We start from the raw sequence: 57,671 nt of genomic DNA, 5'->3' as shown, positions 1-57,671 counted from the left end.
GTGCCGTCAGGCAAGGAGGCTCTGGCACTCCTGCGGACCAAGGCACACCTGCGTGATTACTTTGATGTGGTGCTGCTCGATCAGAACATGCCCGGCATGACCGGTATGCAGCTCGCCGCCAAGATCAAGGAAGACCCGAGCCTCAACCACGACATCCTGTTGATCATGCTCACCGGCATCAGCAATGCGCCGAGCAAGATCATTGCGCGTAATTCGGGGATCAAACGCATTCTGGCCAAACCGGTGGCCGGCTACACGCTCAAGACCACCCTGGCGGACGAACTCAATCAGCGCAACAAAGGTCAGGTGGTGTTCCAGCCGCAAGTGCTCACCCCGGCCACGGCGGCGAAGGTGCCGAGCGATTTCCGCATCCTCGTCGCCGAAGACAACACGATTTCGACCAAAGTGATTCGCGGCATGCTCGGCAAGCTCAACCTGCAACCGGACACCGCCGCCAACGGCGAAGAAGCCCTGCAAGCGATGAAAGCGCAGCGTTACGACCTGGTGTTGATGGACTGCGAAATGCCGATCCTTGATGGCTTCTCGGCGACCCAGCAATTGCGCGCCTGGGAAGTCAGCAACCAACGCATCCGCACGCCGATCGTCGCGTTGACGGCGCACATTCTCGCCGAACACAAGGAGCGCGCGCGTCAGGCCGGGATGGACGGGCACATGTCCAAACCGGTGGAGCTGTCGCAATTGCGCGAGCTGATCGAACACTGGGTGGCCGAGCGTGATCAGCAGAACCGGACGGCGACGCCGACCTCTTGAGCCGACAGACCCCGTAGCGCCTGATAGACTCCCCCACGACTTCCCTCGCCAGTGAGCTTGCACCATGCTCCATGTGTTGTTCAGCGTTTACCTGAAGATGCTGGTGCTCTACAGCCCCTTCTTCGTGCTGTCCTGCTTTATCAGCCTGACCCGCGGTTATTCGCGCAAGGAGCAACGGCGTCTGGCCTGGAAAGTTGCGGTGGCGACGCTGGTCTCCAGCGTCTTGCTGTATCTGTTCGGGCGGGTGATTTTCGACGTGTTCGGCATCACCGTGGATGCATTCCGCATCGGCGCCGGCAGCGTATTGTTCATTTCGGCGCTGGGCATGGCGCAGGGCAAACCGGCGGTACAGGCCGACAATGTGCAGCAGGACGTCACCATCGTGCCGCTGACCATCCCCCTGACCGTCGGCCCGGGCACCATCGGAGCCTTGCTGGTAATGGGCGTTAGCCAGCCGCACTGGGACGACAAGCTCACCGCGATCATGAGTATTGCCCTGGCCAGTTTTACCGTCGGCGTGGTGCTGTACCTGTCCAATCGTATCGAGCGGATTCTGGGGGATCAGGGGTTGCAGATCGTCAGCCGTCTGATGGGATTGTTTGTCTGTGCCCTGGCGGCGCAGATCATCTTTACCGGAGTCAAAGGCTATCTGGTGCCCTGAGCCAGCGCACCGTTGAAACCGCATACCGCTTTGCCAAGGGCCGTGAATTCATTTTTCACGGCCCTTTTTGCTTCTACATCGGTTTCTGGTTCAAAGCGCAGCCTCGATCAGCTCGTTCAGACAGACCACGGCGTTAGCGCCCTGCACCTGGGCAAAACGCTGCAACCAATCGGCGAGGGTAAACGTGCAGTGGACCCGCTCATCGAGCCTGACCGTTATTTCCATTGGCGTGCCTTCCTCACCGTCTCGGGGTTCGACATTGCGCACAATCAGAGTGCGCGCACTGTCCGGGTCGGCAAACACCAGATGCCCTTCAACCCGCGACATCAACAGGTGCGCGCAGTCGGACATGTCGAGGAGCAGCAGGTTGGTGTCCCAATCTTCATCGCTCTCTGCCACCCGCGTATCGACCACGATGCAGTCCAGACGCTGCCAGGTTTCGTCAGTAATCCGATACCCGGTTTCCCGGGAACCGAAGGCCAGAATCAGCGTGTCGATGCCATCGGGTAACAATGCGCTGACATCGGTCACGTCATCGCTCAAGGACAGGGACAACACCGCGCCTTCACGCTGGGCGTGGCAGCCCGGAATCCAGACACGATCAGAATCGCCGGGGCCTGCGCTGAAGACAAGTCCGTCAACCGGGTCGAACAGCAGCGCTGCGGTGTTATGGCGCGAGCCAAGAAACGCCGGCCACTGTCCCGCGTAACGGCCGGTAACCTCAAACAAGCGATCCGTCGCCGGCAGGTAATACGTGTAGCGCGTGCCGGTATGTTCGACCGGCAGGACCTGCGCGTGAACCTGCCCCGCGAGCAAAGCCTTCAAGCGCGAACGCCACTGCTCAGCCGTCTGATCCTGCGCGTGCGACCAGCGATTTTCCACGCTGATGATCCGCGCAGGCTGCTGATCGTGCAGCTCGACATTGACTCCGTCGCGGGTTTGCCCGAGCAGTCCTTGCCCATGCGTCAACACGTTGGCAAACGACCACTGCGACCAGACCTTTGCTGCCTTGGGCAGTTGCTCGGGACTCGCACGCTGCGGTCCCGCAGCAAATGCGCCACGCAATGTCTCGATCGCAATAGTCGGCTGGCGATAGAGTCCTCCGGACGAGCCATCCAGCAACCATGCGGCCTGTTTGTCCGGCGTCAGTCCCAACGGCGTCAACTGCACTTCCGGGCCGATGTCAGACACGACGAATTGCTCATCGATGCACCACGCCACAAGAAACGCATGACCTGCGCCATTGGCCAATCCGATGAGCGGAAAAGGTTCGGACTTGTACGTTTTTGCCAGCGCAGGCAAGGCGTCCAGCCAGTCAGGATTGAGCTGCAGCCATCGCGGGCCGAGGCCGGCAAATTTCAGAATGCTCGCAGTGGGAATTCCATCCCTCCACTGTTCATCGTTGAGGCGGATGTCGACCTCGAAGAGGCGGCCATCGGTCTTGGTGGCCAAGTAGCGGCCGAGCGATTGGGTGACGTCGACCACATCGCGCTCGATGACCCGGTTGATGAACTGCCCGACCGTCGGCTCGACACCTCGGCTGATGGTCTGCGCTAGCTTGCTATAAAAAAGCAGCGCATCGCCCTCGGGATCGGCCGGCATCAACATGACCATGTCCGCCTCACTGCCCAGCCCCGCCGAAAAATAGCGGCCCGTGCGCTTGTTGATCCAGGCACGCCGGCGCAGCCCTTCAAAGTAGTAGGTGCGTGCGTAAACGAACGGCGCATACGCCCAGGAACTGAGGGCATTGGCCATGCCAGGGGTTTCATCGTTGTACGCGCCGAAGCGCGTGAAGTGATGCAAATCGCCCTGCCCGGGGCGCGCGGTGGGTTCCTCGATAAACGATGACTTGATGCCCGTCAGCACCACGGCCGAATCGCTGACGCGATACTCCAGTGTGGTTTCGGTTTCAGTTATCCGGGCGTCGATCTGCAGGCGTTGCAACATTCGCAGGCTGCCATCGGCGTCCTGGACACAACCCATGATGTGCGACCCGCTCGCGGGATTCATCAAGCGGTAGCGATGCACGACCGTGCCGGTGATCGCGTCGACACGCCAGACCGTCGCCCGTTGCGGATGGTAGAACCAGGCATGGCGGGAACTGGCGCCAGCCAATACCAGCCCCTCGTTCACCGCGCGCGGCAGATTGCGCGCGTACAACAGACGATCGCTGGTCGCGTCATACCAGGCAGTGCTCAGCACCGTCGGCGCGGCCGCCACTCGGAATTTGTACAGCGGCACCGCGTTTGCGACCAGTCGGCCTTCGCGGGCGTGCTGGCGCAGCAGCGCCAGTACTTGCGGCAGGCGGTTTTGATCATCGAGGGTAACGGACTGCAAACGCAGGCAGCGTTCCCACCAGTCGACCCGGAACAGGCCCTCGGCCAGTTCAATCCAGCCCTCGAAAACCGACAACACCACACCGTCGACCATCAGTTGGCCTTCGTCATCATTTTCTCGATCCGGGGCGACTATTGTGACCTGCTCCAGGCGAGCCCAGGTCGCCTGCACCCGCCACTTGGCAGGGCCATGAAATCTGACCGAGACGATGCCGGGTGCAAGCCTGATCCGGTATTGCCCTTCGGGGGCGCTGATTGCGTAGGAAATCCTGTTGTGCACCAGCGCTTCCAGGGTCGGCACCACCAACTGGCGTACCTGACTGTCCAGCACCACGCTGATGTCTGTCGGTTGATAGACCGGATGCAGCTTGTACAGAATGTGCGGCAGCGAAGGATTGGTGGTGAGATAGAAGCGCCGGTTTCCGTGTTGGTCATACTCCACAGCGTCCGCCATGCGCTCCGTCACTTGCGGGTAGCGGGTTTCAGCGGGGATATCGCCAGCGTCCCCGACCTCGCCGGGAAGGGGTTCGTAGGTGTATCCGCCCAGCCCCTTCAGCTGATACTCGTAACCGTAATGGCAGATCGGCGTGCACGGCAGCACCAGCGTCTCCAGCGCCTCGGTTTCGTCGCGCTCAAGATAAACGACCTCGGGCAGCCCAAGTGCCTGGCGGATATCGAGGGACAGGTGAATAGCCTTCGGGTCATCGTTGTACTGCGGCAGTTCCAGTGGCCCGCCCGTCCACGGGTAAAACTTCTGGCTGTCGAAACGCACTTCATTGGTTTGCAGGTTCAGACTGACGATGACCGCCTCTGCGGGAAATTGCAGCACGCCGTCCTTCAAGGTGCAGGCACCGCGCCGGTATGCAAGGCGGATCGCCCGCAGATGATTGCCCACCGCCGTGGCCTTGTCCCTGATCTGCCCCAGGTTGCTGGCAATCGCCGTCACCCCGATGCCGACACCCAGCAGCGGCACCGACAGAACGGCCGCCCCCGCGCCCACCACCCCGCCGGCGGCCAACGCGACCACATCCAGCCCCAATGCCGCAACGTTGAACGCCAGTGAGGTGGAGAAGCGTGAGCGCTGCTCATGGTTCTCGGCCACCGACAGGTTATGCAGGTCGAAGCCGATGTTGGCGAGGGAAAAGACCAAACCGCCACCCGTGACAGCTCGCCCCAACAGCCGCCCCGGCAGCGACGACCGCCCCAGGGCCAAGGCCCGTTCGCTGGCCACCACCTGACGCACCAGCTGAACCGTCTGCGCCGTGTCGCTCAGCACGCCAAAACCCAACTGTGCGTAACTGATATAGACCTGCACTTGCAGGGCTATCGACAAGGTTGGCACTTGCTCGCCGGCAGTCTGATAGTCGCGCTGACGCATTTCAGTGATCAGCGTCTGGATCGCGAAAGCGAAACTCAGACGACTGCCGCCGTCGGCCTCGAGCGCGGCAGTCGGCTTGCCCGCCACCGTGGTGAGCAAACGCTGAAGGTGTTTTTTAAACCGCTCAAACCGTGCATCGACGGTGTTGACCGTCAGCGATCTGGACGGATTCTGCGCATCCACCAGCGTCAGCGAATAACCCGTGTCCGGGTTTGCCTTGAGTGTCTCCAGCAGCGGCAGATAGTTGTGCCCCAGCGTCTGCTCAGCGCGGAGTTGTCGGGTTGCCTGAGCAAATTCCTGAGCCCAGTAACGCGCGTCCAACTGCGCAAGGCTCGCCCCCAGGCGCGCGTTTTCACTGAGTGAGCGGGTGCGTGCCACGGCTTGCTTTGCCCACACTGAAGCCGCCTGATGCTCGGCGATGCCTGCAGTTTGCAAAAAGCTCTCGACGCGCAACCCGGAAGACAACGTCCGCTCGGCGAGCGCAACGGTGTCCAGCTCGATCACATCAAACTGCGCGGTGTCGATATCGGTCAGGCCATACAACCTCGCCAGCGTGTTGCCGTCGTCACTTAAATAACGCGCCACGCCCTGCTTCATTTCTGCGCTTGCGGCAAATCCATAAATCGCAAAATTGGGATCATAAAAGCGATAGACCGTTTGCTCATCCACCTGCACTTTGGCAACCAGCAAAGCGTGATTGCCCGTATCGAGCAACAGGACGCCGGGGGTGGTTTTCGCCTCCAGGGTCTGTATCACGCTGTCGAGGCTGTGCTGGCCGCGAGTTTGTCCGATGGCACGCGCGGGCACCTCGCGCAGCTCATCCAGCGCGCTGAGCAATGCCCGCGAATCAACGTCTCCGGGACTCAGGCTGGCATTGGCCACACGTCCGATCAGTGCACGCTCGGCCGACGCGCCGGACGCCACAGCAGCGCCGATCAACAACGCCAACGGATAGCAACGGCGTCCCGGGTCGCCTGTGCTGCGCCTCAACAAATCCTGCGGCAGCTGCCTGACGGACACGGCGCCGGACTGCAGGAACACCTCCCGCACCTGGCCACCACGCTTGAAAATCTGCCTGTGGTATTCACGCTGCGCCGTGTGATTGATCTGGCCGATGCGCGCGCCCCACTGTTTCAGCGTCAGCGGTTCGCTCATCGCCAACGCCTTGAGCTCGCGCGAAGTGTGCGTACCCTGGATGCTCGCGCCGGCCAGCGCGGCCTCGAAGGTCGCCGATGCCTGCTGAATCAGGGCCTTTTCAAGCGCGTGGTAACGGGCGAACAAGCCGCCCTCAGCGGTTTCCCGGGCGATGTCCATAACGCTCTGCCAGACCGGGGCAAACCCGGCGGCATCGAGACTGTTTGCCCCCAACATTCCGCCGAGAATGACGCGTTGCAGCGGGCTGAGCTGCTCAACGACCAGCGAGCCATGGGCGACGCGGGTGAACAGCTCATTGAGATTGCGGGTGGACTCCGCGCCATGGGAAAGCGGAATTTCACTGACGGTCTGCGCGCGTATCTGCTCACGGCTATCGAAGCCGATGAAAATCGCTGAATTGAAGGTAATGTCGCCGCTCAACTTCTCCTGCATCGCACGCAGGAACGGCTCGCCCAGATCGTCCAGCAGTTGCTGCAACACCGAGGTCAGTAAAACCGGCTTGCCTTCAATAACCGGCCAGCCCTGCTTGAACGTCAGCGTGTGCGCTTTCAGCAGGTCCGTCATCTGACCGGCGTAGCGCGATTTGAGCTTGCCGGTTCGCCACTTCTCCCGCTCCTCCAGCAACCATTGCTCGGCCTTGCCGTCGACGGTCCAGCCGGAGATCAGCTCTTCCTCGGTGTGGGTGTTGTAGCCCTCAAGCAACTTCAAGCGCTCACGGATCTGCACATGCCGATCGGGTTGCAAGTGCTGCTCTATGTATTTGAGCAGCGCGGCAGCCGCAGCCCCCGGACCGGTCAAGGTGATGGTGCCGCGCGCTTCGAGGCGAATGCCATCGCGGTAATAGGTAAAAATCGCGTCGATCAGTTTGGAGCGGAACACATCGCCCTGCGCTTCAGGCAGTTTGCCCTGCGCCTGAGCTTCATTGACCACATTCTCGATCACATCGAACATCCGCGCCTGATCCGTCGCGTCGATGCCGGCGACTGCCGCACGCTGCTCCACTTCCAGCAGGCAGTCATAATTGAGGCGGATCATCTGCATGTACGCCAGGGTCATGGCACTGCCGGGATGGGCCAGAATGTGCGCATTCATTTCCGTCCAGTCCGGCAGGCCATAGGCCGTGCCCAAGCGCATCGCGTCCTGCGGCACCGCGTGATCTTGCGGTGCGACAAAGATCTCACTGAGCGGGTGTCGCTCGCGGGCAAACGCCGTCAATGCCTCGAGGTGTTGCGCAGGGATCTTGTCAGTACGGTCGAGATAACGCTGGCGATCGCGCCCCGGCATCAACGCTTCATTGTGGTTCAGCAGCAATTGCAAAACGCCGATGCGGCCTTCTCCTCCGACGCTGAGCATATCGACGCCGGCCAGCGTGTCGGCCAGTGGCGGCAAGTAATCCATATCGCTGTAACGGCCACCTTCCAGGTATTCGGCCTGCAAGCGCACGACATCGCTTGCCGCCGCAAAGTTGCCGCGCATGGCCACCTCGCGCTGATAGACATCCTGCAAAAAGTGCCCGGCAAATTCGTGGCTGACATCGCGCAGTTGCAGGTCCGTTGCGACCATCGCCTGATGCGTCTGCAGGCAGCGTTGGCGAAAGGCTTCGAGCGTTGCCCGATCCTTGCCGTAGGCACGCACCATCAAGTCGATACGCGCTTCGTCGGCTCGCCCCCGCCACTGCGCTTGCTGCAGATGGGCAAACATCTGCTGCTTCAACACCCGCGCACGGTCTTCGATCATCTGCGACAACTGGAAAGCCTTGCTGACCTTGTCACCACCCGACTCCAGAGCATCCACCCTGGCGCTGTCGAGGATCACCCGGTTCATTTCAAAGGCGAGCAATGCATCGCTGTCATACCAGAGGTTGAAGCGGTAACCCTGCGGCTCCAGCACCTGGCGCCAGATGTTCATATAGTCGCGCTGATTGGCCCCGACTTCACTGCCGCCCACCCAGACGAAATGCATGATTTTCGCCACGGGTCTGGCCACGCCATGGAGCATGGCGTGCGTGTCCTCCAGCCTGGCGACTGATTTGGCCAGATTCGAGCGGATCTGGCTGATGGCTTCGGAAACGGGCTGAGCCTTGCGTTGGAGCAACGACTCCAGCGCCTCCTGCAACAGCTTGGTCGACAGCAGACGTTGCGGGTCGTCAATTACTTGCCCGGCAAGTTCATAGTGCGATAGCAACGCCTTGTATTCAGCGCTGTCGGCAAACTCGCTCAGCGCCCGCTCAAGTTGCGAGAAGTCTTTGGCGGAAAGGATTTCATACTGCTTATTGGTTTTCATCGTGGCACTTCTTCAATAGCGGCTTCATTCGCCACGAAACTATTGAGCCGAAGCAGCACACTCAAACCCGAACAAACTCAAACAATGTCCAGTGAAACACCCCATAACACTCGAGGTTTGCACTTGAACCATGCGGCAATGAATTGCCTGTTTTCTTACCCGCGCACAAACGCACGAGGCCGCCAATCCAGAAGATTGGCGGCCTCGTGTTCGAGCGCGATGATTCAATCCGAATCGTTAACCTGATATCACGCCTAACCAAGTTGCTTACAACTTCGCTAAACGCTCAACATGACTTTCTCAAGCCCCAGGCTTTTCACCGTACCAACGCGGTGTGTAAACCCAGACACCGCCGTCGCCGCGCGGGAACGTGCAAGTAGTCGACGATCCAATCAACACCATGGTGCGCATATCCACTTGTTCGGGGGTTAATGCGCCGAGTGTCGTGGTGCGCAGGGTCTGTCCCGGACGGCCGATGTCACGGCCCAATACCACCGGTGTTTCAGGCGTGCGATGCTGCGCGACGATCTCCAGCGCCCGACCCAGTTGCCACGGACGTGCACGGGAGATCGGGTTGTAGAAGGCCAGGGCCAGATCCGCTTCAGCGGCCAGATCCAGACGTTTTTCGATGATCGACCAGGGTTTCAGGTTGTCCGACAGCGACATCACGCAGAAGTCATGGCCCAGTGGCGCCCCGGCCTGTGCGGCGGTGGCCAGCGAAGCGGAAACACCCGGCAGAATCTCCAGATCAACGCTGTGCCACGCCGGGTCCGTCGACTCGTGCAAGGCTTCGAGCACTGCCGCCGCCATGGCGAACACACCGGGATCACCCGAGGACACGACAATCACCGAGCGCCCCTCAGCGGCCAGCCGGAAGGCGTGACGGGCGCGCTGCATCTCTTCGCGGTTGTCGGTGCAGTGCTGCACTTGATCGTCGCGAAACGGCCCGGCCATGCGTACGTAGGTTTCGTAACCGAGCACATCGGTGGCGCGAGCCAGTTCGGCCTTCACCGCGGGCACCATCAGTTCGGCGGCGCCGGGGCCGAGGCCGATCACCGCGAGACGACCACGTGGCCGGCCAAGGCTGGAAACATCCAACGGCTGTTCGGCGACCGCAATTGCCACGCCGTGGCCAGCCACGACCGTCGCCGCAGGCACTGCGACACGCGCCAGGGTTTCGAGGTCGCGTTGCGCCGCGACAAAACGCAGCGGCACACCCAGTTCAAGCGCCGCTTCACGCAAAAGTGGCGAAGCCATTTGCGTCTCGCTGGCCAGCAGACAGGCCAGCGATTGTCCGGCGATTTGCGCCTGCTGCAACGCGCTGCGAACGGCACTCGCCAGGTCCGCTGTGTCGGCACTCACCGCCACCGCCACGCTGCGTGGATAGATCAGCAACTCACTGGCACTCGCCTCACGCGCGGCACTGCCGACATGAATCGAGCGCTGCGCCTGCGGGTCTTCAGGCAATTGCGCCTGATCCAGCCACGGCGCCGCGCCTTCGATGCGCACGTTGTGACCGGCCAACAGATCGGAGACGAAGCGCTTGCCCAGTTCCAGATCGCCCAGCGCGTAACCGCTCGGTGGGTTGAGCAGGCAGGTGCCAAAACGCAACTCGCCGCTGGTGGTGATCGCGGCTGCAACTTGCAGCCCGGCAGCGATTTCCCGCGCCATGACATTCACCCCGCCAAGGCCACCCAACAGCGGCACCACAGCGCTGCCGTCTTCGGCCACGGCGAGCACTGCCGGTTCGGCGCCCTTTTCCAGCAACAGCGGCGCCAGCGTGCGAATGACGATGCCGGCGGCGCACAGGGCAATGATCGGCGTGTCCTGCTGATACAAGGCGCGCAGGGTCGCGCCGAACTCCTGATAGGTGCAATCGGCGCCTTCGACCCGCCCGGCGAGGCCGTGGATCTGCGCTGCCGGAAAGACCTGCTGAATGCGCCGCGCGGTGGCCAGGCTGCCCTGACCGAGAATGACAATGGCTGGCGTAGATTGAGTCATCAGCCTTGCCACCGTTCGCCCGGCACGATGATCAGCGAGAAGTACGGTGACGACATCGGCTCGACCTGATCCATCGGCACGATCTTCTGATTGGCCATGGTTGCGCGCTCGACATACAGCGCGCGCTCGGCCAGCCCGAGTTCTTCCAACACCTGACGCACTTTCGGGAAGTTGCGCCCCAGCTTCATGATCACCGCCGCGTCGGCATCGGCCAGACGTCGCTTCAGCTCTTCATGGGGCAACACGCCCGAGAGCACCGACAGACTCTGATTGCGATACACCAGCGGCGCGCCGAGCACCGAAGCGCCGCCCAGCATCGAGCACACGCCCGGCACCACTTGCGCTTCATAACGGCTGGCGAGGCGATCGTGCAGGTACATGTAGGAACCGTAGAAGAACGGATCGCCCTCACAGATCACCGCGACATCGCGACCGGCATCCAGATGAGCGGCGAGCGTCTCGGCGGCTTCGTCGTAGAAATCGCTGATCACCTGCTCATAGGAAAGCGGCGCCGGCAGCGCTTCGGTGGTCACCGGGTAGACCAGAGGCAGCAGGTTCTGCGCCTGTTGCAGATGCGCCTCGATGATGCCGAACGCGTTGCCCTTTTTGCCTTTGGCGACGAAGTACGCCACCACCGGCGATTCGCGCAGCAAGCGCAGGGCTTTGACAGTAATCAGTTCCGGATCACCCGGGCCGACGCCCAGGCCAAGCAAACGTCCTTTGGCCTGCATCATTCGATCTCCGTGGCGAGGGCATTGACGGCGGCGGCGGCCATGGCGCTGCCACCGAGGCGGCCCTGCATGATCACGAACGGCACGCCACGGCTGTCGGCGGCCAGTGCGGCTTTCGATTCGGCGGCGCCGACGAAGCCGACCGGGAAGCCGAGGATCAGCGCCGGTTTCGGTGCGCCGGCGTCGAGCATTTCCAACAGATAGAACAGCGCGGTCGGCGCGTTGCCGATCACCACCACGCTGCCTTCCAGGTGCGGACGCCACAACTCAAGTGCAGCGGCGGAACGGGTATTGCCCAGCTCACGGGCCAATTCCGGCACGCTCTCGTCGCGCAAAGTGCAGATCACTTCATTGTTAGCCGGCAGGCGCGCACGGGTCACGCCTTCGGAGACCATTCGCGCATCGCAAAGAATCGGTGCACCGGCGGCCAGCGCATCGCGCCCGGCCTTGCCCGCGCCTTCGGAGAATTGCAGACCGTCGACCGCTTCGACCATGCCGCAGGCGTGAATCACCCGCACCGCGAGTTTTTCCAGATCGGCCGGGATGCGCGCCAGATTGGCCTCGCTGCGAATGATCGCGAAGGAGTTGCGATAAATCTCCTGACCGTCGCGGATGTAATCAAGCATCAATGGGGCTCCGAGCGCGGGCGGCGAGCAGAGTCGCGGCCGCTTCAATAGTAAGGTTGCGTGCGTGCAGCGCGCCGAAACCCGGCAGCGTCGCATCGCGAAAATAGAGGTCGTAATGACCCGGATTGACGGCCAGCAACGTCACCGGGGCACAGTGGGCGGCGGCGCACGAGCGCGGGCAGCCACTGAGGTGAACGTTGAGGGCCGAGGGCAGCAACGTCGCCAGATGGCGGGCATCCTGCTTGGTGTCGGCCAGGCCTTTACCGCAGCCACTGGCACCGCTGCAAGCGATCAGGCGTGAGAGGGGTTCGGCAGCGCGGGTCAACAGGTTCAGTTGCTCAAGACCTTCCAGCACTTGAACCGCATCGCTGGTGTCGACGTCCGGCACCAGCAGGCTTTGCCAGGGTGTGAAACGCAGACTGCCATTGCCGAACCGGCGGGCCAGTTGCGCAGCCCCGCGCAACATCGCCGGGTCGAGACGCCCCAGCGCCGGCACCGCACCGATATACACCTGACCCGCATTGTTTTGCGGATGAACGCCGATGTGCAGATCGTCCGCCCCGGCGGTGCGCTGCCAATCGCTGAGCGGCTTGATCGGCAAACGCGTGTTCAGTTGTTCAAGAAACGCCGGCATCGGCAACTCGTCGAGCAAATGGCGCATGCGCGTCTGCTCGGGACGCGCCAATGCCAGAAACAGCTCCAGCACCGCCACCACCAACGCATGGCCGTGTTCCAGCGCCACGGCGCCGAGCGCGCGATCCGTCGGGCATCCAGCCAGACCGAATGCCAACCAGGTTTCACCGTCACGTTCGAACGCCGACAACCACAGATCGTGGGGATGTTCGAGCATCGCCAGCGCTTCACCGCCATCCAGTTGCACGGCGAACTTGGCACTCAGCTCGTGGAACCGTGGATGACTTTGCAAGGTGTCGAGGATCTGCTCGGCGAGGCCGCGCGTGTCGACCTGCATTTGCCGATCGATCCCGGCGGCAGGGCTGAGCATCAGGTTGCGCACATCGTCACCGGCCGCCGTGCGCGGGCCAAGGCCGGCGGCAAGCAAGCGCTCGATCAGTGCCGCAGATTGCTCGCCGATCCCGCGAATCTGCAGATTGGCGCGGTTGGTCGCCTCGATAGCCCCGCCGAACTGTTCGGCAGCTTCGGCCACCGCGTCGGCCTGATCGGCGCTGATCGAACCGCCGTTGAGCTTGATCCGGCATATGCCACCGTCCAGTGCCTGGACGATACGCAGCAACCCCGGGCAGGCCGAGGGGCGTAAAGCGGTGGACATCGGGCGTTCGTTCAAGGGGCTGACCGGCTGCGTGGGAAAGGCGCTTCGCGGGCGAAGGCGCGGTATTATGCCTGCTTTGTCCGCTGGCATGAAAAGACTGCCCGTCGGAACGGCGTGTTTAGAGGAATATAGATGTCACCCTGGCTGACGGTAGTGGGAATCGGTGAAGACGGCTTCAAGGGCCTGGGCAAAAACGCCCGGCGCGCCCTGCTGGGCGCCTCGCGGATCGTCGGTGGCCAGCGCCAACTGGATTTGCTGCCAGCGTGCATTCGCGGCGAACGGCAGTTGTGGCCGAGTCCGTTTTCCCTCGCACCCGTGCTGGAACAGCGTGGCGAAGCGGTCTGCGTGCTGGCCAGCGGTGACCCGATGTTCTACGGCGTCGGTGCCAGCCTCGCCCGCCAGGTGCCAAGTGAGGAAATGCTGATCCTGCCCGCCCCGTCGTCCTGCTCGCTGGCCGCTGCCCGCCTCGGCTGGCCGTTGCAGGAGGTGGTGGTGCTTTCGCTGGTGGCCCGACCGCTGGCGGCGCTCAATGCGCAACTGTTCAGCGGCGTGCGTCTGTTATTGCTGAGCAACGATGGCCAGAGCCCGGCGGCGGTCGCGCAATTGCTCGGCGAACGCGGCTTCGGTTCGAGTCGCATAAGCGTGCTTGAACATCTTGGCGGTGATGCCGAACGGCGCATCGACAGTACCGCCAATGCCTGGAATGCCGCGTCAGTGGCCGACCTCAATGTCATTGCCATCGAATGTCTGGCCGATGCCGAAGCGCCACGCCTTTCGCGTCTCGCCGGATTGCCGGATTCGGCCTTCCAGCATGACGGCCAGTTGACCAAACGCGATGTGCGCGCCATCACCCTCGCCCGCCTCGCCCCGACACCCGGCGAACTGCTCTGGGATGTCGGCGCCGGCAGCGGTTCGATCGGCATCGAGTGGATGCGCGCGCACCCGAGTTGCCGCGCCTTGGCCATTGAAGCCGACGAAGGTCGCCAGCAATTGATCGAGCACAACCGCGATGCGCTGGGTGTGCCCGGTCTGCAACTGATTCGCGGCAAGGCACCGCAGGCGCTGGCCGGACTGGAGCGCCCGGACGCGATTTTCATCGGCGGCGGCGTGACCCGTGAAGGCGTGTTCGAAACCTGCTGGGCGCAACTCAAACCCGGTGGCCGTCTGGTCGCCAACGCGGTGACGCTGCAAAGCGAAGTGGCCCTGATGAATTGGCGCGAACGCTTCGGCGGCGAGCTGACGCGCATCCATGTCGCCCAGGCGCAGCCGCTCGGCGGGTTCGACACCTGGCGGCAGGCGCTGCCGATCACCCTGCTCGATCTGGTCAAACCCCTCGATGCGTGACGAAACCGCTGAACAACCCGCGCCCCTGCGCAGCGGCCTGACCACCGGCAGCTGCGCCACCGCGACCAGCCTCGCCGCCGCGCGCCTGTTGCTCAGCGGACTGGCAGCCGATGCGGTGCAGATCGTCTTGCCCAAAGGCAAACAGGTGCAGATGCGTCTGGAGTTCTGCCGCTTGACCGACGACGGCGCCGAGGCCGGCACAATCAAGGATGCGGGCGATGATCCCGACGTGACTCACGGCGCCCTGCTTTATTCGCACGTGCGGCTGCTGAGTAAACCGGGGATTCGTTTCAATGCTGGTGCCGGCGTTGGCACCGTAACGCGGCCGGGCCTGGTGCTCGGCGTCGGTGAGCCGGCAATCAACCCGGTGCCACGCAAAATGATCAGCGATCACCTGACACTGCTCGCCGCGGAAACCGGATATGCCGGCGGTTTCGACGTCACGGTCAATGTCGAGGGCGGCGAAGCGCTGGCGCTGAAAACCATGAATCCACGCTTGGGCATTCTTGGCGGGCTGTCGATCCTCGGCACCAGCGGCATCGTCCGGCCGTTTTCCTGCGCGGCGTACATTGCCTCGATCCATCAAGGCATTGATGTGGCGAAAACCAACGGTTATCTGCACATCGCAGCCTGCACCGGCAACGCCAGCGAAGACACCATGCGCCGGGTCTACGATCTGCCGGAAATCGCCCTGATCGAAATGGGCGATTTCGTCGGCGCAGTGCTCAAGCATCTGCGCAAAGTGCCTGTGGATAAACTCAGCCTGTGCGGCGGCTTCGGCAAGATCAGCAAACTGGCGGCCGGGCACATGGATCTGCACTCGCGACATTCGAGCATCGACTTGCCGCAACTGGCGGAGTGGGCCGCGGCGATTGGCGCCGAAGAGGCGCTGCAGCAAAGCATTCGTGAGGCCAATACCAGCCAGCAGGCATTGGCCATGGCCAGTGCGGCGGGGATCGCCCTCGGTGATGAGGTCTGCCGCCATGCCTTGAATTTCGCCCTTAGCGTGGTGCCCGCGCAGGTGCAGGTCGAGGTGTTTGCGATTGATCGTCAGGGCGGGATTGTCGGGCATGCCGGAGGTTTTGCATGAAGCGCATATTATTGCTCGGTGGCGTGACCGAAGCGCTGGCGATTGCCCGCACGCTCGGGGCAGAACACATCTACAGCCTCGCTGGCGTTGGCCGGGTGCCGACGAATCTGACCTGCCAGGTGCGCGTCGGTGGTTATGGTGGCGCTGAGGGTCTGGCGCAATTCATTCGTGACGAAGGCATCGATCTTCTGCTCGACGCCACGCATCCGTATGCCGCGCAAATCAGCCAGAATGCCGCGACCGCCGCACGCCTGACTGGCATCCCCTGCTGGGCCTTGCGCCGCCCGGCCTGGCAGCCGCAGCCCGGTGATGACTGGCGTGAAGTCAGCGACTGGGCCGAGTTGATCACCGCCCTCAAACCGTTTCGCCGCCCCTTATTCACCCTCGGCCGCGAACCACTGCAACACCTCGAAGAAATCCCTGCTGAGCAGTTCTGGACCCTGCGCGCCCTCGACGTCTACCCCGGCAACGAACGCTGCGAAGTGATCGGCGCCCGTGGGCCGTTTCTATTGGAGGATGAGCGAGCGCTGTTCGAGCGGCGGCAGATCGATGTGTTGATCAGCAAGAACAGCGGCAGCACCGCCACCGAGCCAAAGCTGGAAGTAGCGCGCGAACGTGGGGTGCCGGTGATTGTGTTGAAGCGGCCGGGGTTGCCGGGTGTTGATCGGGAGTTTCTGTTGCTTCAAGAAACACTTGCTGCGTTGGCGGAGTTCATCTCATAGGGCAAGATCCACAGCTTGCATGAAAAGTAACCTATTTGTTACCTTCAGAGCTAGCCGTGATCACACTCGAAGAATATCTACAAGAAGACGAATCAAGCCCATTTGGTCGGTGGATCTCCACTTTAATTGTGCAGGCGGCACTGAAGGTCTCAAATGCCATGGTCAGGTTGGAATTGGGCAATACTTCCAATATCAAATGGTTCGATGGCTTGGGTGAATACAAAATCAATTGGGGGCCTGGGTACCGGATCTACCTCATACAAGAGGGAAAACGTCTGATCATTTTGTTTGGTGGCGGCGACAAATCGACTCAAAAGAAAGACATCAAACAGGCGAAAGCCTTGATAGCCGAATTCCGAATTCGAAAAAAAGCTGAACAGAACCGGAGGTAATTGATGGTTCTCACTCGAAGCTACAAACATTCAATCGCAGAACGCGCCCAACGTGACCCTGAGTTTGCTCAAGCATTACTGGATGAGGCCGCAACTCTGTTCCTGAATGGCGAGCCAGAAATGGCCAGAATAATTCTGCGCGACCTCGTCAATGCAACTGTCGGCTTCGAAGAGCTCGCGAGGGAGACCGAAAAGCCGAGTAAAAGCTTGCATCGAATGCTTTCAGCCAAAGGCAATCCGAGCATGGACAACCTGGCCAAAATATTTTCGGTAATCCGCGCTACGCTTGGTGTAGATATGCAAGTTCATGCCGTACCCGTGAATTGAGTGAGTAATTGAAGAGTTCGCTGCGACACCAAACCGCACGACGCTTTTTTACTTATCGGCCCTGATCAGGCTAAATAGCCGCGCCTGATCGCCCACCCAATGGATCTGTCCCATGAACCGACACCGGCTGGCAATTGCCTGGATCGCCTGCTTCGCAGTGCTGTTCAACATGCTCGCCATGCCGATGACGGGAGCAATGGCGCAGGCGGCCAGCTCACCGGCCGAACAGTTGCTCTGGAGCAGTTTCTGCACCGGCAGCGGGACCAAGATGGTAGCGATCAACATCGGCACCACCGATCAAAAGGCCCCGAGCAACGACAACCATTCGAACATGCAGCATTGCTGGTGCTGCTCAGGCTCGGCGCCGTTGGTGGCGTTGCCGGGGCACTCGCCGCAGCTGTATTTCGCTCGTTATGAAAGCAATCGCAGCGTGGCGCCCGCCTCACTGCAAACACCTACTCCGCGCCAGCAATGGCCGAGTCTCAATCCCCGCGCCTCCCCTCTGGTTTGATTTGTTCGCGCAATTGACCTGCGTTTCAAATCGTTCTGGAGAACTGCCATGTTGAACAAACTCATCGTAATCGCTGCGCTGCTGTTGCCCGCGTGCTTTGCCCATGCCCACGAATACAAGGCGGGCGAGCTGGAAATTGCCCATCCCTGGTCGCAAGAGCTGCCGCCGAATGCACCGACGGTCGCCGCCTATTTCATCATTCACAACGCCGGCAAGACTGACGACCGCCTGCTCAGCGTCGACTCGCCCATCGCCCCTGAAGCGCAGCTGCATGAACATGTGATGCAGGGCGATCTGATGAAAATGCAGCAAGTGCCGAGCGTGGCCATTCCGGCCGGCGGCAACGTGACGTTTGCGCCGATGGCCTATCACGTGATGCTGCTCAATCCGACCGGTCGCAGCCTGCTCAGTGACGGCAAACGCTTCCCGCTGACCCTGCATTTCGAGAAGGCCGGTGACGTCACCGTCGAAGTCTCGGTGCAGAAGAAACCACCGGAAACCACGCAGGCCCACGCGCACGCCCAGTAAGCCTTCCGGCAGACTCCGCCCATGCGCCCGCTGAGCGCCAGGCCCTTCCGCCAACGCCGTCAGACTCAACACCTGACTCGCGGCAGCTGGATCGCCCTGTTCGCCATGTTGATGATCTTCATCGGCCCACTGATTTCCCAGTCGATGCCGATGGATCAGCACGCCTCGACATCGATGCCGATGAGCATGGACATGTCGATGGACATGCCGGGCATGGATCACGCGGGCCATGATGCAAAACCGAGCGCCGAACACTGCCCGCCGCAATCTTCGCACCACGTACTGTGGGAAAAGTGCGGCTACTGCAGCCTGCTGTTCAACTGCCCGGCACTGACCGGCGGCGGCGATTTCGTCGCCTTCAACATCCCGCCGCTGAACACCTTCACCCCACCCTCCCCACGCCTGGGCCACGCCCGGCAAACCTTCTTCCCCGGCGCCCGCACCCGCGCCCCACCCATCGCCGCGTAAACACGCACCTCTGATTGCACACGGTGGAGAAGACAGCTTCAGGCTGCCGGCCGTGTCGTTTACGACTGTTTGATGGAAATTGTCATGTCCAGGTTTGCTGCTGTTCCACGCTCGGGCGTTGCCCCGGCGTCCTTCGCTTTGAACGAATCGCGGATTCGTCTCAGGCACGCTACCGCCGTCCTTTGCGGCGTCCTGCTGTCACCGTTGGTACTCGCCGATGATCACGCCGGCCACCAGGAAGAACTGAGCCCGACGGTGATTACCGCGATCGCCCCGAGCTCGCCGCTGACCATCGTCACCGACCCCAAGGATCCGCGCCAACCGGTGCCGGCCAGTGATGGCGGCGATTATCTGAAGACCATTCCCGGCTTCGCGCTGGTGCGCAATGGCGGCACCAACGGCGACCCGGTGCTGCGCGGCATGTTCGGTTCGCGGCTGAATATCCTCACCAACGGCAGCATGATGCTCGGCGCCTGCCCCGGCCGAATGGACGCGCCGACTTCGTATATCTCGCCGGAAACCTACGACAAACTCACCGTGATCAAAGGCCCGCAAACCGTGCTTTACGGACCGGGCGCATCGGCCGGTACGGTGTTGTTCGATCGTGAACCGGAGCGCTTCGGCGAACTCGGCACACGGGTGAACGCGAGCATTCTGGCCGGCTCCCACGGCCGCTTCGACAAAGTCGTCGATGCCGCTGCCGGCGGCCCGTTGGGCTACGTGCGCGTGATCGGCAATACCGCGCATTCCGATGACTATCGCGACGGCAACAACGACATCGTCGCCTCGCGCTACGACAAGTGGAACGGCGACATCGCGGTGGGCTGGACCCCGGACGCCGACACCCTGATCGAACTCACCGCCGGCAAGGGCGACGGCGAAGCGCGCTACGCCGGACGCGGCATGGACGGTTCGCAGTTCCTGCGTGAAAGCCTAGGCCTGCGTTTCGAGAAATCCAACATCACTGACGTGCTGGAGAAAGTCGAAGCGCAGGTCTACTACAACTACGCCGACCACGTGATGGACAACTACACCCTGCGCACGCCGTCCGGCACCGGCATGATGGCAGGTCCCATGGCGTCCAACGTCGACCGCCGCACCCTCGGCGCACGGATCAAGGCCACTTGGCGCTGGGCCGATATTCAGCTGATCACCGGCCTCGACGCGCAGACCAACGAGCACCGCCAGCGCAGTGCGATGGGCATCGATACCTACAAGGATCTGCCGTACAACAAGGACGCCGATTTTCATAACTACGGCGTGTTCAGCGAAATGACCTGGTACGCCGCCGACCGTGATCGCTTGATCACCGGCGCTCGCGTCGACCGCGCTTCGGCCAAGGATTATCGGCAGACCACCGGTTCGGGAATGATGAGCCGCCCCAACCCGACCGCCGACGACACCCGCGCTGACACCCTGCCCAGCGGTTTCATCCGTTACGAGCATGACCTCGCCGACAGCCCGACCACGCTGTATGCCGGCCTCGGTCACGCCCAGCGCTTCCCGGATTACTGGGAACTGTTTTCGCCCAAGTCCGGCCCGGCGGGATCGGTCAATGCGTTCGATTCGATCAAACCGGAAAAGACCACCCAGTTCGACTTCGGCGTGAACTACAAGAGCGCCGAACTCGAAGCCTGGGCCTCGGGTTACATCGGTGTGGTGCGCGATTACATCCTCTTCGATTACACCCCGGCAATGATGGGCATGAGCACCTCGCGTGCAGAGAACATCGACGCGCGAATCATGGGCGGTGAACTCGGTGCCGCGTACAACCTCACCGAGAACTGGAAAGCCGATGCGACCCTGGCCTACGCCTGGGGCAAGAACAGCAGCGATGGCAAGGCGCTGCCGCAAATGCCGCCGCTGGATGCACGGTTCGGTCTGACTTACAGCGAAAACAACTGGAGTGCCGGCGCACTGTGGAGGGTAGTTGCCGCGCAAAACCGTATCGATCAGAACAAGGGCAACGTGGTCGGCAAGGATTACGACAAGAGTTCGGGCTTCGGCGTGTTCTCACTCAACGGTGCCTATCGGATCAACAAGAACTGGAAGGTCAGCAGCGGCGTCGACAACCTGTTCGGCAAGGCTTACGCCGAACACCTGAACCTGGCGGGCAACGCCGGTTTCGGCTACCCGGCCAACGACCCACAAGCGATCAATGAACCGGGGCGCACGCTCTGGACCAAGGTAGACATGAGTTTCTAACAAGAAAAGTCAGAAGATCGCAGGCTGCATGTACCCCTGTAGGAGCTGCCGAAGGCTGCGATCTTTTGATCTAAAAAAATTCGCCCAGCGGAGCACACGTGATGAAACAGCCCAAACCGAATTTCTACAACCTGGCCTGGCGTTGGCATTTTTACGCCGGTCTCTTCGTCGCCCCGTTCATGGTGATGCTGGCCTTGACCGGCATCATCTACCTGTTCAAACCGCAACTCGATTCGCTGATGTACAGCAGCCTGCTCAACGTCCCCGCCGGTCATCACAGCGTACCGGCCGATGACCTGCTGCAACGGGTGAAAAGCGCTTATCCACAAGGCCAGGTCACCCAGTATCTGCCGCCAGTGAATGCCGAGCGCAGCGCGCAATTCGTGGTGAAAAATGCCGGCCACGAACTCAACGTATTCATCGATCCATACCACGGCGACATCCTCGGCGAGCAGGATGCCAAGCAAAATCTGCAGGCCATCGCCCGCGCCATCCACGGCGAATTGATGATCGGCACTGTCGGTGACCGGCTCATTGAAATGGCCGCCGGCTGGGGCGTGGTGCTGGTGGTGTCCGGCCTGTTCCTGTGGTGGCCGCGCGGTCAGGCGGCGGGCATTCTGTGGCCACGCCTGAACAGTCGCGGCCGCGTGCTGTGGCGTGATCTGCACGCGGTCACCGGGTTCTGGGGCGGAACATTGCTGCTGGTGATGTTGCTCAGCGGCATGACCTGGACCGGCTTCTGGGGCAAGCAATACGCCCAAGTGTGGAACGTGTTCCCGGCGGCGATGTGGGACAACGTGCCGACCTCCGACATCGAGGCGCGAACCCTTAACACCGCCACCCGCCAGACCGTGCCATGGGCGATGGAAAACACGCCGATGCCAATGTCCGGCGACCACGCCGAACATATGAACCACGGCGCCAGCAACGCTGGCCCCGCAGCACCCGCCATCAGCCTGCAGGACGTGCAGAACATTGCTACCCGGCGCGAGGTCGAGCCGGGTTACAGCATCACCCTGCCGACCACTGCTACCGGTGTGTTCACCATCGCCGTGTTCGCCGATGACCCGCGCAACGATGCGACCCTGCATATCGATCAGTACACCGGCAAGGTCCTCGCCGATGTGCGCTTCGAAGACTACGGCACGGTGGCGCGGGCTACGGAAATCGGCGTGATGCTCCACGAAGGCAAGATGTTCGGCACCTTCAACCAGATCGTCGTGCTGCTGATCTGCCTGATGATTCTGCTCAGCGCCGTCAGCGGCGTGGTGATCTGGTGGAAGCGTCGGCCGCAAGGCAAGTTCGGCGTACCACCGCTGCGCCATGACCTGCCGAAATGGAAAACCGGCGCGGTGATCATGTTGGCGCTGGCGGTGGTGTTTCCGCTGGTGGGCGCTTCGCTGGTGGTGGTGTGGTTGCTTGATCGCCTGCTGCTGTCGCGCGTCGGGCGGACCGAGTCGGTCTCGACTTGAGTCGGACTCAACGAAGAGTGGCCGCCGCCGGCGGCACACTCCTTTGTCGAGACCCGGTATCGTCAGTTACAACTCATCCCGGACACGAACAGCGCCTTGGGGCGACGGCTGTTGGCGCTGCAAACTCCAGCCGCGTCTTATCAACCCGGTCTGCCGCCAGTAATGTCCTGCGACCAGTACCCGGAACTCGCCGAGTGCCATGAGACGTGAAATGAATTCTCCGGGACTTAGCCGGTTGGTCCAGCGCCCGTTGAGGAAAAACACCGATCGGGTCAGCAACAGATCCCTTTCGGCATCTGAATAATCTGGCGTGTATTTAAGCAATACCTGATGAGGCGTCGAGTAAAAATAATGCTGGATATCAAAACCCCTGCTCTTCAGATCATGGGTGTGGGCATACACGAGCTCAGGCGCCGCGAAGTTGGCTCTCACCTCCTCCGCGTCCGGCACCAGAGTGGTGTTGCCTGACAGGTGCAACTGATGAGCCGCGACCGGTGTGTAACCTTCGGGATAATGCGGTGCCGGGTGTTGCCAACTGGCCGATGCGTCATTCGCCGACAGGAATATCCGCGCAAGCGGGTTTCGGTCATGTGCGGACCGGACCATGGGTTCGAGCGGCACAAATTGGCCAGCGGTTGCCGGGGCCAGGATGGCGCTTTCATAGCCGACATCGAAAGTGGCCTCGGTCGCGCGCTTTTGTGTATGGCGCGCAGCATCGTCAGGGTGATGGAAAACCGGGCCCAGCGCCGGGACCGGATTTTCCCGCCAGCGTTGCTCACTGCCGACATCGACCTGTCGTGGTTGCCAGCTGTCTCCCACCTCGCCGTGTCGCGACCAGTGATCGCTGCTCTCGATAACCTCTAACTTGCCCGCTCGTGCCATTCGGTGAACATAGGCAGAAATCCTGAACGTGCCCTTGGCAATCTCCCTTTCATCGGCCGCGGCCTGTTGTACTGATACAAATGCATTGGGACGAAACTCGATCTGTCCGAACCGATCGTAAAACTCGCCTGGCTCGAACGCATGCAACTGCAGTTTCAACAACGCCCCGTCCGCGCAGGAAAAGTAGATCGGCAGATATCCCTGTGGTGTGTCGGCCCGTACGCACGCCGCCTGAATATCGCTGGGCAGAAAAAAGCACTGGCGCACATCGTCAGACCGCACGCCCAACGGCGGCAGCGCTGCTCGAAGATACAGGGCGTGCAGCGTAAAACCTGAAAACAGCTCGCCCTGTTCGAACACCCGATCCAGAGCCAACGCCGAGCGCTGTACCGCCACGGGCAGGGTTGCGAGAAACATCCCCTGCTGATTACCCAGAAGGTAACCGAAGGTCGCCGCTTCCCGGCTCACTGACGCTTCGTGAACATATCTGGCGGCAGCATCTGCCTGAACAAACTGTGGGCTGCAGGCGGGTCTGCTCAGGGCCTTGTCGTAGTCTCTCGTCGGCAAAAAATCCGCCGAATAAGGTGCCCAGACGGATACCCGGCGCGGCAGCCCCCAGATGTCGCTGCCCTTGATCACCTGCAGACGCCCACCCTTGGCCAGGGCGTTGATCCATTCCACGGGCTGCAAATGCCTGCTGCGCAAGCCCTGCATTACCGTTTTTGCATCAACGGCGGCAAACCGATCGCCCTGGCCAAGCAGCTGCGAAAAAAGTTCGGCCTGCGGCTGGTAACTGAGCACCGAGCCGTCCGGAGCAAACAGGTATTCGTGCAATGGCTCCGGTTTGTAGCGCACCAGCGAGCCGTCCGCCAGCACGCGGTAGCGGTCTGTCACCCCGCGTCTGTTGAATGCCGATTCCAGTACGTCGACCGAAAACATGTTCAGATAGATCTGCTTCTGAACCGGCGATACGACCAGCGACGCCTCGCGAGCGATGCGCGATCGGTAGCGCGCCACGATGTGACAATCGGGGGGAAATAATCCATAGGTGCGGCTTTCCTCAGGGCAAACCTGAGTGACATCGAAGTCTTCATGGCTGACTTCAATCGGCGCGGTGGCCACGTAACGCTTCTCGGCCGTCTCCAGAATCAGGCCGCCATATACGCTGTCGGTCACAACGGGAAGCAACGTTCTGGCGTGGATAGCGGCATCGTCAGCCGTCTGAAAAACCGGGCCGAGCCAGCGCCGCTGCAGATTGGCGTACGGCTGCCAGGGCACCTTGACCGGCCCCGTCCGGTCCCAGCATATGCCGGCGCGCATCACCGCGAGTTCGCCACTGTTTGCGACCTCATGAACAAAATCGGTCGGCTGCCATTTCCCGGACGCCAGATCGTTCTTGATTGTCTCGAGCGTGCCTTGCGACTTAGCGTCATGAAACAGCTTGCTGGACTTGTTTCTTGCGTATTTCAACAAGGCGCCATCGCGCGCCGCTATATAGAGCGCTACCGGAACGTCAGAGGCAATTACCGGACGACGACGTCCGTAATACATCGCGGTTGTCAGGTTATCCGGCGAAATGAAGTAATGGGCTAGCCAGTCATCCGGACTTTTTGCCGGGTCCTCTACGTGATGATGCGAATACCAACTGGCGTGTAAATCGAAGCCTTCAGGGAATCGATACCAAGGAGAAGTTCGCTGCAAGGTAAACAGGCTATCCAACTCAAACAGATTGCTCTGTGCAGCGCTGACGGGAACCCGTTCCGTGGCGATGTACTCATCACGCTCACGATGTTTGAGGATGAAACCGAAACAGGCGTTTCTCTCTTCTTGCCAGTGTCTGTCGTGCGCATGTTGACTCTGTGCCACCTCGTCCGCTGAAGCGAACACCGCACCGTACGCCACCATTGCCGGGCGGCGCCATGGCAACGGCAACGGTAAAGCCAACGCAGGCAAATCCTTTGCAGGCCGGGTGTGCCCGGGTAACGGCGAGACCGCAAGCTCCGCCGTGTGCTTGGGAAACTCATGAATAACCTGCCAGACGGGCGCATCGGGATCAGGTGGCGCTTCGCGCACAGACCAGGTCGGGGCTATCCGGCCGCGATAGCCCCATAACTGATTATCCAGAAGACTGGTCAACCGAGCGCTGGCGGCTTGCTCACGAATGAAGTCGTGTGGGCGCTTGCTGCCAGTAGCCAGCTCCGTCGCCAAGACACCGGGATTTTGCCGAGTGCCAAGGCGTCTGCCCAGACTCTGCGCCGACTCCGAGCCGTTGGACTCAAACCGCAACAGAGAGTCCGGTACGGCTGATGCGTACAGCGCGACCTGATCAAGCAGCACCTGTCTGACTTCATCGACACTGAACATCTGCAGACTCAGCAACGCTTCATGAAAGGTCCACTTGGGGTAATCGACGTCTGCGGGATCGAGCTCCGACAATGCAACGTGGCTCACATAGCGCGCGTGCAAAAGATGGTCATCGGGAAAAATCGGGTGCCCGTTATTGTCCCGCGGATAGAGCCGGTTCTGCCCGAGCGTAGCGATATCGCCAGGCAGCGGCTCGGTAACCACGAAGCGATTGTCGCGCTGGAAAATGTAGCCGGCGTACTGTCGGTCACGGCGATTGCCGATTTTCTCGTGGGCATGACGGGCCGCGTCATCGGCGGACAGGAAATCCCGACTCAAGGCCGGCCAGGGAAAATGACCGAAGGGCTGCCACTCCAGGTCTACCGCACCCAGGTTCGCCCACAATGCGCTGCCCCGCAAAACCTCGAGTTTTCCGGCCAGCACCAGCATCGAGACAAACGCGCGCGGGCGCAGGGTTGCAGCCGATAACCTCGCCTGCACACCATTGTCACTGATCGTGCCGTCAGCGTACTCGACGCTGAGTGCCGCTTCGACCGGAGTGCCGCTGAAGCTGTATTTCAACATGGCCTGATCCTGCGCCAGCATGTACAGCGATAACCCGCCTCCGACCTTTGCCAGATGCCGGTTGCGGCCAAACGCGGCGATGGCCACCGCCATGTCATGAGGGCTGAAGAAGTTTTCGTAGAGCCACGGCTGCACAGGCGGAAACTGTTTGGGATCGGGTCGCGAGGCGAAGTAAAAGCCTTCCAGCCGATAGCCCCGCGGCAGTTGCAAATCGCCTTGGGTGTCCAGCGGAAAGAGGTGTTCGGCGTCCCAGGCAGACAGCCCGCTCGGGCGTGCATGGGTCGCCACATATTGTTCGCCAGTGAGCTTTTTCAGGATCAGCCCGGCGGTCTGCGCACCTCTGGATTTCAGTGCCGCCAGCACGGCGCGTTCGGCATTGACGCAAACGCGCGTCATCAGCGGCATTTCGCTGACCGCGCCAGTGGAAAACGCCGCGCCGGCCGTCCAGTCCGCAGGTACCCGGCCCACGGAGTCGCCCCAGTCGGCGTTCGAGACAATAACTTTGAGTTCACCCACGGTCGCCAGCTTATTGATCAGCGCCATCACGTCATATGCACCCGACGCATCGCCAGACGGCGCGCCGGATTGATGCCAGAGGAAATAGTCGCGCTCCTCCGACGAGCCGCTCGACACGTATTTGAGCAAGCTGCCATCGGGCCCGGAAAGGTAGGCGCTGCGGAAAAAATCCCGCGACGACACATCACCAATGAAATCGCCCCCGGAATAGAAGCTCATGAACAGCCTGAGCAGATGTTCATCCTGACGCCGATTGCCATTGCGAAACTGGTCATGTATCGGCGGATGGCTGTGTACGCTGGCGATACATCGGTAACCCAGTGGATGGAGCATGTCGCCACGGGCATCGGTCGGCACAATGGTGCCAAAGTCAAAGCTGGTCGCTTCACCCGGGATGGGTGAGGTGGCCAGGAATTTTCCGTCCGGGCGCAGCAAAATCACGCTGCCATATTCTTTGTCCGGGTTGAGTGGAATCCGTGTATGTACCCAATAGGCGGCGTCTTCTTCGCTCAGAAACGCCGGACTCACGGGGGGCAGCTTGAACGTTGCCGTAGAACTTGCGGCGCCACCGGACCGGCCAGACACATCACTCATATAAAACCTGCTTAGAAAATCGGGATGAGCGAATGAGTGTGTGCCGACGAGGCAAGTCACCAGCGATACATGTTTATCGTTTTTGTATCCATACCTTTGCCAATCGCGACGCCCCAATCTGGCGCAGCCGTTTGCACCGATGCGCCATGCGCGTCCCCTGATGGTGCGCCGGCTCCGCGTACAACCGCTCTGACACGACATTTCCCTGCCCGATACCGACCGGGCACAGCCCTTGCAAAACACACCTTCAGCCGTCCGCATCTGCCAACCAGAAAAATTAAATGTTCATGGAGATCGCACAATGAAGCGTCGCAGTTTGATCAAGGCTTTCACACTCACGGCATCCATTGCCGCGATGGGCATGACCTGGACTGTCCAGGCTGCCGAGACCATCAAGGTCGGGATTCTGCATTCGTTGTCCGGCACCATGGCGATCTCCGAAACGTCGCTCAAAGACATGGCGCTGATGACCATCGACGAGATCAACGCCAAGGGCGGTGTGAACGGCAAGATGCTGGAGCCGGTGGTGGTTGACCCGGCATCCAACTGGCCGCTGTTCGCCGAAAAGGGCCGGCAGTTGCTGACCCAGGACAAGGTCGCTGTGGTGTTCGGCTGCTGGACCTCGGTGTCGCGCAAATCGGTGTTGCCGGTGTTCGAAGAACTCAACGGTCTGCTGTTCTACCCGGTGCAATACGAAGGCGAAGAGATGTCGCCAAACGTCTTCTACACCGGCGCCGCGCCGAACCAGCAAGCGATCCCGGCGGTTGAATATTTGATGAGTGAAGAAGGCGGCAGCGCCAAGCGCTACTTCCTGCTCGGCACCGACTACGTCTACCCGCGCACCACGAACAAGATCCTGCGTTCGTTCCTGCACTCCAAAGGCGTGGCCGACAAGGACATCGAAGAGGTCTACACGCCGTTCGGTCACAGCGACTATCAAACCATCGTCGCCAACATCAAAAAATTCTCCGCCGGTGGCAAGACTGCCGTTATCTCGACCGTCAATGGCGACTCCAATGTGCCGTTCTATAAAGAGCTGGCCAACCAGGGTCTGAAAGCGACTGACGTGCCGGTGGTGGCGTTCTCGGTCGGCGAAGAAGAACTGCGCGGCATCGACACCAAACCGCTGGTGGGCAACCTTGCGGCGTGGAACTACTTCGAGTCCGTCGAGAATCCGGTGAACAAGAAGTTCGTCGATGACTGGAAGGCCTACGCGAAGAAACACAACCTGCCGGGCGCCGACAAAGCCGTGACCAACGACCCGATGGAAGCCACTTACGTCGGCATCCACATGTGGGCGCAAGCGGTTGAGAAAGCCAAGTCCACCGACGTCGACAAAGTCCGCGAAGCCCTCGCCGGCCAGACCTTTGCCGCGCCGTCGGGTTATACCCTGACCATGGACAAGACCAACCACCACCTGCACAAGCCAGTGATGATCGGCGAGATCCAGAGCGACGGTCAGTTCAACGTCGTGTGGCAGACCGAAGGGCCGATCCGCGCGCAACCGTGGAGTCCGTTCATTCAGGGCAATGACAAGAAGCCGGATTATGCGGTGAAGAGCAACTGAGGCGGATTCAGTCATTGAGGCGGGTTTGAGATTTCCCCCCTCACCCCAGCCCTCTCCCTCAGGGAGAGGGGGAAAGGGAGCTGATCCTCATGCTTTTCAAAGCTTGAGTTCGGCTCGAATTCGCAGGTCGCAGCACATCGTCCAGACACCTCGGTCAGTCCCCTCTCCCTCCGGGAGTGGGGGAAGGGAGCAGATCTCTATGGCTTTCAGATCCTGAGTTCGACGCAGGAATGTCAGGTCGGTGTTGGATGACCTGACAACTCGGTCAGTCCCCTCTCCCTCTGGGAGAGGGTTAGGGTGAGGGGCGGATTCACAGCCGGACACCGCTCCATCGGCCACCGCAAGAAAGGAAACACCACTAATGCCCACTGCCATACACCGCTTTCTCATAGCCATCGCACTGTTGCTGCCAATCCTGGCGCACGCCGGCGATGCCGAAGATTTCGTCGCGGCCAATCCCATGCAACAGGCCAAACTCCTGGAAACCTGGGCCGCGCAGCCCGATCCGGCCCGTATCGAATTGCTCAACGCCCTGCAACAAGGCGAGCTGACCATCGACGGCCAAGCGAAAACCCTGCGCCTGAACAATCGCCTGCGGGGTCTGATCGACACCGCCATGGCCAGCCACCAATTGCTCGCCGCCGACGCCAAAATCCGTCTGGCCGCCGCGCAGCAATTGCAGAAAAGCGCGAAACCCGCGCAGCTGAAATTCCTCGACCAGCAACTGGCTGGCGAAAAAGATGAAAGTGTCCACGCCGCCCTGAGCCTGGCGCTGGCCAATCTGCAACTGGTCGATACCGATCCAGCGGTGCGCCTCGCCGCCGTACGCCTGCTCGGCGAAACTGGCGACCCACTGGCACGTACACGCCTTGAAGGCTTGCTCGAACCGGGCGTCGAGAGCGATGCCGGCGTACGCACCGCCGCCGAAACCAGCCTCGCCCAGGTCAAGCGCAAACTGCTGATCGGCGAAGTGCTTGGCCAGGCCTTCAGCGGCATGTCGCTCGGCTCGATTCTGCTGTTGGCAGCGCTTGGTCTGGCAATCACGTTCGGCCTGCTCGGCGTGATCAACATGGCCCATGGCGAGATGCTGATGCTCGGCGCCTACTCGACGTACGTGGTGCAGTTGATGTTCCAGCGCTACGCACCGCAGGCCATCGAGTTCTATCCATTGATCGCGTTGCCCGTGGCGTTTTTTGTCACGGCAGCAATCGGCATGGCCCTGGAGCGCACGGTGATTCGTCACCTCTACGGCCGCCCGCTGGAAACCCTGCTCGCCACCTGGGGCATCAGCCTGATGCTGATTCAGCTTGTCCGTTTGTTGTTCGGCGCGCAGAACGTTGAAGTGGCCAACCCGGCGTGGCTGTCCGGCGGCATTCAAGTGCTGCCGAATCTGGTGCTGCCGTACAACCGCATCGTCATCATTGCCTTCGCCCTGTTCGTGGTGGTGCTGACCTGGCTGCTGCTGAACAAAACCCGTTTGGGCCTCAACGTTCGCGCCGTCACCCAGAACCGCAACATGGCCGCCTGCTGCGGCGTGCCGACCGGGCGCGTCGATATGCTCGCCTTCGGCCTCGGCTCGGGCATTGCCGGCCTCGGCGGTGTGGCGCTGAGCCAGATCGGCAACGTCGGCCCCGACCTCGGCCAGAGCTACATCATCGACTCGTTCCTGGTGGTGGTGCTCGGCGGCGTCGGCCAGTTGGCCGGTAGCGTGCTCGCGGCCTTCGGCCTGGGCATCGCCAACAAGATTCTCGAACCGCAGATCGGTGCGGTGCTCGGCAAAATCCTGATCCTCGCGCTGATCATTCTGTTTATCCAGAAACGTCCGCAAGGCCTCTTCGCACTGAAAGGACGGGTGATCGACTGATGAACCAGCCTCTGTTAGTCACGGCCACACAAAAGGCCGGGCCGAAAGTCACCATCGCGGTCGGCGCGGTGATTCTTGCGCTGCTGATCGCTCTGCCGCTGCTGTCACTGTTGCCCGCGGACAATGCGCTGTCGGTCTCGGCCTACACGCTGACGCTGGTCGGCAAAATCCTCTGCTACGCCATCGTCGCCTTGGCGCTCGATCTGGTCTGGGGTTACGCCGGTCTGCTGTCGCTGGGCCACGGTCTGTTCTTCGCCCTCGGCGGTTATGCGATGGGCATGTACCTGATGCGTCAGGCCGCCGGTGATGGCTTGCCGGCGTTCATGACCTTCCTGTCGTGGAGCGAATTGCCGTGGTACTGGACTGGCACCAGCAGCTTCATCTGGGCGATGTGTCTGGTGGTGTTGGCCCCGGGGTTGCTGGCGCTGGTGTTCGGTTTCTTCGCCTTCCGTTCGCGGATCAAAGGCGTGTATTTCTCGATCATGACCCAGGCCCTGACCTTCGCCGGCATGCTCCTGTTTTTCCGCAACGAGACCGGGTTTGGCGGTAATAACGGCTTTACCAATTTCCGCACGATTCTCGGTTTCGGCATCACTGAACCGGGCACCCGTGCGGTGCTGTTTCTGGCCACGGTGTTGTTGCTGGTGGCGAGTCTGTTCATCGGCTGGCGCCTGGCGCAGAGCAAGTTCGGTCGCGTGCTGACGGCATTGCGCGATGCGGAAAACCGCTTGATGTTCTGCGGCTACGACCCGCGTGGTTTCAAGTTGTTCGTGTGGGTCTTGAGCGCTGTGTTGTGTGGCCTGGCCGGGGCGTTGTATGTGCCGCAAGTGGGCATCATCAACCCGAGCGAAATGTCGCCGACCAACTCCATCGAAGCGGCTGTGTGGGTCGCTCTCGGCGGTCGCGGTACGCTGATTGGCCCGCTGCTCGGCGCCGGTGTGGTCAACGGCATGAAGAGCTGGTTCACCGTGGCGTTCCCCGAATACTGGCTGTTCTTCCTCGGCGCGCTGTTCATTGTCGTGACGCTGTACTTGCCTAAAGGCGTGATCGGTCTGCTGAAGAAACGAGGTGAACAATGAGAGTCACGGCGAGCGCTGAATTCATGCTGGAACCGGCCTTCTTCCCCGTGGAGCCGAACAAGGACGAGGGCACCAGTCGCGACTCGATCGGCCTCGGCCAGCGCGTCGGCCCGGGCCTCGACACCCGCCACGGCACGATCCTTACCCTGGAGGACATCAGCGTCAGTTTCGATGGCTTCCGTGCGTTGAACAATCTCAACCTGTACATCGGCGTCGGCGAATTGCGCTGCATCATCGGCCCCAACGGCGCCGGCAAAACCACGCTGATGGACGTGATCACCGGCAAGACCCGGCCCAGTCACGGCAAGGCCTGGTTCGGTGAAACCCTCGACCTGACGCAGATGAGCGAAGTGCAAATCGCCCAGGCCGGCATCGGTCGCAAGTTTCAGAAGCCGACGGTGTTCGAAGCGCTGAGCGTGTTTGAAAACCTGGAGCTGGCACAGAAAACCGACAAGTCGGTGTGGGCCAGTTTGCGTGCGCGTTTGAGTGGCGAGCAGAAGGACCGGATCAGCGAAGTGCTGGAGACGATTCGCCTGACCACCTCGGTCAATCGTCAGGCCGGGTTGCTCTCGCATGGTCAGAAGCAGTTTCTCGAGATCGGCATGTTGCTGATGCAGGACCCGCAATTGCTCCTGCTCGATGAGCCGGTGGCGGGCATGACCGATGCGGAAACCGAGTTCACTGCCGAGTTGTTCAAGTCACTGGCGGGCAAGCACTCGTTGATGGTGGTCGAGCATGACATGGGCTTTGTCGGCTCGATTGCCGACCACGTGACTGTGCTGCACCAGGGCAGCGTTTTGGCGGAAGGCTCACTGGAGCAAGTGCAGGAAAACGAGCGCGTGATCGAGGTCTACCTCGGCCGCTGAAGATTTTGTCCTGTGTAGGAGCTGCCGAAGGCTGCGATCTTTTGATCTTGCTCTTCAAAAAGAAGATCAAAAGATCGCAGCCTTCGGCAGCTCCTACAGAGGATTTCGGGAGATTTTGAACATGCTGCAAGTCGACAAGCTGCACCAGTACTACGGCGGTAGCCACATCCTCCGTGGCCTCAGTTTTGACGTGAAGGTCGGCGAAGTCACCTGCCTGCTCGGCCGTAACGGCGTGGGCAAGACCACCCTGCTCAAATGCCTGATGGGCTTGCTGCCGGCCAAGGAAGGTGTGGTGAATTGGGAAGGTAAACCGATCACCACGTTCAAGCCGCACCAGCGCGTTCACGCCGGTATTGCCTACGTGCCGCAAGGCCGGGAAATCTTCGGTCGGCTGACTGTAGAAGAAAACCTGTTGATGGGTCTGTCGCGGTTTCCCGGCAGTGAAGCCAAAGAAGTCCCAGGTTTCATCTACGAATTGTTCCCGGTGCTGCTACAAATGAAGCAGCGTCGCGGCGGTGACCTCTCCGGTGGTCAGCAACAACAGTTGGCAATTGGCCGCGCCTTGGCCAGCCGTCCGCGCTTGCTGATCCTCGACGAGCCCACTGAAGGCATTCAACCCTCGGTGATCAAGGAGATCGGCGCAGTGATCAAGAAACTCGCAGCACGCGGTGACATGGCAATTTTGCTGGTCGAGCAATTCTACGATTTCGCTGCGGAGCTGGCCGATCAGTACCTGGTGATGTCCCGGGGCGAGATCGTCCAGCAAGGTCGCGGTGAAAATATGGAGGCCGAGGGTGTGCGCGGGCTGGTAACGATCTAGTACAACGAACTAATCTGTAGCTTCCTAACGATAATGACACACCATGAATTCGACTGTTTCACCTGCCCTGTTTACCCCGAGCTGGCACGCCGAGCTGGAGCTCGCTTACGCCCGTTTCGGCGACTGCACGCGCCCGGTCATGCGCCGGCACCTCGGCCCATTGCGCGTACAAAAGCACCTGTACGCCGAAGGCCCCGAGGTCTGCCAGCACATCATCGTTCATCCGCCGGGCGGGATCGCCGGCGGTGATCGACTGGACATCAGCGCCCGCGTCGAACCAGACGCCTGGGCACAGATCACCAGCCCCGGCGCGGCAAAGTGGTATCGCGCGGGTGGGCCGGCTTATCAGAAGCTCGACTTGAAAGTGGCGACCGGGGCGACGCTGGAATGGCTGCCGCAGGAAACCATCGTCTACAGCGCCGCGCAGGCTGAACTGACAACTTCGATTGAACTTGAGGGTGATGCACGGCTGTTCTACTGGGACGTGGTGGCGTTGGGTCGCCCGGCCAGCGGCGAGCGTTTCGACCGCGGGTATTTCCAGGCGCATCTGGATATTCGCCGTGATGGTCGATTGCTCTGGCACGAGCGCCAGCGCATTGTCGGCGGTGACGGTTTGCTTGATTCGCCGATCGGGCTGGACGGTAATCCGGTGTTTGCGACGTTGTTGGTCACCGGTGAAATCGATGCTGAATTGCTCGAGCGCTGCCGCTCGCTGGGCCACGAAGTGCGTGGGGATTTGACCCAGTTGCCTGGGCTGCTGGTGGCTCGTTGTCTGGCCAGCGAAGCGTTGCTCGCCCGTGCGTGGCTCATCGACTTGTGGCGTTTGCTCAGACCCGCCTTGCTGGGTCGCGACGCGGTATCCCCCAGAATATGGAGCACCTGAAAAGCGACCCTCACCCCCCGCCCTCTCCCGGAGGGAGAGGGAGCCTGACCGAGTCGTTTGAAATGAATTTACTGCCTGAACGAATACCGCTGACTGAACCGGCCATTGAAAACAACCGAGATCAGTCCCCTCTCCCTCGGGAGAGGGCGCCCGACCGAGTCGTTTGAAATGAATTTAACTGCCTGAACGAATACCGCTGACTGAACCGGCCATTGAAAACAACCGAGATCAGTCCCCTCTCCCTCGGGAGAGGGCTAGGGTGAGGGGTTGCTCCAACGGGCACCCCGCGCCCGCAAGAACCTCACAAATCTGCCCTGATGGAACCCCACAATGGACCTGACCCCACGCGAAAAAGACAAGCTGCTGATCTTCACCGCCGGCCTCGTCGCCGAGCGGCGTCTGGCCCGCGGCGTGAAGCTCAATTACCCGGAAGCGATGGCCTACATCTCCGCCGCGCTGCTGGAGGGTGCCCGTGACGGCCAGACCGTGGCCGAGCTGATGCACTTCGGCACCACCCTGCTCAGCCGCGAGCAAGTGATGGAAGGCATCGCGGAAATGATCCCGGAAATCCAGGTCGAAGCGACGTTCCCCGACGGCACCAAACTGGTCACCGTTCACCAACCGATCGTCTGAGGCAGCGCCATGACTTACACCATTCGCGATGCCATTCACGCCGATCTGCCGGCGATCCGCGACATCTACAACGACGCGGTGCTCAACACCACAGCGATCTGGAATGAACAGGCCGTCGACCTCGGCAACCGCCAGGCGTGGTTCAGTGCGCGCCAGGCCCAGGCCTATCCGATTCTGGTGATCGTCGACGGCGCCAACAGCGTCCTCGGCTACGCTTCATTCGGTGACTGGCGACCCTTCGACGGCTTTCGCCACACCGTCGAGCACTCGGTTTATGTGCGCAGCGACCAGCGCGGCAATGGCCTCGGCCCGCAACTGATGAGCGCACTGATCGAACGCGCCAGGACCTGCGGCAAACACGTGATGGTCGCCGCCATCGAAAGCGGCAACGCCGCCTCGGTTCGTCTGCACGAACGCAGCGGTTTCATCATCACCGGGCAGATGCCGCAAGTCGGCACCAAATTCGGCCGCTGGCTCGACCTGACCTTTATGCAACTGACCCTCAACCCTGGCGCGGAGCCGCCTGACGCCAACAAGGAGTGACACCGATGAATGCCGCCCAGCTGCGCCGCGTCAACGCGGAAAGTTTTGCCCACTACCGTCAGGGTCTGATCGACCTGCTGCTCGATGCGGTGGGTTACGGCGCCAGCGTCGGCTTCATGGCCGACCTCGATGCAACACAGGCTCGCGCGTATTTCGATGAAGTTCAGGACAACGTCAACAAAGGCAGCGTGCTGCTTTGGGTCGTGGTCAAGGACGAGCAGGTACTCGCCAGTGTGCAACTGGGCCTGTGCCAAAAGTCCAACGGACTCAATCGTGCCGAAGTGCAAAAACTGCTGGTGCGCGAAGACGCGCGACGTCGCGGTCTCGGCCAGCAATTGATGCATGCGCTGGAACTCGAAGCGCCCAAGCACAAGCGCGGCATGCTTTACCTCGACACCGAGGCCGGCTCGCCCGCCGAAGATTTCTACAAGGCGTTGGGCTACAGCCGCGCCGGCGAAATTCCTGATTACGCCTGCGACCCGAACGGCACCTATCGCGCGACCGCCCTCTATTACAAGATTCTGCAAGGAGCCCAGTGATGATTCCTGGCGAGTACCAGATCCAGCCCGGTGACATCGAACTCAATGTCGGCCGCCGCACCATCAGTCTGAAAGTCGCCAACAGCGGCGACCGGCCGATTCAGGTCGGTTCGCACTATCACTTTTTTGAAACCAACGACGCGCTGACCTTTGATCGCGCCGCCAGCCGTGGCATGCGCCTGAACATTCCGGCTGGCACCGCTGTGCGCTTCGAACCGGGGCAGAGTCGTGAGGTGGAGCTGGTCGATTACGCCGGAAAGCGGCGGGTGTTCGGGTTTGCCGGAAGAGTAATGGGTGATCTCTGACATCTGCGTGCACCGCTGCCCCTCACCCCAGCCCTCTCCCGAGGGAGAGGGAGCCGATCGCCGATAACCGCCCCACCGTGAACAGTCCCCTCTGCGGAGCTGATCACCGATAGCCGGCCCACCGCGTACAGTCCCCTCTCCCTCTGGGAGAGGGCTAGGGTGAGGGTTAATGGCTCACCACTATTTTCTTGAAGGACGCAGCATGAAGATTTCCCGCCAAGCCTACGCCGACATGTTCGGCCCCACCGTCGGCGACAAGGTGCGCCTGGCCGACACCGAGCTGTGGATCGAGGTCGAAAAAGACTTCACCACCTACGGCGAAGAAGTGAAGTTCGGTGGCGGCAAAGTCATCCGCGATGGTCAGGGCCAAAGTCAGTTACTGGCTGCCGAAGTGGTCGACACCCTGATCACCAACGCGCTGATCATTGACCACTGGGGCATCGTCAAAGCCGACGTCGGCCTCAAGGACGGGCGCATTGCCGCGATCGGCAAGGCCGGCAACCCGGATGTGCAGCCGAACGTGACCATCGCCATCGGTGCCGGCACCGAAGTGATTGCCGGCGAAGGCATGATCCTTACCGCCGGCGGCATCGACACGCACATCCACTTCATCTGCCCGCAGCAGATCGAAGAAGCGCTGATGAGCGGCGTCACCACCATGATCGGCGGCGGCACGGGACCTGCCACCGGCACCAACGCCACCACTTGCACCTCCGGCCCATGGCACCTGGCACGGATGCTCCAGGCCGCCGATGCCTTCCCGATGAACATCGGCCTCACCGGCAAGGGCAACGCCAGCCTGCCAGAACCGTTGATCGAGCAGGTCAAGGCCGGCGCCATCGGCCTCAAGCTGCACGAAGACTGGGGCACCACGCCAGCGAGCATCGATAACTGCCTGAGCGTTGCCGATCAGTTCGACGTGCAGGTAGCGATCCACACCGACACCCTCAACGAGTCCGGTTTTGTCGAAACCACCCTCGGCGCGTTCAAGGGCCGCACCATTCACACCTATCACACCGAAGGTGCCGGTGGCGGTCACGCGCCGGACATCATCAAAGCCTGCGGCTTCCCCAACGTGCTGCCGAGTTCGACCAACCCGACCCGGCCGTTCACGCGCAACACCATCGACGAACACCTCGACATGCTGATGGTCTGCCACCACCTCGACCCAAGCATTGCCGAAGACGTCGCGTTTGCCGAAAGCCGCATCCGCCGCGAAACGATTGCCGCCGAAGACATCCTCCATGACCTCGGCGCGTTCTCGATGATCAGCTCCGACAGCCAGGCCATGGGCCGCGTCGGCGAGGTCATCACGCGCACCTGGCAGACCGCCGACAAGATGAAAAAACAGCGCGGCCCGCTGCCGCAGGACGGCGAAGGCAACGACAACTTCCGCGCCAAACGCTACATCGCCAAGTACACGATCAACCCGGCGATCACCCATGGCATCAGCCACGAAGTCGGTTCGATCGAAGTCGGCAAGTGGGCCGATCTGGTGCTGTGGCGCCCGGCATTCTTTGGCGTGAAACCGACGCTGATTCTCAAGGGCGGCGCGATTGCCGCGAGCCTGATGGGCGATGCCAACGCCTCGATTCCGACCCCACAACCGGTGCACTACCGTCCGATGTTCGCCAGCTACGGCGGCTCGCTGCACGCCACCAGCCTGACCTTTATCAGTCAGGCGGCGCAGAAAGCGGGGTTGCCTGAAGCACTGGGGCTGAAGAAGAAAATCGGCGTGGTCAAAGGTTGCCGTGATGTGCAGAAAACCGACCTGATCCACAACGACTATCTGCCGACCATCGATGTCGATCCGCAGACCTATCAGGTCAAGGCTGACGGGGTGTTGCTCTGGTGTGAACCGGCAGAAACGTTGCCGATGGCGCAGCGGTATTTCCTGTTCTGACGCAGCCGACACGCAGTAGAAAGGCCCCGGGACCGTGCCTTGCGCGCAGTCTCGGGGCCTTTTTCGTGCCGGTATCAAACTATCGCGCAAACGGTCGTGTATTTCTCGCCAAAGGAACTACTATTCGATTCGCTCCACCTCTTTTCAGGAACTGCCCATGCGTCTATCCGAGTTCATCCTGGCCAATATCGAGCCTATCGTCGATGAGTGGGAACAGTTCGCCGCAACTATCACGCCGGCCGCCGACTATCTGGATTCCACCGCCCTGCGCGATCACGCCAGCGCCATTCTGCGGGCCGCGGCCCGCGACATGAGCAAGCCGCAGAGCCCTGCCGAACAGGCCGCCAAAGCCAAGGGCGAAGGCCCGGAAAAAACCCCGAGCCTGGACGAGGCTGGCGCCAGTCATGGCGAGTTGCGCCACACCGTGGGTTTTGACCTGGTGCAGATGACCTCCGAGTTCCGTCATCTGCGCGCTTGCGTGATCCGCCTGTGGGTCGACAGCCTCAAAGCCCCGGACATGGCCTGTTTTCAGGACATGATCCGCTTCAACGAAGCCATCGACGAAGCACTGGCCGAATCGACTGCGGCCTACGCCGAACAGGTCAATCGCTCGCGGGACATCTTCCTCGCCATTCTCGGCCATGACCTGCGTGCGCCGCTGCAAGCGGTGAGCATGTCCATCGAGTTGCTGCTGCGCAAATCCAGCCTCGAGGGCGATGCGCTGGCCTGCGCCCTGCACATCAAGCGTGGCGCGCGGCACATGGCGGCGATGGTCAGCGACTTGCTGGAACTGGTGCGCAGTCGTCTAGGCAGAAGCCTGCCGATCGAACCGACGCCAATGGACCTGGCCGATGCCGCACGGGCGGCGATTGCCGAGGCGTGCGCCGGCAATCCGGAGTGCGATCCGACGCTCAATGTGAACGGCGACACGCGCGGTACCTGGGATGCCGGCCGAATCGATCAGTTACTGCAGAACCTGATCGGCAATGCCTTACAGCACGGAGCCAACAAGCGCGATGTCACCCTCAATATCAGTGCTGAGGGCGAAAACGTCTGCCTGTCAGTGCACAACTACGGCACACCGATTCCCGAAGAGGCGCTTGGAACGATCTTCGACCCGTTGGTGCGCAGCGCCGACGAGGAGCTCGGACAGCCGTCGACCAGCCTCGGGTTAGGGTTGTTTATCGTCAAGGAAGTGGTGAATGCCCATGGCGGCACCATCAAAGTCAGCTCGAACGAAGCTGACGGGACGCTGTTCAGCGTGGTGTTGCCCAGAAAACTTTGACGTCGCAAGACCGCGTTATCGTTCTTCGCGAGCAGGCTCGCGCCCACAGAAGACCGCGATCAACTGTGGGAGCGAGGCTGCTCGCGAAGAGGCCCGATCAGCAAACCGGAAAACATCAGACTGACTACTCCACCACCAACCGCCCCAGACGCTGGCGCAACATGCGATTCTCGGCACGCAATGCCTGCACTTCCTCCAGCAGATCCAACGCCAGCGCAACACCTTCCCACTCCAGCTCCAGCTCGCGTCGCAGCTTCGCGGCGCGTTTGGCCAGACTCAGTTCGTAATCGGTGAAACGCCACTCCCGGGGCTGCGCGCCCTGAGGTTCGAGGATGCCGTGTTCGACGATTTCGATCACGTAGACGTCCGACAGATCGGCCGCCTCACAGAATTCTGCCAGGTCCAGTTGAACGATCAGGGGGCTGCTCATGATGGGCTACTCCGTCGTCGGATTCAGAAGTTCTCTCGCGGATTGAAGGCGGCTTTCTTCGCCAGTTCCTGCCACAGCACCTTGACCTCGTCGTCAGCGGCTTTCGGCATTACAGCCTTGAGCTGGACGAACAGGTAACCGCGCTCACCGGCCTTGTTTTTCAGGCCATGGCCCTTGGCGCGCATGCGCTGACCGTTCTGGCTGCCGGCAGGGACCTTGAGGTTGATCTTGCCGGTCAGGGTCGGCACCGCCACTTCGGCGCCCAGCGCCAGCTCCCACGGCGCCAGCGGCAAGGTGATGATCAGGTTTTCGCCTTCCACATCGAATTTCGGGTGCGGCGCAAAACGAATGGTCAGGTACAGATCGCCATTCGCCCCGCCACCGACGCCCGGTGCGCCCTGGCCCTTGAGGCGGATGCGCTCGCCGTCGGTCACGCCGGCCGGGATCTTCACGTTCAGGCTCTTGCTGGTGTTACTGACGTGCTGGCCGTTGGCGTTGTACTGCGGCACCTGGAAGGTGACTTTCTTCGACTCGTTCGCCAGCGTCTCTTCGAGGAAGATCGGCAGTTCCATTTCCACGTCTTGTCCCCGGCGTCCTGCACTGCGTTGTTGTCGACCATCGCCGCCACCGAAACCGGGGCCGCGATTGCCGAAGATCGAGCTGAAGAAGTCCGAGAAGTCGCCGGTGTCGCCACCGCCACCGCCAAAGCCGCCACGGCTCTGCCAGCCCGGTGGCCCCTGGAACGGCTGACCGTGCTGGCCATAACGGCGCAGTTCGTCGTATTCGGCGCGTTTGTCGGCGCTCTTCAGCGCTTCATAGGCTTCCGAGGCGTCTTTGAACTTGGCCTCAGCGTCCTTTTCCTTGCTGACATCAGGGTGGTATTTGCGCGCCAGCTTGCGATAGGCAGCCTTGATTGCCTTGTCGTCTGCTGTCGGCTCCACGCCGAGTATCTTGTAATAGTCTTTGAAGTCCATCGAAGGAATCACCGTCCGTTATCGATTTCGCGCCGAGACCAGCATGCGCTCATTCGCGCGTGCCGGGTTGACCGATCTCAAGTTTGTGACCGGGTGGCGCAGCAGAAGTTTATCGGCAGTGGACGGCGGTTCTGGTGACCGCCGGTGGTTCTGCCGGCCCATGCCAGCAAGTTTGGGGCAAAGTCGGAGCTTTCAAGGCAGTTTAGTCGTGAAATAGCAGATGACCGGCCTTCGAATCTGGCGCGCACTGACATACACTGCGCGGCCGTTTTTTTGACCGGAACCGAAAGACATGAAAGACGCCTCTCCAGCCCGTGCCTGCGGCATCGACTTCGGCACGTCCAACTCCACCGTCGGCTGGCTGCGCCCCGGCATGGAAACGATGATCGCGCTGGAAGACGACAAGATCACCCTGCCGTCGGTGGTCTTCTTCAACATTGAGGAACGCCGTCCGGTGTACGGTCGTCTGGCGTTGCACGAGTACCTGGAAGGCTACGAAGGCCGGCTGATGCGCTCGCTGAAAAGCCTGCTCGGTTCCAAGCTGATCAAGCACGACACCAGCGTCCTCGGCACCGCTATGCCGTTCAAGGACTTGCTCGGCCTGTTCATCGGCCAACTGAAGAGCCGCGCCGAAACCGCCGCCGGTCGGGAATTCGAGCAGGTGGTGCTTGGGCGTCCGGTGTTCTTCGTCGATGACGATCCGCTGGCGGACCAGGAAGCCGAAGACACCTTGGTAGAAGTGGCGCGCAAGATCGGCTTCAAGGACGTGTCGTTCCAGTACGAACCGATCGCGGCGGCCTTCGACTACGAGTCGACCATCGAGAAAGAAGAACTGGTGCTGATCGTCGACATCGGCGGTGGTACCTCCGACTTCTCGCTGGTGCGCCTGTCGCCAGAGCGTCGTGGCCTCGATAACCGTCACGATGACATCCTCGCCACCGGCGGTGTGCACATCGGCGGGACCGATTTCGACAAACAGCTGAGCCTGCAAGGTCTGATGCCGCTGTTCGGCTACGGCAGCCGCATGAAGAGCGGCGCCTACATGCCGACCAGCCACCACATGAACCTGGCGACCTGGCACACCATCAACTCGGTGTACTCGCAGAAATCCAGCCTGGCGCTGGGCAGCATGCGCTACGACATCGAAGACACCGGCGGCATCGATCGCTTGTTCAAGCTGATCGAACAGCGTGCCGGGCATTGGCTGGCGATGGAAGTCGAAGAAACCAAGATCCAGTTGACCCACACCGACAGCCGCCACGTGCCGCTGGACCGCATCGAAGCCGGTTTGAGTGTTGAGCTGACCCGAGCGCTGTTTGAATCGGCGATTGATGCGTTACTGGAGCGGGTACGCGGCAGTGTTACCCAGTTGCTGAACGATGCTGGCGTCGCAGTGGAACAGGTCGACACGGTGTTCTTCACCGGTGGTTCGAGCGGCATTCCAGCGCTGCGCAACAGTGTTTCGGCGATGTTGCCGAATGCACGGCATGTCGAAGGGAATATCTTCGGCAGCATTGGTAGCGGTCTGGCGATTGAAGCGATGAAACGCTACGGCGCCATGAACTGATGATCGTTCCCACGCTCTGCGTGGGAATGCCGCCATGGACGCTCTGCGTCCGCTGTTGAGGTTGTGACGCGGAGCGTCACGGGATGCATTCCCACGCAGAGCGTGGGAACGATCACGGAGTGGTTAGACCATCCCGCCCAGCTTCAACTCACTCTTCAGGTACGCATAATAAATCGGCCCCGCCACCACCCCCGTCAGGCCGAATGCCGCCTCGAACACCAGCATCGCCAGCAGCAACTCCCACGACTTGGCACTGATTTGCCCGCCGACAATGCGCGCGTTGAGGAAGTACTCGAGCTTGTGGATAAAAATCAGATAACCCAGCGCAGCAATCGCCACCCAGATCGACAGTGACAGGCCGACGATGGTGATCAGCGTGTTCGACATCAGGTTGCCGATCACCGGCAGCAGGCCGAGCAGGAAGGTCAACACGATCAGGGTTTTGGTCAGCGGCAACTTGATTCCAAGCATCGGCAGGATGACCGCCAGGAAGATCCCGGTGAACACGGTGTTCAGTAAGGAAATCTTGATTTGCGCAAACACGATGTTGCGGAAGGCCTGCACCAACAGGTGCAAGCGGTCGAACAGCGCCGCCGCCAGCGGTTTGCGCTTGGTGACGTCAGGGATGCGCTGCAAGGCGATGATCGCACCGAGCACCATGCCGATCAGCAGCGTCACGAACATGTGCGCCGCGTCTTTGCCGACCAGCTGCAGGTCGGACAGGTGCTTGCCCATCCACTCACCTATCGCTACGCGAAATTCTGCAGCACTGGCCGGCAGATAGGCGTCGATAAACGGCGGCAATTGCCCACGCGCGCGGTCGACCACACCCATGAACTTGTCGAGGGAAGCGCCGGGGTTTTCCGCTTCATGCAGCAGAAAGCTGATGGCGCCGGCGAAGATCAACGCCAGCACGCTGACGACCAGCGTGCCCAGCAACGCCACCGCCAGCCAACGCGCGCGGCGGCCTTCGATCAGCCGTTGCAGTTGCGGGGTGAGCATGTTGACCAGTTCGAATACCAGCAGCCCGGCCAGCAGGCTCGGCAACAAGCGCAGCGGCAGCACCAGGAGCAAACCGCCAAAAATGATGATGCAACTGACCCAGAACACTACATGACGCTCAGAAAACGTTGGCATACAGCCTCAAAACGAACGGCGTAAAAGGATTGGCAGTCTGCCAGCGTTCCCGGGGGAGCACTAGGTATATGCGGTGTTTCGGTTTTTGCTGCACGGCTTGAGATCCAGCCCTCACCCTAGCCCTCTCCCGGAGGGAGAGGGAACCGAACGAGGAATGGCGAAGAAATCCGGCGACCTTCCAGTCCTGTATTGAATCCAGAATCGGCCAGATAGTTCAGGTCGATGGATATCTGAAAACAACACGGTCAGTACCCTCTCCCTCTGGGAGAGGGTTAGGGTAAGGGCGGCCCCCCACAGAACCAGGTTATTTTTTCTTCAGGCAATCACTCATGAAGGTCTTGCGCGCATCGCCGGTCAGGGCTTTGGTGGCGGCATCGGCGTTGCAGGTTTTCATTTTCTGCTGCTGCGGGGTCAGGGCTTTGGCATCGTTGGCCGCAGGCGTTGCCTTGAGGCAGGTACTCATGAAGGCTTTGCGCTCATCGCCTTTCAGACTCTTGGCGGTCGCATCGGCATTGCAGGTGGTCATTTTGTTCTGTTGCGCCGTGGCGGCGAAACCTTGGGAACACAGGAGCAAACCAATCATCAACAACGGCACACGCAACATCTTCATGGAGTTTTCTCCTTGTCGCCGCACCGATGGGGGCGGCCTCTGCTGGAGTGTAGCCAAATCTTGTTACACCTTCCTGCCTTCCAGATGGCTACGCCGATACTGCTCCGGCGTACACCCGGCCTGCCGCGCGAACATGGCAATAAATGCCGAGCCGCTGCTGTAACCGAGATCAAAAGCGATCTCTTGCACGCTGCGCGAAGTCTCCAGCGCCTCGATTGCGGCGAGATAGCGCAGACGCTGGCGCCACTCGCCAAAACTCATCCCCAGTTCACGGACGAATTGCCGGGCCAACGTGCGTTCGCTGACATGCACTTGCAGCGCCCAATGCGCCAGCGGCTGATTGTTACCCGGCTCGGCCTGCAAGGTTTCGAGGATCGCCAGCAACCCCGGACTGCTCGCGTACGGCAGATAACATTCGTGCACCGGCGCCTGTTGCAGTTGATCGACCAATACCTGCGCCAGGCGCTGATCGGCATCGCGTTCGGGAATCTTCACGTCGCGGGCGGCGAAGTCTTTGAGAATCGCCTTGAGAATGTCGCTGATCGCCAGGGTACAGGCGCGCTTGGGCAGTTCGGCGCAGACCTTGGGGTCGAGGCACACCGCGCGATAGTTGACCGGTTGATAGCTGTAGAAACTGTGCTCGACCTGCGGCGGCACCCACACCGCGTACTGCGGCGGCGACATGAAGCGGCTGCCATCGACGTCCATGTGCAGCACGCCGTGCGCGGCGTACTCCAGCGTGCCCCACGGATGACGATGGGGCGCGGCGAATTCATGGGCATTGAAGTCGGCGTAGCGGAAGTACACCGCCGACGGCAGTTCGCTGAAATCCAGCAGATCGATGTGTTTGCTGTTCATGCTGTCCGGTTTCAGAGGCAGGTTGTCCGGTTCGCAGTATAGGCTTGCATCCAGACAAGGGATAATCGCCCTTCATCAACGTAATGGTTTCAACTCATGCAATACGCGTTTCCGCTGCTGGCGATTTTTATCTGGGCCGGCAATACCGTGATCAACAAACTCGCAGTCGGGGCAATTTTCCCCGCCGAAATCGGTTTCTATCGCTGGCTGCTCGCCGGTTTGCTGTTCACCCCGTTCATGCTCAAAGCGGTGATTGCGCACTGGCCGCAGATCCGTCCGAACCTGGGCAGGATTTTCATCCTCGGCGTACTCGGCATGGCGGTGTATCAAAGCCTCGCCTACTTCGCCGCAACCCTGACCACCGCGACCAACATGGGCATTATCCTGTCGCTGATGCCGTTGATGTCGCTGGCCATGGCGATCATCAGCCTTGGCCAGCGCCTGACCGCCGGCGCGCTGGTCGGCGCAGTCTTGTCGTTTGCCGGTGTGTTGGTGGTGGTGTCGTCCGGCAGCCTCGGTGCTCTACTGCAACACGGGGTGAACATGGGTGATGCGATGATGCTGATCGCCACCCTGGCCTACGCGATCTACAGCACCCTGCTGAAAAAATGGCAGCTGCGCCTGCCGCCTCTGGTGTTGCTGTATTTGCAGGTGTTGGTGGCGATCGTTGTGTTGTTTCCGCTGTATGCCGTTTCGCCGAAGACTGGTTTGACCCTGCAGAACATTCCACTGGTGCTGTATGCGTGTCTGTTGGCATCGATGCTTGCGCCGCTGGCGTGGATGCAGGCGGTGCAGCGTCTGGGGCCGAGCCGCACGACGTTGTTTTTCAATCTGCTGCCGTTGATTACTGCGCTGATTGCGGCGGTGGTGTTGAAGGAACAGTTGGCGATGTATCACTTGGTGGGCGGGTTGTTGACGTTGGGCGGGGTGATTCTTTCCGAGCGTTGGACCACCGTGTTGGGCCGCCGGATCAGCGTTGCCTGATGGAAAAGATCGCAGCCTGCGGCAGCTCCTACATGAGTTCGGGGCGTTCACAAAATTTGCGTTCGACACCGAACCTGTAGGAGTTGCCGAAGGCTGCGATCTTTTGATCCTAAAGACCGGCAGCCTCAAGCCGCGCCGCATGCTCGACAAACAGCCGCACCGGATCCGCCCCCTTGCCGACCAGCCCCAGCGACTGGTTAACAATGTCGAAATGATCCAGCGGATAGTCATCGCCAATCACCGTGCCCAGATGCGAGCTGTAACGCCCGACCATGCCGTCGCACTGCCCCGGCTCGCGCACGAAGGTTTTCGCAAACAGGCGACAGCTGCGATTGGTGCCGTCGAACAGATTACCGCCACGATCAGTCTTGCCCGGCTGCAACGTCCCTGACCATGAGTAATAACGCACACCATTGACCTCCTCCGGCCCGTGCCCACCCCAAGTTTCAGGCAAGCCCTGTGGATAACGCTGATTGAACAGCGCAACACCCTCAGTCGTCAGCGATTGGTGCGAGGCATGAATATCCACTGGCAGTTTCGGCCCGTGGTAACCGGTCTCCAGCAGCGCCATCAGCCAGCCGACAAAACGCAGCAATGCTTCAAGCAGACGGCCCTTGGCGCTGTCCGCCGGGTAGTGTTTTTGCAGATAGTCAGCCAGTTCCGAACCATGATTCGGTCCTGCGACCGATGTAACCGACGCCACCAGATCCGGCCGCTTCGCCGCCGCATAGCGCGCCGTCAGCGAACCCTGACTGTGGCCGAACAGGTTGACCTTGTGCGCCCCGGTCTCGCGCAAGATCTCATCGATCCGCGCCAGCAACTGCTCGCCGCGCACTTCCGTCGAATGCAGCGGCGACACCTGTACCGCAATCACCGTCGCACCGCCACGGCGCAATGCCTTGATGATGCCGTACCAGTACGGATAGAGAATCAGCCGGATAAACCCGAGCATACCGGGCACCAGCACCAGTGGATAACGCGTCGACATGGGCAAACATCCTTGTGGTCGGTGAGTGGATGCAAGGCGTGCAAAACGCCCGCCAAGCATCCTCCCTGATGATGACAACTCAACGACCAGCCTACTTCAGGCCCACCACCCCCGCCACAATCAGCCCTACCGAAACCAGTTTGACCAGCGTCAGACTTTCCCCCAGCAAGGCAAAGCCGAGGAACACCGTGCCGAGCGAGCCAATCGCCGTCCAGATCGGGTAGGCGATGCTCACCGGCAACTCGCGCATTGCCAGCGTCAGGAAATATATCCCGCCGACCGCCGCAATCACCGTGATCAACGACGGCCAGAGCCGGGTGAAACCTTCGGCGTACTTCATGCCCATGGCGAAGGTCACTTCAAACCCGGCGGCGATCAGCAGGCACAGCCAGGCCACCTAGAACTCCCGGGCAAGGCTGAGCAAACGCTGCTCCGCCTCGGCCACCGACACCGCGAAGGTGCGTTCGGCGGACTCTTCGCCCTCGGCCGCGACCACGGTGACGTCGTTAATGCCGATGAACCCCAGTGCCGTACGCAGCCATGGATCAGCGTGGTTCAAGGCTTCCAGCTCACCACCCGGGCCGAAACCGAAACCACCGCGACTGGTGACGATCAACGCCTTCTTGCCCTGCAACAGCGGGGTGTACTGGGCGACGCCATTGTCCAGCGTGTGATCGAAGGTCAGGCCAAGACGCACGATCTGATCGACCCAGGCCTTGAGGCCACTGGGCACGCTGAAGTTGTACATCGGCGTGGAAATCAGCAGCAGGTCGTGGTCGAACAACTCGCCGACCAGTTGATCGCTCAGCGCCAGATCGGCCTGCATCGACAATGGACGCGCTTCAGGCTGTGGATAAAACGCGGCGGCGACAAAGGCTTCATTGACGGCGGGAATCAGCGCTCGACCGACTTCACGCCGAGTCACCTGCGCCTGTGAATGACGCACCTGCCAGGCGCTGAGAAAAACTTCCGCCAGCCGCCGCGAGTGCGAACGGTCGCCACGCGGGCTGGCATGAATCGCAAGAATCCTGCTCATCTGTAAATCCTCCGGACTAGAATCAAACTGCTTGTGGCTTGCAGCTTGCAGCTCGCCGTCGCTTCTTCTCAAATGAGCAAAAATCATTCGGGATGAATTCATTTCATCCATGGAGTTTCCGATGTTCGCCTCGCTACCCCTGACCGCCCTGCGCGCCTTTGAATCGGCATCACGATTGCTGAGTTTCAAGGCTGCCGCCGAAGAGCTGTCGGTCACGCCCACCGCGATTTCTCATCAGATCCGTTCGCTGGAAGACTGGCTCGGTGTCGCGTTGTTTGAACGCCTGCCGCGCCAGGTGCGCCTGACCGAGGGCGGCGAACGCCTGTTTCGCAGCCTGCACGGCGCATTGCTGGAGGTGGCGCAAAGCGTCGACACCCTGCGCCCGCAACGCAGCGGCAGCACGTTGACGCTGTCGACCACCGCAGCATTCGCTGCGCTTTGGCTGGTGCCGCGTCTCGGGCGCTTTTACGCGCAACATCCGAACATCAACGTGCGCCTCGATACCCACTGCGAAGTCATCGATCTGCATCAGGACGCCAGTGTCGATCTGGTTTTGCGCTATAGCCTCGACGATTACCCGAACCTGTATGGCCTGTGCCTGTTCGATGAATCGTTCGGCGTGTACGGCTCGCCCGAGCAAGTGGCGCTGGCGGCGCGGCGCACGCCAACGTTAATCAGCGTGCGCTGGCACAACTCGAAACTGTATGCCCATGGCTGGGAAGCCTGGTGCGCCAAGGCCGGCGCAAACTGGTTGAATCAGCCACCGGCCATGCGCGAATACGATGAGGAGCATTACGCCCTGCAAGCAGCGATCGCCGGGCAAGGGCTGGTGCTGGCGAGCAATATTCTGGTGTCGGAGAGTGTCGCCAGTGGTTTGCTGGTGCCGTTCATGGGCCAGGTTCAGGTCGATGGTGCCGGGTACAGCGCGTTGTGTGTGCCGGGGCGCGAGCGGCATCCGCCGGTGCGGGCATTTTTTGCCTGGTTGCGCGAGGAGGCAGTTTTGTCCGGGCTGGCGCCAAGATCGCAGCCTTCGGCGGCTCCGACAGGGGTTGCGTAAACCGATAAAACTTTTTGCAACGCTCATGACTCACAGCTTAGGTAGCGACCGCGTCCGCAGAACGTGGCGACAATCGGATTAGCCTCCAGGAGATCGAAATGAGCGACGACCTGCATCTGTCAGATGTTCAAACCTTGCGCGAACGTGCGCGCCAACACGTCGAAAACGGCGCCGTCACCGAGGGCTACAGCGCCGACCGTGAAGAGGTGCTGCGCTTGCTTAATGAATCGCTGGCCACTGAACTGGTCTGCGTGCTGCGCTACAAGCGCCACTATTTCATGGCCAATGGTGTGAAAGCCCATGTGGCGGCTGAAGAGTTTCTCGAGCACGCCACCCAGGAAGCCCAGCACGCTGACCGTCTGGCCGAGCGCATTGTGCAGTTGGGTGGCGAGCCCGAGTTCAACCCCGACATGCTGTCGAAGATGTCCCACGCGCAATACGTGGCCGGCAACACCCTCAAAGAGATGGTCTACGAAGACCTCGTTGCCGAGCGGATCGCCATCGACAGCTATCGCGAAATCATCCAGTACATCGGCGAGAAAGACCCGACTACGCGGCGTATCTTCGAAGATATTCTGGCGCAGGAAGAAGAGCATGCCGATGACATGGCTGACATCCTGAACGACCTGTAAAACATTCAAACCGCCTGCTCGCGAAGGGGCCGCAACAGAAGCAAAAAGATCGCAGCCTTCGGCCGCTCCTACATGGAAATGCATTCCAAGGTAGGAGCGGCCGAAGGCTGCGATCTTTTGATCTGGCTCTTATTTAGTGGGTTTTACGGTAACGGGCGCCTTGCCCGCCTTCATTTGCTCCAGCAACGGCGCACACTGATTCGGCTCGCCACCACTCGGCGCCACCAGCGCCAACAGCCCTGCCGCCGGCGCGGCGATCACACCCAGCGCAACCATCCCCGCCCCGCGCAACATCAGCGGCACAGCCTTCACGCCGGCATCCGGCTTGATGAACTTGCCGCGTACATACAGCGGCGAACGCAGGGAAATCAACCGCCAGCCCTTGGATTCCGGGGTCACGGTCAGATCGAGCTGCTCGGTGGCCATGTTCGCCGTGCCGTCGATATAGATGATCGCGTTCTCGGTATCGAAGACAAACAACTGCGTGGTCGCCAGACCGGTCTTGATGTCGAAGTCCGCTGCCGCACAGTTGATCTTCACTTCCTTGTCGCCAAAGATCTTGCCGACCACATAGTTGCCGACGTTGAGCCCGGCCAGTTCCATCAGCTCACGGCTGATCGCGCCGTCGTTGATCAACATCTTCAATTTGCCGTTGGCGCCGCCCAGCAGCTTGGCCACCGAGTTGCCGCGACCAGTGATATCGGCGTCGCCATTCAGCTCACCAAAACTGGTCTTCATCGGTTCGAAAGTCGGGAACAGCTCTTTGAGTTTGAACCTGCGCGCAGTCAGTTTCGCCCGGCCTTCCAGTGGCTCGGTGCGACCGTTGAGGCGAATCTGTGCATCAAGATTGCCGCCAGCGACGCCGAAGCGCAGTGGCTCAAGGCTCAGTTCGCCGTCGTCGAGTTTCAGGTGGGTATAGAGGTCATTGAACGGCAGTTTCTCGCTATGGACAATGCGCTTGCCGGTGAACTCGACGTCGGCATCCATCGCGCGCCAGCGGTCAGTCTTGAACTCTTCCACCGGCAGCACTTTATCGGCCGGTTGTTTGCTCTCGCCACCGCGCGCCTTTTGCTTGTCATTGGAGTCGGCGCCGATCAGCGGTGCGAGGTCAGCGAACAACAGTTGATTGGAGAGCAACGCGCCGCTGAGTTTCGGCCGTGGCTGGCTGGCGACGTAGGTCAGGTCGCCATGGATGTCGCTGCTGCCGATCTTGCCGTTGAACTGCTCATAGGTAAATTTCGCCCCGGCCTCGTCGTGCAGCTTGGCGATCAAATGGCCGTCGGTGGAGTACGGTGGGGTGTCCGGCAGGGTCACGCCAGTCAGCGGGTAAAGATTGCCGAGGCTGGCACCGGCGAGTTTCAGGCGCAGATCGAGGGCGCCGAGGTTGAGGGGATCGGTCAGCGTGCCGGCCAGTTCGATGCTGGTATCGCCGATCTTCGCCTGGGCCTGCAGCGGGAATGGCTTGCGCGCATCCTGCAAGGCGAGCAGCCCACCGATCTTGCCTTGGCCGGTCAGTTTCTGGCCGTGGTATTGGCCTTTGACCTTCAAGGCAAACGCGTAATCCTGCGGTGCACCGCCCTTGTCCTGGGCAGTCTTCGCCGCTTTGGCACCCACGATGTCGCTATACGGAATCGGTTTACCCAACGGATCAATCAGCACATCCAGATTGGTTTTGAGCGTTTGATCGTCGAGGGTGACGTGGCCCTTGTCGAAACCGATGGCGCCGATGTCGACGACCCAATTCGACGGCTCGGCGTTGGGATCCTTCGGATCGAACTTGAATACCCAGTTCGCTCGACCATCGGCCAAACGTTGCAACTCGGCATTGGGTTCGGTCAGATCGATGCGCGGGATCACCACCCGTTGCGCCAGCAGCGCCAACGGCGAAATGCGCAGCTCAACGCGTTTGAGCGTGACCATCTGCGGCTTCTTTGACCAGTCCGGGTTGCCCAGGCTCAAATCCTCAGCGACCACGTGCGGCCACGGCACCCAGGAACGCCAGCCGCCCTCGTCCGGCTCGCGCTGCCAGATCACCGCAAGGTTGCCGTTGATGGCAAACGGTCGGTGCAGTTCTTCCGAGACTTTGGCGTTGAGCGGCGGTTTGATCCGGTTCCAGTCGAAGAACACGATGATCAACACCAGCACGGCCAGTAGCAGCACGAGAATGGCAAAGGTCCAGCTGAAGATTTTTCCAGTGCGCGTCATGCACAAAGCTCCTGATCACGACCGCACGCAAAGACTGCGGCGTACGGCTGAAACGGCGGGCCAAAGCGGCCCCTATGAAATCTACGACTGGCAAACCAGCCGCAGGTTTAATCGAAAGGCCGATTGGCGCGTAAAAAGTCGCGCGAAATCTGACCAATCAGTCGAACAGTGTTACCGCGACCCGCACTTTTGCGAGGCGCGAGTGAGTCGGAAATACCCACCTCGGTGCAAAACCGTCGCCCGCAAAGGCCCGATCTAGAGCCTCCGGGCAGAACAATCAATTCTGTTGATTATTACCATTGCGTTTATGAACTTTTATATCGACTTATCGAGAGTAGCATTGCCCTCGTACCCACTTTATCGCCCTCCCTAGGAGCAACCCATCATGAAACGCCAATTACTGCTCAGCCTTACCCTGTCGATGCTAGCCAGCACTGCTTTCGCCCTGCCCGCTGCCGATCAGGCTACTCCGCAAGTAAAAGACAGCCACTCGGTGTTCAGCCAGACCGTAGCAGCTGATGGTTCGGACCGTACCCCACAAGGCCAGACCCTGGCTGAAGGCGGCCGTGATCGTCTGGAAGAGAAAGGTCTGGTTCAGGACGGCTACGACAAGACCCCACAAGGTCAGACTCTGGCATCCGACGGCAGCGAGCGCACCCCACAAGGCCAGACCCTGGCTTCCGACGGTAGCGAGCGCACCCCACAAGGCCAGACCCTGGCTTCCGACGGTAGCGAGCGCACTCCACAAGGCCAGACCCTGGCTGACGACGGCTTCGACAAAACCCCACTGGGTCAAGCACTCGCCGAAGGTGGTGGTGACCGTGTGATCGAACGCAACAGCGCCCTGAGCTAAGCCCATGGCGGCCGCGAAAAAAAGCCCAATCACCGGATTGGGCTTTTGACTTTCCTGGCTGGTGAAATCCTTCGCTACATGTCCTCCCGTTCGACGCCGACAAAGCCGATTTGCTAGAGTGCGGCGCTTGTCCTGCCAAAGAACACACCCTGCGATGCTGCCCCGCGCCGAACAGAAACAACAGACCCGCAACGCCTTGATGGACGCTGCCCGCCACCTCATGGAAAGCGGCCGAGGATTCGGCAGCCTGAGCCTGCGCGAAGTGACCAAAACCGCCGGGATCGTGCCCACCGGTTTCTACCGGCATTTTGCCGATATGGATGAGCTGGGCCTGGTGCTGGTCAGTGAAGTCGGCCAGACCTTTCGTGAAACCATCCGTTTGGTGCGGCACAACGAATTCGTCATGGGCGGCATCATCGATGCTTCGGTGCGGATCTTCCTTGACGTGGTCAGCGCCAATCGCTCGCAATTCCTGTTTCTCGCCCGTGAACAGTACGGCGGTTCGCTGCCGGTGCGTCAGGCAATTGGCCGGTTGCGCGAGAACATCAGTTCCGACCTGGCGGCCGACCTGACAATGATGCCCAAGCTTCAGCATCTGGACGCCGCCGGCCTGAGTGTAATTGCCGACCTGATCGTCAAATCGGTGTTCGCTACCCTCCCCGACATCATCGACCCGCCGGCCGAAGCCCTGCCGGAACATCTGACGCCACAGGCAAAGATCACCCAGCAACTGCGCTTCATCTTCATCGGCCTCAAGCACTGGCAAGGGCTGGGCAGTACCGAGTAACTCCCCCTTATTACTGACACAACAAATTCCCCCTGTGGGAGCGAGCCTGCTCGCGAAGGCGTCGTGTCAGCCAACATCTACATCACTGCCCCCAGCGCATTCGCGAGCAGGCTCGCTCCCACATTTGGTTCGGCGCATCAGCCTCCATTTGGTGCATGTAAAAACCTTCATGCACCAAAACATTCCAAAATCCCGCAACATCTTGAAACATCCGCTACGCTCCGACAGGGATTTCCTACATCCCGTCCGATTGGCAAGGCCCTTGCTCTAGCCAGAGTATTGTCCATAGCTGGAAGCTTTCCGATGCTGGTGATTCACCGCAGAATCGACCCTCAACCCGTCTGGGCCGCCGAGTTGCACCTGACCTTCGAAGCACGGAGCAAAAGCCGTTTGCGCTGTTTCAGTGCCGAGGGCGAAGACGTCGGGTTGTTTTTGGAGCGCGGTCAGTCGCCGCTGTATGACGGCGAATGCCTACAGGCTGAAGACGGCCGCATCGTCCGTGTCTGCGCCCGCCCCGAGCAACTGCTGCACGTCACTTGCGCCAATGCCTTCGAACTGACCCGCGCCGCTTATCACTTGGGTAACCGCCACGTTGCCCTGCAAGTCGGCGATGGCTGGCTGCGCCTGCTCGACGATTACGTGCTCAAGGCCATGCTCGAACAACTCGGCGCTCAAGTCGAAGCCGTAGAAGCGCCGTTCCAGCCGGAACACGGCGCCTATGGCGGCGGCCATCACCATTCACGCCACGGCGAGGAAGACTTCAACTACGCGCCGAAACTCCATCAGTTCGGCGTACGCCTGTGAATCCGGCCTGGGCGCTGCTGCGCCTGGCCAGTCCGCAATTGCCGATTGGCGGCTACAGCTATTCGCAAGGCCTGGAAATGGCCGTGGATAACGGCCGCGTGAACAACCCGGACAGTGCCCGGCGCTGGATCAGCGATCAGCTGCTGCTCAACCTCGCCCGCTTCGAAGCGCCATTGCTGCTCGCACATTGTCAGGCGGCGGCGGATGAGCAATGGGCCGAGCTACAGATCTTGTGCGAAAGCCATCGCGCCAGCCGCGAGACGCGGGAGTTACATCTGGAGAGCCGGCAGATGGGCTATTCGTTGCAGCAACTGCTCAATGGTTTGCCGGAACTCGACGCGCCGGCCCGCGCCTTTCTCGATCAATGCCCGGAACCGCATCTGGCCCTGTGCTGGGCGCTGGCCGCGCGCGCCTGGGGTATCTGCCCGCAAGACGCCCTCGCCGCGTGGTTGTGGAGCTGGCTGGAAAACCAGCTTGCCGTACTGATGAAAACCCTGCCACTGGGCCAGCAAGCCGCCCAGCGCCTGACCAGCGAACTGCTGCCGCTGCTGCAACAAGCGCAGCAAGACGCCAGCCGAATCAACCCCGAACACATGGGCAGCGCCGCGTTCGGTCTGTCCCTGGCGTGCATGGCCCACGAGCGCCAGTACAGCCGACTCTTCCGTTCTTAGGAGAAACACTCGATGAACACACAACCTCTGCGCGTCGGCATCGGCGGCCCGGTCGGTTCCGGCAAAACCGCGTTGACCCTGGCCCTGTGCCTGGCCCTGCGCGAGCGCTACAACCTCGCCGTGGTCACCAACGATATCTACACCCGTGAAGACGCCGATTTCCTCGTGCGCAACGAAGCCCTCGCACCGGAGCGGATCATCGGCGTGGAAACCGGCGGCTGCCCGCACACGGCGATCCGCGAAGATGCCTCGATCAACCTTGAAGCGGTGGATCAACTGAACCGGCGCTTTCCGGGGCTGGATCTGATTCTGGTGGAATCCGGCGGCGACAACCTGTCGGCGACTTTCAGCCCGGAATTGTCCGACCTGACCATCTACGTGATCGACGTCTCGGCCGGCGACAAGCTGCCGCGCAAGGGCGGGCCGGGGATCTGCAAATCCGATCTGCTGGTGATCAACAAGATCGACCTGGCGCCGCTGGTGGGCGCCTCGCTGGAAATGATGGACAGCGACACAAAACGCATGCGCAACGGCAAGCCGTTCGTCTTCAGCAACCAGAAAACCGGTCAGGGCCTTGAGCAAATCATCGCCTTCATCGAACGCCAGGGCCTGCTGACCGCAGCCTGATTCACTGCTCAACAAGGAAGCTTATCCATGACACTCAAACGTATTCTCGGCGCTGTGGCGCTGCTGCTGACGCCAGCATTGGCCTTCGCTCACCCTGGGCATGGCGACAGCGGTCTGGTCGCCGGCATCAGTCACCCGATTGGCGGTCTCGACCATTTGCTGGCGATGGTGGCTGTCGGTTTGTGGGCCGCGCAGCAGCAAGGCGCCGCGCGCTGGGCGCTGCCGTGCACGTTTGTCGGCACCATGCTGATCGGCGGCTTGCTCGGTTTTGAAGGGCTGGAGTTGCCAGCGCTGGAAAGCGGGATCGCCGCGTCGGTACTGGCGCTGGGTCTGGCGGTGGCCCTGGCGGTGCGTCCGCCATTGGTCATGGCAGTAGCGGCGACGGCGCTGTTTGCGTTGTTCCATGGCGTGGCGCATGGCTTGGAACTGCCGGACATGAGCAGTCCTTGGGCGTATGCGGCAGGTTTCGTCGTCGCGACGGCTGCACTGCATGCGGCGGGTTATGGCGTGGTGCGGTTCCTGCCTCAAGCTGCTGCACCATTGGTGCGGTTGGCAGGAGCGGCTTCGGCGGTGACTGGCGCCTGGTTGTTGGCAGGCTGATCTCTATCGCCTGGGCCGGCCTCATCGCTGGCAAGCCAGCTCCCACAGGTTTTTGGGTAAGTCCACAATTGTGTGAACACCAAATATCCTTGTGGGAGCTGGCTCGCCAGCGATGACGGCCGATCAGACACCAAACCTCTAAAGCCTGCCGCTCTGCTACCATGTCGCGCAATCGCCTCAGCCGTGACGACGTCCGCCCATGCCCCACGCTTCTCGCTCCACCTCCCTGCCCGAATTGACTGCCCTGTTCGGCGCTGTGCAGCAGCACTTCGTCAACGTGATCGTGCCGCTCTGGCAAGGCCCGGGCTGGAATGCCGACATGGCGCTTCCTTATGAGGCGCTGGACGCCACACACCAACCACTGCCACCGCAACGCTATCGAGCGATGGCCTGCGCACGGCAGTTGTATCTGTTTTCCAGTCTGATCGGGATTGTGGATAACGCTGACGTACGCGCAGCAGCGCTGTTTCGCTCGCTGCAACGGCACTTCCACGATGCCGAGCATGGCGGCTGGTTCTACAGCATCGACGCCCTGGGCAAACCGCTGGATCAACGCAAGGACCTCTACACCCACGCCTTCATCCTGTTTGCCTGCGCGCATTATTGGGAAAAGTCAGGCGATTCGCTGGTCGAGTCGACGCTCAATGCGGCGCTGGAAATCATCGACCGACGCTTTGCCACCGGCGATGGCTTGTACGAAGCCTGTCTGGAACGCGACTGGATCACCCTGCAAACCGGTCCACTGCAGAACCCGTTGATGCACTTGGCCGAAGCATTTCTCGCCACCCTTGCTGTGCGCGAAGATGCCCAGACGCAGAAAGCGTTGCTGGAGTTATGCACAGCCATGCACAAGCACTTCGTCGATCCGCAATATGGCGTGTTGATGGAGAAGCCGCTCGGGGCTGTGGATAACTGGTATGAGCCGGGGCATCAATTCGAATGGTATTTCCTGCTCGAATCATCGGCATTGTTACGTGGTTCGAAACTGCACGGGGCGCTTGATCGCGCATTTGCGTTCACCGAGCAATACGGTGTGGTGCAGCCATCCGGTGCGGTACGGGCGATGCTCGATCTGGAAACGAATGGACGCCCGCGAGACTCGACCCAGCGGATCTGGGCGCAGGCGGAATATCTGCGCGCGCTGACCTTGCGTCAGGGCAGTGAAGAGGTGGTGCTGCGCCAGTTACAGGCATTGCAGCAGCGGTTTCTGCATGCCGGCGGCTGGCATGAGTGCCGGGATGAACAGGGTGAGGTCAGCCGCAAGGACATGCCATCGACGACCCCTTACCACTTGGCGACTTGCTATAGCGGCCTGGCTGAATATCTTCGCTGACTTATAGATCGCTTTCGCGAGC

At 61.0% G+C, this 57,671-nt stretch carries 50 protein-coding genes (1 of these 50 running past the window's edge); 35 read left to right on the top strand and 15 right to left on the bottom strand.

The features are described 5' to 3' along the window. Together M9827_RS01660 and tspR are read left to right on the top strand one after the other, a co-directional pair. A protein-coding gene (locus M9827_RS01660) for a hybrid sensor histidine kinase/response regulator (protein ID WP_250602998.1) crosses the window boundary here: on the top strand, window positions 1–771 show its 3' end. Its footprint begins 2,007 nt before the window's first position; 771 of the gene's 2,778 nt are visible here — the last part of the coding sequence; its start codon lies off the left edge, out of view; the stop codon is at window positions 769–771. A gap of 64 nt (window positions 772–835) precedes the next feature. Continuing rightward, window positions 836–1,432 (top strand): type III secretion system genes modulator TspR, encoded by a 597-nt coding sequence (tspR, locus tag M9827_RS01655; protein WP_025111770.1) that lies wholly within the window; start codon window positions 836–838, stop codon window positions 1,430–1,432. A gap of 90 nt (window positions 1,433–1,522) precedes the next feature. Here tspR and M9827_RS01650 read toward each other — a convergent pair whose 3' ends face one another. The 5 genes from M9827_RS01650 to cobG form a co-directional block, all read right to left on the bottom strand. Next, entirely contained in the window at window positions 1,523–8,584 is a 7,062-nt protein-coding gene (locus M9827_RS01650) for a TcdA/TcdB pore-forming domain-containing protein (protein WP_250602997.1), read from the bottom strand. Between the two features lie 300 nt (window positions 8,585–8,884). Beyond that, window positions 8,885–10,585 carry a precorrin-3B C(17)-methyltransferase gene (cobJ, locus tag M9827_RS01645; protein ID WP_250602996.1) on the bottom strand — a complete coding sequence of 567 codons (1,701 nt, stop codon included), beginning with the start codon at window positions 10,583–10,585 and terminating at the stop codon, window positions 8,885–8,887. Then, window positions 10,585–11,319 (bottom strand): precorrin-2 C(20)-methyltransferase, encoded by a 735-nt coding sequence (locus M9827_RS01640; protein ID WP_407082799.1) that lies wholly within the window; start codon window positions 11,317–11,319, stop codon window positions 10,585–10,587. The genes cobJ and M9827_RS01640 overlap by 1 nt, the downstream gene beginning before the upstream one ends. Beyond that, on the bottom strand, window positions 11,316–11,942 hold the full coding sequence (locus M9827_RS01635) for a precorrin-8X methylmutase (protein ID WP_007914573.1): 627 nt from the start codon (window positions 11,940–11,942) through the stop codon (window positions 11,316–11,318). Before M9827_RS01635 ends, M9827_RS01640 begins: the two co-directional genes overlap by 4 nt. After that, the gene (cobG, locus tag M9827_RS01630) at window positions 11,935–13,230 is read right to left on the bottom strand and encodes a precorrin-3B synthase (RefSeq protein WP_284676729.1); all 1,296 of its coding nucleotides are present in this window, start codon (window positions 13,228–13,230) and stop codon (window positions 11,935–11,937) included. The genes M9827_RS01635 and cobG overlap by 8 nt, the downstream gene beginning before the upstream one ends. A 132-nt stretch (window positions 13,231–13,362) precedes the next feature. Here cobG and cbiE point away from each other — a divergent pair, with 132 nt between their 5' ends. The 10 genes from cbiE (at window position 13,363) to M9827_RS01580 (ending at window position 22,289) form a co-directional block, all read left to right on the top strand. Beyond that, complete coding sequence (cbiE, locus tag M9827_RS01625) at window positions 13,363–14,574, top strand: precorrin-6y C5,15-methyltransferase (decarboxylating) subunit CbiE (protein WP_250602994.1); 1,212 nt, start codon at window positions 13,363–13,365, stop codon at window positions 14,572–14,574. Further along, window positions 14,567–15,664 carry a cobalt-precorrin-5B (C(1))-methyltransferase gene (locus tag M9827_RS01620; protein WP_250602993.1) on the top strand — a complete coding sequence of 366 codons (1,098 nt, stop codon included), beginning with the start codon at window positions 14,567–14,569 and terminating at the stop codon, window positions 15,662–15,664. Before cbiE ends, M9827_RS01620 begins: the two co-directional genes overlap by 8 nt. Next, on the top strand, window positions 15,661–16,386 hold the full coding sequence (locus tag M9827_RS01615) for a cobalt-precorrin-6A reductase (RefSeq protein ID WP_250602992.1): 726 nt from the start codon (window positions 15,661–15,663) through the stop codon (window positions 16,384–16,386). The genes M9827_RS01620 and M9827_RS01615 overlap by 4 nt, the downstream gene beginning before the upstream one ends. 56 nt (window positions 16,387–16,442) lie before the next feature. After that, window positions 16,443–16,778 carry a type II toxin-antitoxin system RelE/ParE family toxin gene (locus tag M9827_RS01610; RefSeq protein ID WP_250602991.1) on the top strand — a complete coding sequence of 112 codons (336 nt, stop codon included), beginning with the start codon at window positions 16,443–16,445 and terminating at the stop codon, window positions 16,776–16,778. A 3-nt stretch (window positions 16,779–16,781) separates the two neighbouring features. Next, window positions 16,782–17,105: a helix-turn-helix domain-containing transcriptional regulator gene (locus M9827_RS01605; RefSeq protein WP_025111781.1), complete on the top strand. Its 324-nt coding sequence runs from the start codon at window positions 16,782–16,784 to the stop codon at window positions 17,103–17,105. Between the two features lie 112 nt (window positions 17,106–17,217). Then, window positions 17,218–17,616 (top strand): DUF2946 domain-containing protein, encoded by a 399-nt coding sequence (locus tag M9827_RS01600; protein ID WP_250602990.1) that lies wholly within the window; start codon window positions 17,218–17,220, stop codon window positions 17,614–17,616. A 48-nt stretch (window positions 17,617–17,664) separates the two neighbouring features. Beyond that, window positions 17,665–18,144 (top strand): copper chaperone PCu(A)C, encoded by a 480-nt coding sequence (locus M9827_RS01595; protein ID WP_250602989.1) that lies wholly within the window; start codon window positions 17,665–17,667, stop codon window positions 18,142–18,144. Between the two features lie 21 nt (window positions 18,145–18,165). Then, a complete protein-coding gene (locus M9827_RS01590; protein ID WP_250602988.1) occupies window positions 18,166–18,612 on the top strand; it encodes a DUF2946 domain-containing protein in 447 nt (148 codons plus the stop codon). An 84-nt stretch (window positions 18,613–18,696) separates the two neighbouring features. Continuing rightward, on the top strand, window positions 18,697–20,817 hold the full coding sequence (locus M9827_RS01585) for a TonB-dependent copper receptor (protein WP_250602987.1): 2,121 nt from the start codon (window positions 18,697–18,699) through the stop codon (window positions 20,815–20,817). A 101-nt stretch (window positions 20,818–20,918) separates the two neighbouring features. Then, window positions 20,919–22,289 carry a PepSY-associated TM helix domain-containing protein gene (locus M9827_RS01580; protein WP_250602986.1) on the top strand — a complete coding sequence of 457 codons (1,371 nt, stop codon included), beginning with the start codon at window positions 20,919–20,921 and terminating at the stop codon, window positions 22,287–22,289. Window positions 22,290–22,355: 66 nt separating this feature from the next. Here the strand turns inward: M9827_RS01580 and M9827_RS01575 are convergent, their stop codons facing one another. Next, complete coding sequence (locus M9827_RS01575) at window positions 22,356–27,209, bottom strand: DUF4329 domain-containing protein (protein ID WP_250602985.1); 4,854 nt, start codon at window positions 27,207–27,209, stop codon at window positions 22,356–22,358. Window positions 27,210–27,510: 301 nt separating this feature from the next. Here M9827_RS01575 and urtA point away from each other — a divergent pair, with 301 nt between their 5' ends. The 12 genes from urtA (at window position 27,511) to M9827_RS01515 (ending at window position 39,496) form a co-directional block, all read left to right on the top strand. Continuing rightward, window positions 27,511–28,776, top strand: coding sequence for an urea ABC transporter substrate-binding protein (gene urtA / locus M9827_RS01570; protein ID WP_095047339.1), 1,266 nt, complete (start codon window positions 27,511–27,513; stop codon window positions 28,774–28,776). 361 nt (window positions 28,777–29,137) lie between these two features. Next, window positions 29,138–30,640, top strand: a complete 1,503-nt coding sequence (gene urtB, locus M9827_RS01565; protein ID WP_250602984.1) for an urea ABC transporter permease subunit UrtB — start codon at window positions 29,138–29,140, stop codon at window positions 30,638–30,640. Continuing rightward, window positions 30,640–31,719, top strand: a complete 1,080-nt coding sequence (gene urtC, locus M9827_RS01560) for an urea ABC transporter permease subunit UrtC (RefSeq protein ID WP_123448442.1) — start codon at window positions 30,640–30,642, stop codon at window positions 31,717–31,719. The genes urtB and urtC overlap by 1 nt, the downstream gene beginning before the upstream one ends. Continuing rightward, window positions 31,716–32,585, top strand: a complete 870-nt coding sequence (urtD, locus tag M9827_RS01555; protein WP_095047336.1) for an urea ABC transporter ATP-binding protein UrtD — start codon at window positions 31,716–31,718, stop codon at window positions 32,583–32,585. Before urtC ends, urtD begins: the two co-directional genes overlap by 4 nt. Before the next feature lie 121 nt (window positions 32,586–32,706). After that, on the top strand, window positions 32,707–33,405 hold the full coding sequence (gene urtE / locus M9827_RS01550) for an urea ABC transporter ATP-binding subunit UrtE (protein ID WP_122599494.1): 699 nt from the start codon (window positions 32,707–32,709) through the stop codon (window positions 33,403–33,405). A 43-nt stretch (window positions 33,406–33,448) separates the two neighbouring features. Then, the gene (locus M9827_RS01545; RefSeq protein ID WP_250602983.1) at window positions 33,449–34,288 is read left to right on the top strand and encodes an urease accessory protein UreD; all 840 of its coding nucleotides are present in this window, start codon (window positions 33,449–33,451) and stop codon (window positions 34,286–34,288) included. Window positions 34,289–34,618: 330 nt separating this feature from the next. Further along, complete coding sequence (ureA, locus tag M9827_RS01540; RefSeq protein ID WP_016984788.1) at window positions 34,619–34,921, top strand: urease subunit gamma; 303 nt, start codon at window positions 34,619–34,621, stop codon at window positions 34,919–34,921. A gap of 9 nt (window positions 34,922–34,930) precedes the next feature. Further along, a complete protein-coding gene (locus M9827_RS01535; protein WP_250602982.1) occupies window positions 34,931–35,464 on the top strand; it encodes a GNAT family N-acetyltransferase in 534 nt (177 codons plus the stop codon). 5 nt (window positions 35,465–35,469) lie between these two features. Beyond that, on the top strand, window positions 35,470–36,003 hold the full coding sequence (locus tag M9827_RS01530) for a GNAT family N-acetyltransferase (protein WP_250602981.1): 534 nt from the start codon (window positions 35,470–35,472) through the stop codon (window positions 36,001–36,003). Continuing rightward, complete coding sequence (locus tag M9827_RS01525) at window positions 36,003–36,308, top strand: urease subunit beta (protein WP_194935506.1); 306 nt, start codon at window positions 36,003–36,005, stop codon at window positions 36,306–36,308. The genes M9827_RS01530 and M9827_RS01525 overlap by 1 nt, the downstream gene beginning before the upstream one ends. Window positions 36,309–36,510: 202 nt before the next feature. Next, complete coding sequence (gene ureC, locus M9827_RS01520) at window positions 36,511–38,211, top strand: urease subunit alpha (protein WP_250602980.1); 1,701 nt, start codon at window positions 36,511–36,513, stop codon at window positions 38,209–38,211. A 157-nt stretch (window positions 38,212–38,368) separates the two neighbouring features. Further along, window positions 38,369–39,496 (top strand): sensor histidine kinase, encoded by a 1,128-nt coding sequence (locus M9827_RS01515; RefSeq protein WP_250602979.1) that lies wholly within the window; start codon window positions 38,369–38,371, stop codon window positions 39,494–39,496. Window positions 39,497–39,620: 124 nt separating this feature from the next. Here M9827_RS01515 and M9827_RS01510 read toward each other — a convergent pair whose 3' ends face one another. Both M9827_RS01510 and M9827_RS01505 read right to left on the bottom strand, forming a co-directional pair. Next, complete coding sequence (locus M9827_RS01510; RefSeq protein WP_250602978.1) at window positions 39,621–39,926, bottom strand: chaperone modulator CbpM; 306 nt, start codon at window positions 39,924–39,926, stop codon at window positions 39,621–39,623. 23 nt (window positions 39,927–39,949) lie between these two features. Next, window positions 39,950–40,900, bottom strand: coding sequence for a DnaJ C-terminal domain-containing protein (locus M9827_RS01505; RefSeq protein ID WP_250602977.1), 951 nt, complete (start codon window positions 40,898–40,900; stop codon window positions 39,950–39,952). 292 nt (window positions 40,901–41,192) lie between these two features. On the opposite strand from M9827_RS01505, the gene M9827_RS01500 reads away from it, so the two are divergent. Beyond that, a complete protein-coding gene (locus M9827_RS01500) occupies window positions 41,193–42,467 on the top strand; it encodes an Hsp70 family protein (protein ID WP_250602976.1) in 1,275 nt (424 codons plus the stop codon). Window positions 42,468–42,590: 123 nt separating this feature from the next. On the opposite strand, the gene M9827_RS01495 is transcribed toward M9827_RS01500, so the two are convergent. The 3 genes from M9827_RS01495 to M9827_RS01485 all read right to left on the bottom strand — a co-directional run bounded on the left by M9827_RS01495 (window position 42,591) and on the right by M9827_RS01485 (window position 45,072). Continuing rightward, window positions 42,591–43,604 (bottom strand): AI-2E family transporter, encoded by a 1,014-nt coding sequence (locus M9827_RS01495; protein WP_250602975.1) that lies wholly within the window; start codon window positions 43,602–43,604, stop codon window positions 42,591–42,593. A gap of 304 nt (window positions 43,605–43,908) precedes the next feature. Continuing rightward, window positions 43,909–44,214, bottom strand: coding sequence for a PsiF family protein (locus M9827_RS01490; protein ID WP_085746533.1), 306 nt, complete (start codon window positions 44,212–44,214; stop codon window positions 43,909–43,911). Window positions 44,215–44,277: 63 nt separating this feature from the next. After that, entirely contained in the window at window positions 44,278–45,072 is a 795-nt protein-coding gene (locus tag M9827_RS01485) for an AraC family transcriptional regulator (protein WP_250602974.1), read from the bottom strand. A 96-nt stretch (window positions 45,073–45,168) separates the two neighbouring features. On the opposite strand from M9827_RS01485, the gene M9827_RS01480 reads away from it, so the two are divergent. Beyond that, on the top strand, window positions 45,169–46,056 hold the full coding sequence (locus M9827_RS01480; protein WP_250602973.1) for a DMT family transporter: 888 nt from the start codon (window positions 45,169–45,171) through the stop codon (window positions 46,054–46,056). 109 nt (window positions 46,057–46,165) lie between these two features. Here the strand turns inward: M9827_RS01480 and M9827_RS01475 are convergent, their stop codons facing one another. The 3 genes from M9827_RS01475 to M9827_RS01465 form a co-directional block, all read right to left on the bottom strand. After that, window positions 46,166–47,044, bottom strand: a complete 879-nt coding sequence (locus tag M9827_RS01475; protein WP_250602972.1) for an esterase/lipase family protein — start codon at window positions 47,042–47,044, stop codon at window positions 46,166–46,168. A gap of 91 nt (window positions 47,045–47,135) precedes the next feature. Continuing rightward, window positions 47,136–47,441, bottom strand: a complete 306-nt coding sequence (locus tag M9827_RS01470; RefSeq protein WP_250602971.1) for a DMT family transporter — start codon at window positions 47,439–47,441, stop codon at window positions 47,136–47,138. After that, window positions 47,442–48,080 carry an FMN-dependent NADH-azoreductase gene (locus M9827_RS01465; protein WP_250602970.1) on the bottom strand — a complete coding sequence of 213 codons (639 nt, stop codon included), beginning with the start codon at window positions 48,078–48,080 and terminating at the stop codon, window positions 47,442–47,444. Between the two features lie 109 nt (window positions 48,081–48,189). On the opposite strand from M9827_RS01465, the gene M9827_RS01460 reads away from it, so the two are divergent. Together M9827_RS01460 and M9827_RS01455 are read left to right on the top strand one after the other, a co-directional pair. Continuing rightward, complete coding sequence (locus M9827_RS01460; RefSeq protein WP_250602969.1) at window positions 48,190–49,137, top strand: LysR substrate-binding domain-containing protein; 948 nt, start codon at window positions 48,190–48,192, stop codon at window positions 49,135–49,137. 98 nt (window positions 49,138–49,235) lie between these two features. Continuing rightward, window positions 49,236–49,769, top strand: a complete 534-nt coding sequence (locus M9827_RS01455; protein WP_093430205.1) for a ferritin-like domain-containing protein — start codon at window positions 49,236–49,238, stop codon at window positions 49,767–49,769. 129 nt (window positions 49,770–49,898) lie between these two features. Here M9827_RS01455 and M9827_RS01450 read toward each other — a convergent pair whose 3' ends face one another. Next, window positions 49,899–51,974, bottom strand: a complete 2,076-nt coding sequence (locus M9827_RS01450) for an AsmA family protein (RefSeq protein ID WP_250602968.1) — start codon at window positions 51,972–51,974, stop codon at window positions 49,899–49,901. A 385-nt stretch (window positions 51,975–52,359) separates the two neighbouring features. On the opposite strand from M9827_RS01450, the gene M9827_RS01445 reads away from it, so the two are divergent. From M9827_RS01445 to M9827_RS01415, 7 genes are all read left to right on the top strand, one after another. Beyond that, window positions 52,360–52,827, top strand: a complete 468-nt coding sequence (locus tag M9827_RS01445) for a hypothetical protein (RefSeq protein ID WP_250602967.1) — start codon at window positions 52,360–52,362, stop codon at window positions 52,825–52,827. Window positions 52,828–52,981: 154 nt separating this feature from the next. Continuing rightward, window positions 52,982–53,614 carry a TetR family transcriptional regulator gene (locus M9827_RS01440; protein WP_187678568.1) on the top strand — a complete coding sequence of 211 codons (633 nt, stop codon included), beginning with the start codon at window positions 52,982–52,984 and terminating at the stop codon, window positions 53,612–53,614. Between the two features lie 303 nt (window positions 53,615–53,917). Continuing rightward, window positions 53,918–54,418 (top strand): urease accessory protein UreE, encoded by a 501-nt coding sequence (gene ureE / locus M9827_RS01435; protein WP_250602966.1) that lies wholly within the window; start codon window positions 53,918–53,920, stop codon window positions 54,416–54,418. Further along, entirely contained in the window at window positions 54,415–55,089 is a 675-nt protein-coding gene (locus tag M9827_RS01430) for an urease accessory protein UreF (protein WP_250602965.1), read from the top strand. Before ureE ends, M9827_RS01430 begins: the two co-directional genes overlap by 4 nt. A gap of 12 nt (window positions 55,090–55,101) precedes the next feature. Further along, the gene (ureG, locus tag M9827_RS01425; RefSeq protein ID WP_007915910.1) at window positions 55,102–55,716 is read left to right on the top strand and encodes an urease accessory protein UreG; all 615 of its coding nucleotides are present in this window, start codon (window positions 55,102–55,104) and stop codon (window positions 55,714–55,716) included. A gap of 27 nt (window positions 55,717–55,743) precedes the next feature. After that, window positions 55,744–56,316, top strand: a complete 573-nt coding sequence (locus M9827_RS01420) for a HupE/UreJ family protein (RefSeq protein ID WP_250602964.1) — start codon at window positions 55,744–55,746, stop codon at window positions 56,314–56,316. Between the two features lie 199 nt (window positions 56,317–56,515). Further along, window positions 56,516–57,649, top strand: a complete 1,134-nt coding sequence (locus M9827_RS01415) for an AGE family epimerase/isomerase (RefSeq protein WP_250602963.1) — start codon at window positions 56,516–56,518, stop codon at window positions 57,647–57,649. Window positions 57,650–57,671: the final 22 nt, after the last annotated feature.

The sequence above is a fragment of the Pseudomonas sp. AKS31 genome, assembly GCF_023634765.1.
In the GTDB taxonomy this organism is placed as follows: domain Bacteria; phylum Pseudomonadota; class Gammaproteobacteria; order Pseudomonadales; family Pseudomonadaceae; genus Aquipseudomonas.
The sequence above is the reverse complement of the archived record's forward strand: the minus strand, read 5'-3'. Positions and strand labels throughout refer to the sequence as shown.

Coding starts and splice junctions, on each gene's coding strand:
- M9827_RS01620 (WP_250602993.1), top strand. CDS start 14,567: ATGCGTGACGAAACCGCTGAACAACCCGCGCCCCTGCGCAGCGGCCTG.
- cobJ (WP_250602996.1), bottom strand. CDS start 10,585: ATGACTCAATCTACGCCAGCCATTGTCATTCTCGGTCAGGGCAGCCTG.
- M9827_RS01450 (WP_250602968.1), bottom strand. CDS start 51,974: ATGACGCGCACTGGAAAAATCTTCAGCTGGACCTTTGCCATTCTCGTG.
- cbiE (WP_250602994.1), top strand. CDS start 13,363: ATGTCACCCTGGCTGACGGTAGTGGGAATCGGTGAAGACGGCTTCAAG.
- urtA (WP_095047339.1), top strand. CDS start 27,511: ATGAAGCGTCGCAGTTTGATCAAGGCTTTCACACTCACGGCATCCATT.
- M9827_RS01415 (WP_250602963.1), top strand. CDS start 56,516: ATGCCCCACGCTTCTCGCTCCACCTCCCTGCCCGAATTGACTGCCCTG.
- M9827_RS01635 (WP_007914573.1), bottom strand. CDS start 11,942: ATGCTTGATTACATCCGCGACGGTCAGGAGATTTATCGCAACTCCTTC.
- urtD (WP_095047336.1), top strand. CDS start 31,716: ATGAGAGTCACGGCGAGCGCTGAATTCATGCTGGAACCGGCCTTCTTC.
- M9827_RS01650 (WP_250602997.1), bottom strand. CDS start 8,584: ATGAAAACCAATAAGCAGTATGAAATCCTTTCCGCCAAAGACTTCTCG.
- M9827_RS01515 (WP_250602979.1), top strand. CDS start 38,369: ATGCGTCTATCCGAGTTCATCCTGGCCAATATCGAGCCTATCGTCGAT.
- M9827_RS01510 (WP_250602978.1), bottom strand. CDS start 39,926: ATGAGCAGCCCCCTGATCGTTCAACTGGACCTGGCAGAATTCTGTGAG.
- M9827_RS01605 (WP_025111781.1), top strand. CDS start 16,782: ATGGTTCTCACTCGAAGCTACAAACATTCAATCGCAGAACGCGCCCAA.
- ureC (WP_250602980.1), top strand. CDS start 36,511: ATGAAGATTTCCCGCCAAGCCTACGCCGACATGTTCGGCCCCACCGTC.
- urtC (WP_123448442.1), top strand. CDS start 30,640: ATGAACCAGCCTCTGTTAGTCACGGCCACACAAAAGGCCGGGCCGAAA.
- M9827_RS01465 (WP_250602970.1), bottom strand. CDS start 48,080: ATGAGCAGGATTCTTGCGATTCATGCCAGCCCGCGTGGCGACCGTTCG.
- M9827_RS01600 (WP_250602990.1), top strand. CDS start 17,218: ATGAACCGACACCGGCTGGCAATTGCCTGGATCGCCTGCTTCGCAGTG.
- M9827_RS01455 (WP_093430205.1), top strand. CDS start 49,236: ATGAGCGACGACCTGCATCTGTCAGATGTTCAAACCTTGCGCGAACGT.
- M9827_RS01580 (WP_250602986.1), top strand. CDS start 20,919: ATGAAACAGCCCAAACCGAATTTCTACAACCTGGCCTGGCGTTGGCAT.
- M9827_RS01475 (WP_250602972.1), bottom strand. CDS start 47,044: ATGTCGACGCGTTATCCACTGGTGCTGGTGCCCGGTATGCTCGGGTTT.
- ureE (WP_250602966.1), top strand. CDS start 53,918: ATGCTGGTGATTCACCGCAGAATCGACCCTCAACCCGTCTGGGCCGCC.
- M9827_RS01585 (WP_250602987.1), top strand. CDS start 18,697: ATGTCCAGGTTTGCTGCTGTTCCACGCTCGGGCGTTGCCCCGGCGTCC.
- ureA (WP_016984788.1), top strand. CDS start 34,619: ATGGACCTGACCCCACGCGAAAAAGACAAGCTGCTGATCTTCACCGCC.
- M9827_RS01530 (WP_250602981.1), top strand. CDS start 35,470: ATGAATGCCGCCCAGCTGCGCCGCGTCAACGCGGAAAGTTTTGCCCAC.
- urtB (WP_250602984.1), top strand. CDS start 29,138: ATGCCCACTGCCATACACCGCTTTCTCATAGCCATCGCACTGTTGCTG.
- M9827_RS01485 (WP_250602974.1), bottom strand. CDS start 45,072: ATGAACAGCAAACACATCGATCTGCTGGATTTCAGCGAACTGCCGTCG.
- M9827_RS01460 (WP_250602969.1), top strand. CDS start 48,190: ATGGAGTTTCCGATGTTCGCCTCGCTACCCCTGACCGCCCTGCGCGCC.
- M9827_RS01640 (WP_407082799.1), bottom strand. CDS start 11,319: ATGATGCAGGCCAAAGGACGTTTGCTTGGCCTGGGCGTCGGCCCGGGT.
- M9827_RS01500 (WP_250602976.1), top strand. CDS start 41,193: ATGAAAGACGCCTCTCCAGCCCGTGCCTGCGGCATCGACTTCGGCACG.
- M9827_RS01490 (WP_085746533.1), bottom strand. CDS start 44,214: ATGAAGATGTTGCGTGTGCCGTTGTTGATGATTGGTTTGCTCCTGTGT.
- urtE (WP_122599494.1), top strand. CDS start 32,707: ATGCTGCAAGTCGACAAGCTGCACCAGTACTACGGCGGTAGCCACATC.
- M9827_RS01480 (WP_250602973.1), top strand. CDS start 45,169: ATGCAATACGCGTTTCCGCTGCTGGCGATTTTTATCTGGGCCGGCAAT.
- M9827_RS01615 (WP_250602992.1), top strand. CDS start 15,661: ATGAAGCGCATATTATTGCTCGGTGGCGTGACCGAAGCGCTGGCGATT.
- M9827_RS01545 (WP_250602983.1), top strand. CDS start 33,449: ATGAATTCGACTGTTTCACCTGCCCTGTTTACCCCGAGCTGGCACGCC.
- M9827_RS01440 (WP_187678568.1), top strand. CDS start 52,982: ATGCTGCCCCGCGCCGAACAGAAACAACAGACCCGCAACGCCTTGATG.
- M9827_RS01495 (WP_250602975.1), bottom strand. CDS start 43,604: ATGCCAACGTTTTCTGAGCGTCATGTAGTGTTCTGGGTCAGTTGCATC.
- M9827_RS01445 (WP_250602967.1), top strand. CDS start 52,360: ATGAAACGCCAATTACTGCTCAGCCTTACCCTGTCGATGCTAGCCAGC.
- M9827_RS01505 (WP_250602977.1), bottom strand. CDS start 40,900: ATGGACTTCAAAGACTATTACAAGATACTCGGCGTGGAGCCGACAGCA.
- ureG (WP_007915910.1), top strand. CDS start 55,102: ATGAACACACAACCTCTGCGCGTCGGCATCGGCGGCCCGGTCGGTTCC.
- M9827_RS01535 (WP_250602982.1), top strand. CDS start 34,931: ATGACTTACACCATTCGCGATGCCATTCACGCCGATCTGCCGGCGATC.
- M9827_RS01575 (WP_250602985.1), bottom strand. CDS start 27,209: ATGAGTGATGTGTCTGGCCGGTCCGGTGGCGCCGCAAGTTCTACGGCA.
- cobG (WP_284676729.1), bottom strand. CDS start 13,230: ATGTCCACCGCTTTACGCCCCTCGGCCTGCCCGGGGTTGCTGCGTATC.
- M9827_RS01595 (WP_250602989.1), top strand. CDS start 17,665: ATGTTGAACAAACTCATCGTAATCGCTGCGCTGCTGTTGCCCGCGTGC.
- M9827_RS01525 (WP_194935506.1), top strand. CDS start 36,003: ATGATTCCTGGCGAGTACCAGATCCAGCCCGGTGACATCGAACTCAAT.
- M9827_RS01420 (WP_250602964.1), top strand. CDS start 55,744: ATGACACTCAAACGTATTCTCGGCGCTGTGGCGCTGCTGCTGACGCCA.
- tspR (WP_025111770.1), top strand. CDS start 836: ATGCTCCATGTGTTGTTCAGCGTTTACCTGAAGATGCTGGTGCTCTAC.
- M9827_RS01590 (WP_250602988.1), top strand. CDS start 18,166: ATGCGCCCGCTGAGCGCCAGGCCCTTCCGCCAACGCCGTCAGACTCAA.